The 44,684-nt window shown below is 63.8% G+C and carries 37 protein-coding genes, 2 tRNA genes, 1 other RNA gene and 1 riboswitch; of the genes, 26 read left to right on the top strand and 14 right to left on the bottom strand.

Features of this window, described 5'->3' with window-relative positions; translation table 11 throughout:
- Position 1 precedes the first annotated feature (1 nt).
- The 8 genes from IGS61_RS27160 to ybgC form a co-directional block, all read right to left on the bottom strand.
- Positions 2-74 (bottom strand) — tRNA-Lys (locus IGS61_RS27160).
- Between the two features lie 67 nt (positions 75-141).
- Positions 142-900 carry a tol-pal system protein YbgF gene (gene ybgF, locus IGS61_RS27155; RefSeq protein ID WP_230542413.1) on the bottom strand — a complete coding sequence of 253 codons (759 nt, stop codon included), beginning with the start codon at positions 898-900 and terminating at the stop codon, positions 142-144.
- A 134-nt stretch (positions 901-1,034) separates the two neighbouring features.
- Positions 1,035-1,556 carry a peptidoglycan-associated lipoprotein Pal gene (pal, locus tag IGS61_RS27150; RefSeq protein WP_230542412.1) on the bottom strand — a complete coding sequence of 174 codons (522 nt, stop codon included), beginning with the start codon at positions 1,554-1,556 and terminating at the stop codon, positions 1,035-1,037.
- A 43-nt stretch (positions 1,557-1,599) separates the two neighbouring features.
- The gene (gene tolB, locus IGS61_RS27145) at positions 1,600-2,868 is read right to left on the bottom strand and encodes a Tol-Pal system beta propeller repeat protein TolB (RefSeq protein WP_230542415.1); all 1,269 of its coding nucleotides are present in this window, start codon (positions 2,866-2,868) and stop codon (positions 1,600-1,602) included.
- 5 nt (positions 2,869-2,873) lie between these two features.
- On the bottom strand, positions 2,874-3,884 hold the full coding sequence (gene tolA / locus IGS61_RS27140; RefSeq protein ID WP_230542411.1) for a cell envelope integrity protein TolA: 1,011 nt from the start codon (positions 3,882-3,884) through the stop codon (positions 2,874-2,876).
- A 48-nt stretch (positions 3,885-3,932) separates the two neighbouring features.
- Complete coding sequence (locus IGS61_RS27135; RefSeq protein ID WP_223278896.1) at positions 3,933-4,373, bottom strand: ExbD/TolR family protein; 441 nt, start codon at positions 4,371-4,373, stop codon at positions 3,933-3,935.
- A gap of 15 nt (positions 4,374-4,388) precedes the next feature.
- Positions 4,389-5,078, bottom strand: a complete 690-nt coding sequence (gene tolQ, locus IGS61_RS27130; RefSeq protein WP_034759183.1) for a protein TolQ — start codon at positions 5,076-5,078, stop codon at positions 4,389-4,391.
- Positions 5,079-5,124: 46 nt separating this feature from the next.
- On the bottom strand, positions 5,125-5,526 hold the full coding sequence (gene ybgC, locus IGS61_RS27125) for a tol-pal system-associated acyl-CoA thioesterase (RefSeq protein ID WP_230542410.1): 402 nt from the start codon (positions 5,524-5,526) through the stop codon (positions 5,125-5,127).
- A gap of 315 nt (positions 5,527-5,841) precedes the next feature.
- Positions 5,842-5,965, top strand: a riboswitch (ZMP/ZTP riboswitch).
- 111 nt (positions 5,966-6,076) lie between these two features.
- Here ybgC and glyA point away from each other — a divergent pair.
- From glyA to IGS61_RS27070, 11 genes are all read left to right on the top strand, one after another.
- On the top strand, positions 6,077-7,324 hold the full coding sequence (gene glyA, locus IGS61_RS27120; RefSeq protein WP_230542409.1) for a serine hydroxymethyltransferase: 1,248 nt from the start codon (positions 6,077-6,079) through the stop codon (positions 7,322-7,324).
- 143 nt (positions 7,325-7,467) lie between these two features.
- Positions 7,468-7,932, top strand: coding sequence for a transcriptional regulator NrdR (nrdR, locus tag IGS61_RS27115; RefSeq protein ID WP_086146069.1), 465 nt, complete (start codon positions 7,468-7,470; stop codon positions 7,930-7,932).
- A 222-nt stretch (positions 7,933-8,154) separates the two neighbouring features.
- Positions 8,155-8,745, top strand: coding sequence for a type IV pilus modification protein PilV (gene pilV, locus IGS61_RS27110; protein ID WP_230542408.1), 591 nt, complete (start codon positions 8,155-8,157; stop codon positions 8,743-8,745).
- A complete protein-coding gene (locus IGS61_RS27105) occupies positions 8,742-9,716 on the top strand; it encodes a PilW family protein (RefSeq protein WP_230542407.1) in 975 nt (324 codons plus the stop codon). Before pilV ends, IGS61_RS27105 begins: the two co-directional genes overlap by 4 nt.
- 96 nt (positions 9,717-9,812) lie before the next feature.
- A complete protein-coding gene (locus IGS61_RS27100) occupies positions 9,813-10,397 on the top strand; it encodes a pilus assembly PilX family protein (protein ID WP_230542406.1) in 585 nt (194 codons plus the stop codon).
- Positions 10,394-14,263 (top strand): pilus assembly protein, encoded by a 3,870-nt coding sequence (locus IGS61_RS27095; protein WP_230542405.1) that lies wholly within the window; start codon positions 10,394-10,396, stop codon positions 14,261-14,263. Before IGS61_RS27100 ends, IGS61_RS27095 begins: the two co-directional genes overlap by 4 nt.
- A gap of 87 nt (positions 14,264-14,350) precedes the next feature.
- Positions 14,351-14,854 carry a type IV pilin protein gene (locus IGS61_RS27090; protein WP_230542404.1) on the top strand — a complete coding sequence of 168 codons (504 nt, stop codon included), beginning with the start codon at positions 14,351-14,353 and terminating at the stop codon, positions 14,852-14,854.
- A 3-nt stretch (positions 14,855-14,857) separates the two neighbouring features.
- Positions 14,858-15,427, top strand: a complete 570-nt coding sequence (locus IGS61_RS27085) for a GspH/FimT family protein (protein WP_230542403.1) — start codon at positions 14,858-14,860, stop codon at positions 15,425-15,427.
- A 66-nt stretch (positions 15,428-15,493) separates the two neighbouring features.
- Complete coding sequence (gene ribD / locus IGS61_RS27080; protein ID WP_230542414.1) at positions 15,494-16,567, top strand: bifunctional diaminohydroxyphosphoribosylaminopyrimidine deaminase/5-amino-6-(5-phosphoribosylamino)uracil reductase RibD; 1,074 nt, start codon at positions 15,494-15,496, stop codon at positions 16,565-16,567.
- Positions 16,568-16,596: 29 nt separating this feature from the next.
- Positions 16,597-17,232: a riboflavin synthase gene (locus IGS61_RS27075; protein WP_070219574.1), complete on the top strand. Its 636-nt coding sequence runs from the start codon at positions 16,597-16,599 to the stop codon at positions 17,230-17,232.
- 99 nt (positions 17,233-17,331) lie between these two features.
- A complete protein-coding gene (locus IGS61_RS27070) occupies positions 17,332-18,522 on the top strand; it encodes a hypothetical protein (protein ID WP_230542402.1) in 1,191 nt (396 codons plus the stop codon).
- On the opposite strand, the gene IGS61_RS27065 is transcribed toward IGS61_RS27070, so the two are convergent.
- Entirely contained in the window at positions 18,519-18,944 is a 426-nt protein-coding gene (locus IGS61_RS27065) for an OsmC family protein (protein ID WP_230542401.1), read from the bottom strand. The genes IGS61_RS27070 and IGS61_RS27065 overlap by 4 nt on opposite strands.
- 297 nt (positions 18,945-19,241) lie before the next feature.
- On the opposite strand from IGS61_RS27065, the gene ribBA reads away from it, so the two are divergent.
- From ribBA to nusB, 3 genes are all read left to right on the top strand, one after another.
- Complete coding sequence (gene ribBA, locus IGS61_RS27060) at positions 19,242-20,363, top strand: bifunctional 3,4-dihydroxy-2-butanone-4-phosphate synthase/GTP cyclohydrolase II (protein ID WP_219891552.1); 1,122 nt, start codon at positions 19,242-19,244, stop codon at positions 20,361-20,363.
- A 59-nt stretch (positions 20,364-20,422) separates the two neighbouring features.
- Positions 20,423-20,905, top strand: a complete 483-nt coding sequence (gene ribH / locus IGS61_RS27055; RefSeq protein ID WP_034759563.1) for a 6,7-dimethyl-8-ribityllumazine synthase — start codon at positions 20,423-20,425, stop codon at positions 20,903-20,905.
- 188 nt (positions 20,906-21,093) lie between these two features.
- Positions 21,094-21,564, top strand: coding sequence for a transcription antitermination factor NusB (gene nusB / locus IGS61_RS27050; RefSeq protein WP_071078713.1), 471 nt, complete (start codon positions 21,094-21,096; stop codon positions 21,562-21,564).
- A gap of 121 nt (positions 21,565-21,685) precedes the next feature.
- Here the strand turns inward: nusB and IGS61_RS27045 are convergent, their stop codons facing one another.
- Entirely contained in the window at positions 21,686-22,603 is a 918-nt protein-coding gene (locus IGS61_RS27045; RefSeq protein WP_172404761.1) for a lytic transglycosylase domain-containing protein, read from the bottom strand.
- Between the two features lie 479 nt (positions 22,604-23,082).
- Here IGS61_RS27045 and ubiD point away from each other — a divergent pair, with 479 nt between their 5' ends.
- The 7 genes from ubiD to IGS61_RS27010 all read left to right on the top strand — a co-directional run bounded on the left by ubiD (position 23,083) and on the right by IGS61_RS27010 (position 30,814).
- The gene (gene ubiD / locus IGS61_RS27040) at positions 23,083-24,567 is read left to right on the top strand and encodes a 4-hydroxy-3-polyprenylbenzoate decarboxylase (RefSeq protein ID WP_071650179.1); all 1,485 of its coding nucleotides are present in this window, start codon (positions 23,083-23,085) and stop codon (positions 24,565-24,567) included.
- A gap of 123 nt (positions 24,568-24,690) precedes the next feature.
- An RNA gene (gene ffs / locus IGS61_RS27035) (signal recognition particle sRNA small type) lies at positions 24,691-24,789 on the top strand.
- 239 nt (positions 24,790-25,028) lie between these two features.
- On the top strand, positions 25,029-27,374 hold the full coding sequence (dnaX, locus tag IGS61_RS27030; protein WP_230542399.1) for a DNA polymerase III subunit gamma/tau: 2,346 nt from the start codon (positions 25,029-25,031) through the stop codon (positions 27,372-27,374).
- A gap of 40 nt (positions 27,375-27,414) precedes the next feature.
- On the top strand, positions 27,415-27,741 hold the full coding sequence (locus IGS61_RS27025) for a YbaB/EbfC family nucleoid-associated protein (protein WP_034759121.1): 327 nt from the start codon (positions 27,415-27,417) through the stop codon (positions 27,739-27,741).
- Between the two features lie 47 nt (positions 27,742-27,788).
- Positions 27,789-28,379 (top strand): recombination mediator RecR, encoded by a 591-nt coding sequence (gene recR / locus IGS61_RS27020; protein WP_076570564.1) that lies wholly within the window; start codon positions 27,789-27,791, stop codon positions 28,377-28,379.
- 3 nt (positions 28,380-28,382) lie between these two features.
- Entirely contained in the window at positions 28,383-29,600 is a 1,218-nt protein-coding gene (locus IGS61_RS27015) for a CaiB/BaiF CoA transferase family protein (protein WP_230542398.1), read from the top strand.
- 71 nt (positions 29,601-29,671) lie between these two features.
- The gene (locus IGS61_RS27010; RefSeq protein ID WP_230542397.1) at positions 29,672-30,814 is read left to right on the top strand and encodes an esterase-like activity of phytase family protein; all 1,143 of its coding nucleotides are present in this window, start codon (positions 29,672-29,674) and stop codon (positions 30,812-30,814) included.
- On the opposite strand, the gene IGS61_RS27005 is transcribed toward IGS61_RS27010, so the two are convergent.
- From IGS61_RS27005 to IGS61_RS26990, 4 genes are all read right to left on the bottom strand, one after another.
- The gene (locus tag IGS61_RS27005; RefSeq protein WP_230542396.1) at positions 30,783-32,942 is read right to left on the bottom strand and encodes a putative bifunctional diguanylate cyclase/phosphodiesterase; all 2,160 of its coding nucleotides are present in this window, start codon (positions 32,940-32,942) and stop codon (positions 30,783-30,785) included. The genes IGS61_RS27010 and IGS61_RS27005 overlap by 32 nt on opposite strands.
- 1 nt (position 32,943) lies before the next feature.
- Positions 32,944-35,799 (bottom strand): hybrid sensor histidine kinase/response regulator, encoded by a 2,856-nt coding sequence (locus IGS61_RS27000; RefSeq protein WP_230542395.1) that lies wholly within the window; start codon positions 35,797-35,799, stop codon positions 32,944-32,946.
- A 303-nt stretch (positions 35,800-36,102) separates the two neighbouring features.
- Positions 36,103-36,303 (bottom strand): YbdD/YjiX family protein, encoded by a 201-nt coding sequence (locus IGS61_RS26995; RefSeq protein WP_010396213.1) that lies wholly within the window; start codon positions 36,301-36,303, stop codon positions 36,103-36,105.
- The gene (locus IGS61_RS26990; protein WP_230542394.1) at positions 36,303-38,363 is read right to left on the bottom strand and encodes a carbon starvation CstA family protein; all 2,061 of its coding nucleotides are present in this window, start codon (positions 38,361-38,363) and stop codon (positions 36,303-36,305) included. Before IGS61_RS26990 ends, IGS61_RS26995 begins: the two co-directional genes overlap by 1 nt.
- 243 nt (positions 38,364-38,606) lie before the next feature.
- Between IGS61_RS26990 and IGS61_RS26985 the strand changes: the two genes are divergently transcribed.
- From IGS61_RS26985 to IGS61_RS26965, 5 genes are all read left to right on the top strand, one after another.
- Entirely contained in the window at positions 38,607-39,977 is a 1,371-nt protein-coding gene (locus IGS61_RS26985; protein WP_230542393.1) for a cache domain-containing protein, read from the top strand.
- 11 nt (positions 39,978-39,988) lie between these two features.
- Positions 39,989-40,618: a response regulator transcription factor gene (locus IGS61_RS26980; RefSeq protein WP_230542392.1), complete on the top strand. Its 630-nt coding sequence runs from the start codon at positions 39,989-39,991 to the stop codon at positions 40,616-40,618.
- Between the two features lie 263 nt (positions 40,619-40,881).
- Positions 40,882-42,006 carry an EAL and HDOD domain-containing protein gene (locus IGS61_RS26975; RefSeq protein WP_329958092.1) on the top strand — a complete coding sequence of 375 codons (1,125 nt, stop codon included), beginning with the start codon at positions 40,882-40,884 and terminating at the stop codon, positions 42,004-42,006.
- Position 42,007: 1 nt separating this feature from the next.
- Complete coding sequence (locus tag IGS61_RS26970; RefSeq protein ID WP_230542390.1) at positions 42,008-44,053, top strand: putative bifunctional diguanylate cyclase/phosphodiesterase; 2,046 nt, start codon at positions 42,008-42,010, stop codon at positions 44,051-44,053.
- A gap of 114 nt (positions 44,054-44,167) precedes the next feature.
- Positions 44,168-44,257: transfer RNA gene (locus IGS61_RS26965), tRNA-Ser, on the top strand.
- Positions 44,258-44,684: the final 427 nt, after the last annotated feature.

Raw genomic sequence — 44,684 nt, 5'->3', positions numbered from 1 at the left:
GTAGGCCGTGCGGGATTCGAACCTGCGACCAACGGATTAAAAGTCCGCTGCTCTACCAGCTGAGCTAACGACCCGAAGAAGAAAGATTATAGGGGGTGCCCGGGATTCTGTCAAACCTAACGGGCAACTTTTTCCCCGTTTTTACTTTTTACCGGCCCGTTCCTTGGCGGCCTGGGCCGCGCTGGAGTCCGGGTAGCGCGAGATCAGCGCGTTCAGCGTCTTGGTCGCGTTCGGCTTGTCTTTCAGCTCCGTGTAGCAGCTGGCGATGTTGAGCATGGCGTCGGGCGCCTTCGGGCTGTCCGGGTAGTGTTTCAGCACGGCCTGCTGGGCCGTGATGGCGCTCTTGCAGTCGCGCTGGGCGTAATAGGCATTGCCCAGCCAGTATTGCGCATTGGCCGCGTAGGCCGATTCCGGATAGCGCTTGACGAAGCCGTCCAGGGCCGTCACGGCGCCCTTGTAATCGCCCGACTTGAACAGGCCGAACGCGGATTCGTACGCGCTTTGCTCGGACACGCCCACGGCCGCTTCCTGGCCGTCGATGGTGACCTGGCGCGGTTCGAGCTTGCGCAGGCGCGCGTCGATGTCGGTGTAGAAATCCTTCTGGCGTTTTTGCGTGTTCGCCAGGTCGTTGCCCAGCACTTCGATCTGGCCGCGCAGGCGGGCGATCTCTTGCATGGTCTGGTCGTGCTGGTTGAGCAGGCTCAAGGTGCTGGTCTTGTCCGCCTTGGCATCGATGCGGCTGTTCAGGTCGCGCGCCATGGCGTCGACCTTGGCGCGCAGCTCCAGGATGGCCTTGCGCGCTTCGTCGTCATCGAACAGGGCGGCGTTGGCGTGCAGGGGCAGGTAGGCAAACGCGGCCATCAAGGCGGCGGCGACGCCGGCTTTCGAGAATGTCATCATGGGTCGGGCTTTCTAAGGTTACGCAAACATGCAAACGGGGCGCCGGGCGGTGAATCACCGCGCTGCGCCCCATTATTATGCCTATGACTGGCCAGTTAGGTAAGCGTCAATGCTTGCGCGCTCACCCGTCAACATCAATAAACGATGTCAGCGCGGCGGTTTTCAGCCCATGCTGCTTCGTTGCTGCCTTGTGCTTTAGGCTTTTCTTTGCCCAGCGACACGGCTTCCATCTGGCCTTCCGGCACGCCCAGGGCAGCCATCGACTTGCGCACGGCTTCGGCACGTTTCTGGCCCAGGGCCAGGTTGTACTCAGCGCCACCGCGTTCATCGGTGTTACCTTGGATCAGGATCTTGCGCGATGGGGTTTTCACCAGGTAAGCAGCGTGGTTTTGCACGACTGGGGTGTCCGCTTCGCGCACGACGTACTTGTCGAAGTCGAAGTAGATGCTGCGGTTAGCCAGCACGCCTTTTGGATCGTCCAGTGGATCGACCGATGCGGTCGTTACTGGCTGAACTTGACGGGTGTCAACTGGAGCGACGACTTTTTCAGGAGCGCGCTCGACCACTGGGGTCTCTGCTACTTTGACTGGGGTGCTGCAGGCGGACAGCAGGGCTGCGGTAGCGGCGATGAAAGCCAAACTTTTAAAGTTACTCATTTTTATTCTCCGGGTCATGGTTAAAGGTGAAACTGTACAGCATTTACTTCATAAAAGGACCCCAGGTGGGCTCCTTGATATTGCCAGCTTGCGTAGTCAAACGCTGTTTGACGCGGCCATCCACCGATACCACTGCCAGCGACTTGCGTCGTCCGGATTCGGTCGCGTACATGATATATTTCCCGTTGGGCGAAAAGCTCGGTGATTCGTCGTTGGCGGTGTCCGACAGGCGCAGTTCCTGGCCACTAGCCAGGTCGAGCGCGTAGAGCTGGAAATTGCCGTCGCGACGGGAAATATAAGCGAGTGTCTTCCCGTCGGACGAAATCCGCGGGCTGATGTTGTAGGAGCCGCCAAACGTCACGCGCTTGGCTTCGCCGCCGCTGCTCGACATGCGGTAGATCTGTGGTCCGCCGCTGCGATCGCTGGTGAAGTAAATGCTTTGGCCATCGGCCGAGAATTGGGGTTCCGTATCGATGCCGCTGCTGGTGCTGACGCGGCGCAAGCCGCTGCCGTCGGCATTGACGGTGTAGACCTGGGTATGGCCATCGCGCGACAGGGCCACGGCCAGGCGCGAGCCGTCCGGGCTCCAGCTGGGCGCCGAATTGCTGCCTTTTTCATTCGATACGATGGTGCGCTGGCGCGTCACCAGGTTTTGCACGTAGACGATGGGTTTTTTCTTTTCAAACGACACATACGCCACCTTGGTGCCATCCGGCGACCACGACGGCGAAATGATCGGCTCGTTCGAGCGCAGGGCGACCTGGATGCCTTCGCCATCGGCGTCGGCGATTTCCAGCCGGTATTCGCGGCCCGATTGCGTGACGTAGGCGATGCGCGTGGCGAACGCGCCTTTGACGCCCGTCAACTTCTCATAGATGTCATCGGCGATCTTGTGCGCCAGCAAGCGGTTGAACTGCGGCGCGGCCGCATTGTTCATGCTGGAGATCTGCGCGCCCTTGATGGTGTCGAACAGCTTGTAGCGCACGTCCAGGCGGCCATCGGCCATGCTTTGCACGCTGCCGGCCGCCAGCGCGTCGGCGCCGCGCGATTTCCACTGCTCGTAGCTGACGGGCGCCGTTTCCGCCACGGGCGCATCGGCGTCGATCAGCTTGAACACGCCGCTGCGCGCCAGGTCGGCCTTGATGATGCCGGATAACGATTGCGGCGCCGCCGATTCATTGACAAAGGTGGCGACAGCCACCGGGATCTGGTTGCTGCCGATCCCCGTAATCTCCACGCGCAGCTGCGCCTGGGCGCCGGCCGCGCCCAGCATCAGGCCGGCGCAGAGCACGACGTAGCTCATTTTTTTCATGGTCATCATTTAGGCAAATCCTTCATCTCGAATATGAGTTCAATCTCGCGTTCCACGGTGCCGTCTTTTTTCTTCGGCAGTGGCGACGATTTATTAATGGCGTTTTCCACCGAGCTGTCATACGCCGGCAGGCCGCTACTTTTTATCTTTCGGACCGAAATAATTTCCCCAGTTGGCAGTTGCTCGATCTTGAACACGGCGCGCGGGTTGCCCGGCACGTCCGTGCTACCGCTGTACGCGATATTGCTCTTGATCTTGCTCGTCAGGGCAGCGACATAGCCGCTGTCCTTGCGTGGCGCGGTCGCTTTCGCGGCCGTGCCCGTTGTGCCATTGCCTGCCTGCGCCATCATCCGCTTCATGTCATCGGCATGCAATTTGTCGGCAGCGGCATTTTCCGCCGCCGCTTTCTTGGCCTTGGCGGCTTTTTCCGCCGCAGCTTTCTTCTCAGCCAATTCTTTCTCGGCCTTTTCTTGTGCTTTTTCTTTCTCTTTTTCGAGCTTGGCTTTCTCCAGCTTGTCAGCCTTTTCTTTCTCGAGCTTTTCAGCCTTGTCTTTTTCTTTCTGCTTCTGTTTTTCCAGTTCGCGCTTTTCTTCCTCGCGTTCCTTCTGTTCCTGCTTGCGGCGTTCTTCCGCTGCCGCTTTCTCTTCTTTCAGCTTGGCCTTCTTGCGTTCCAGGGCGATTTCCGCCTCGCGCAGGTCGACTTTCGGCTCGGGCGCGGCCACGGGCGGCGGTGGCGGCGGGGCCGGCTGTTCCACTTCCGGTTCCGGCGGCGGCGCCGGTGTCGGCTCCGGTTCCGTCGCCACGTCGGGCGGCGGCGCGGCCGTTTGTACTTTCAGGTCCCACACTTCCGCTTCGACGGCGACAGGTTCCGTATTTTGCCAGTGTACGCCCACCCACAGGAAAAACAGCAGGCCAAGGTGCATCGCCAGCGCCAGGCCCAGCGAGGGCCAGCGGCTGCGTTCGCGCGGCACGCTGTAGGGCTTGCCGAGTACATGGTCGATTTGTTTGTTCTGCAAAGTCTAGTCTATCTAAAAACGGTCAAGTCTGGAAACAGGGTGCTGCGCTTACTTGGTGGCCAGGCCGACGCGGGTAATGCCCATCTTTTTCGCTTCCGAAATGAGCTGGATCACATCGTCGTACTTGCTTTCCTTGTCGCCCGCAATCATCACGGGATAGTCGGGATTGCTTTCGTGCAAGCCGCGCAGCTTGCGCAGCAGGGCGTCGCGGTTCGGTTCCGTTTCCGGCGACAGTTGTTCCTTGCCGATCACGCCGATCGACAGCGAACCATTCGGTTTCAGCACGATCTGAATATAGTCATCGGGCGGTTTCGCCGACTTTTCCGCGTTGGGCAGGTTCACCACGCTGGGATTGTTCGACGACGGCATCACCATGAAAATGATCAGCAGCACCAGCATCACGTCGATGTACGGCACGACGTTGATCTCGGACTTGAACTTGCGGCCGCGGCCGCCGCGCATGCCGCCGCTATTGAAGGAAGAACCCATGGACGCTGCTCCCTCTTAGCGCGACTGGCGCTGCAAGATGTTGGAGAATTCCTCGACGAAGCTCTCGAAGCGGATCGCCAGGCGGTCGATGTCGTGCGAAAAACGGTTGTAGGCGACGACGGCGGGAATGGCCGCGAACAGGCCGATGGCGGTGGCGATCAGCGCTTCGGCAATGCCGGGCGCGACGGCGGCCAGGGTGGCTTGCTGCACGTTGGCCAGGCCGCGGAAGGCGTTCATGATGCCCCACACGGTGCCGAGCAGGCCGATGTAGGGCGAGACGGAGCCGACGGAGGCGAGGAAGGCCAGGTGCGATTCGAGTACGTCCATTTCACGCTGGAAGGCGGCGCGCATGGCGCGGCGTGCACCGTCGAGCACGGCGCCGACGTCCAGCGCTTCGCGCGAACCGTAGGACGCTTTGCCCTTGATGAATTCGCCCATGCCGGCGTCGAAGATGCGGGCCAGCGCGCCGCTCTGATCGCGGTTGCCGCTGGCGTTCTGGTGCAGCGCATGCAGGTTGCCGCCGGCCCAGAAGCTGCGTTCGAATTCGATGGTTTGCTTGCGCGCCTGGCGCACGGCAAACATCTTGCGGAAAATGTAGGTCCAGCTGGTCAGGGAAATCAGCAGCAGCAGGGCCATGATCAGTTGCACGATCAAATGGGCATTGGAGATGAGCGCGAGGAAAGAAAGATCTTGTGTAACGTTCATTGGCTGGCAGTCTGTTGGGTGAATTGTCCGGGGGGGCGGGTAGGGCTCAGGCGGCGCGCATGCGGGCCGCGACGGCATCGGGCACGGCGCGCGGGCGCAATGCCGAATCGACGCAGCCGACCTTGACGCGCGCCGTGTTGAGCAGGCGGTCGCCGCACCAGGCTTGTTGCAGGAAAACGATGGAGGCACGCCCCATTTTCTCTATGCTTAAGGTTAATCTTACCGTGTCATCGAGCCTGGCTGGCGCATGATAGTCGGCGTTGACGCTTTTGACAACGAACATCGCGTCGTGCTGTTCCAGCAATTCCTGCTGGCCCACGTCGATGGCGCGCAGCCATTCGGTGCGCGCGCGTTCGAAGAATTTCAGGTAGTTAGCGTAATAGACGATGCCGCCGGCGTCGGTGTCTTCATAGTAGACACGTACGTTCCAGGTAAAGACTGAAGGCATGTTTATTGCGCCAGTAGTGAGATTGAGCAACATTTTACGCGATTTTTCTTCTTGTGACTGTGGGCGCTTGCTGGAAAGCCATGCAAAAGCGGCATATAAGTTGCACCGCAGCATTGTAAATCCGGGGTAGGCAATGGCAAGCCTCGTAACATACGCTTACAAGCCGCCGCCAGGTTTAAGCCCGGCTTAAGCGCCGCGCTCACGTCGCTGGGCGGCCTGTGGCCTCGCCCGGGCTACGGTGGCGCGCGGCGATTATAGCCGCACCGTTGCATTCCTTGCTCAATTTGGGCACTTAACTTACAATTTGACTTCCATTACGTCTCACGTGACTGGCGAAAAGTCGGCGATCTCCAAGAATGGCGATCGGCAAACCGGCGAAAGGTGGGCATCCACCGGGAAACGTGAGATTTTTCATCAGCCGTTCGCCTGGGTAGCCACTATGGAAAAGCACGAAGAGGCTGCCTGTCCAATGTTGTTATTCACTTAACGCCGGCTCCCCTCATTCGATCCAACCTGCCAGTACAAGCACCCTCATACTTGGAGTTTTTACATGTTTGCAAAAGATCACAACCTCGCCAACGTCGACCCTGAATTGTTCGCCGTCATTCAAAAAGAAAACGTGCGCCAGCACGATCACATCGAGTTGATCGCGTCGGAAAACTACACGTCGCCAGCCGTAATGGAAGCGCAAGGCTCGCAGCTGACGAATAAATATGCCGAAGGCTATCCAGGCAAGCGCTACTACGGCGGCTGCGAATACGTCGACGTGGCCGAGCAACTGGCCATCGACCGCGTCAAGCAGCTGTTCGGCGCCGAATGCGCGAACGTGCAGCCGAACTCCGGCTCGCAGGCGAACCAGGGCGTGTTCTTCGCCATGTTGAAACCAGGCGACCTGATCATGGGTATGTCGCTGGCCGAAGGCGGCCACCTGACCCACGGCATGCCGCTGAACATGTCCGGCAAATGGTTTGACGTCGTTTCCTACGGTTTGACGGCGGAAGAAGACATCGACTACGAGGCGATGGAACGCCTGGCCCGCGAACGCAAGCCGAAGCTGATCATCGCCGGCGCCTCGGCCTTCTCGAAAAAGATCGACTTCGAGCGTTTCGGCAAGATCGCCAAGGAAGTGGGCGCCTACTTCATGGTCGACATGGCTCACTACGCGGGCCTGATCGCCGCCGGCCTGTACCCGAACCCGGTGCCGTTCGCCGACTTCGTCACCTCGACCACGCACAAATCGCTGCGCGGCCCGCGCGGCGGCATCATCCTGATGAAGGCCGAACACGAAAAAGCCATCAACTCGGCCATCTTCCCCGGTATCCAGGGCGGCCCGCTGATGCACGTGATCGCCGGCAAGGCCGTCGCCTTCAAGGAAGCGCTGAGCCCTGAATTCGTCGAATACCAGAAGCAAGTGATCAAGAACGCCGACGTGCTGGCGAAGACCCTGATCAAGCGCGGCCTGCGCATTGTGTCCGGCGGCACCGAATCGCACGTCATGCTGGTCGACCTGCGCGCCAAGAACCTGACGGGCAAGGAAGCCGAAGCCATCCTCGGTTCCGCGCACATCACCTGCAACAAGAACGGCATCCCGAACGACCCGCAAAAACCTTTCGTCACCTCGGGCATCCGCCTGGGCAGCCCGGCGATGACGACGCGCGGTTTCAAGGAAGCGCAAGCGGAAGAAGTGGGCAACCTGATCGCCGACGTGCTGGACAACCCGCATGACGCCGCCACCATCGAGCGCGTGAAAGCGGCAGTGAAAGTGCTGGCCGACGCGCACCCGGTGTACGCAGCATAATTATTTGTCCAGAATGTGTCATACGGAGTAAGATTCTGTATGACACATTCCTTCGTGCCCCAGGGCGCCCGGAGTGATTCGGGCGCCCTTTGTACAAGGGCGGCGATTTCCCGTAATTATTACTATAAAGTTGTAGCCAGCCCATGAAATGTCCATTTTGCCAGCACGGCGATACCCAGGTTCTCGATACGCGCGTATCGGAGGAAGGGGATGCCATTCGGCGCCGCCGGCGCTGCGGCAAATGCGACAAGCGGTTTACCACATACGAACGCATTGAACTTATCATGCCGGCCGTCGTCAAAAAGAATGGCAGCCGGACGGAGTTCGCTGCGGATAAGTTGCGCGGCAGTTTGATGCTGGCCTTGCGTAAGCGTCCCGTCGCGGCCGCCTCTGTGGATACGGCCATCGCGTCCATCCAGGAAAAACTGCTGACCAGCGGCTTGCGTGAAGTCGATTCCGGCTATATCGGCGAACTCGTCATGCAGGAACTCAAGCGTCTGGACAAGATCGCCTACATCCGCTTTGCTTCCGTCTACAAGAATTTCGAAGACCTGGCCGAGTTCCAGGATGCGATCGCCGAAGTGGGGCAGGCACGCGGCAAGCCCTGATACTCGCTTTGCCGATAGCGGGGCCGCTCATGCGCCCCGTTTTCGCCCCCCGTGTTCACCACGCCAGCGCTTGCCTGGCAAGCGGCCTGATCAATAACTACGCCGTTCCTCTCCCCTTATCGCTGCGCTGTTTGCGCTAGCGCAGATCCCGATTTTTGTGCGCGCCTATCGTGTAGCTGGGCCGCCTGTTCTTGCGACTCTTTCTGCGGAAGGGAGCAAGGCATGCGCAATGGCGGTCGCGATAAGTTTCTGGCGGATGGCAGCAGCCTCGTCGAGGTGCTGGTGTCGCTGCTGCTGTTGGCGCTGGGCTTGCTCGGTGCCAGCATCTTGCAATTGAACTCCCTGCGCGCGCGCCATGAATCGGCGCTGTTGTCGGCGGGCGCGCAACTGGCCGCCGGCATGGCCGAACGCATGCGCGCGAATAGCGTGCTCATGAATGGCCCCGATACGGGCAATCCCTATCTGAAGGTGGAATACGCGGCGGCGGACGGCGCCGACGCGGGCGGCGGTGCGCCCGACTGTTTCGGCGCTGCCGCCTGCGGCGCGGCCGAACTGGCGCAATTCGATATCGCCGAATGGAAGCAGGTGCTGCAATCGGCCTTGCCCGGCGCGCGCCTGCGCATCTGCCGCGACCTTGCCGCATGGGACGCTGCCGCCCAAGGCTTGCACTGGGCGTGCAGCGGCGGCAAGGGCGCGCCCATCGTCATCAAGCTGGGCTGGCGCACCCGCCTGTCCGATGGCCAGCCCGCCGTGGATGCGGCAAACGAGTCGCTGCCCAGGCTGGCACTCCAGTTGGGCGGAGGCGGCGCATGAGCGGCACGCACGCCATTCGCCGGCATTGCGGCATGAGCCTGGTCGAATTGCTGGTGGCCCTGTCGCTGGGTGCGCTGCTGATGCTGTCCGCCAGTAGCGTGCTGCTGGCCACCAGCGGCAGTTATGGCGACCAGTCCGCCAGTGCGCGCCTGGACGACAATGGCCGCTATGCGCTCGACACCATTGCCCGCGCCGTGCGCCAGACGGCGTATGTGAACTGGGACAGCAGCGCCGCGCCCGTCGCCCATGCCGATCACGACAGTGCGAATGTTGCCGGGCTCGACGCGCGCAGCCTGGGCAAGAACAGCGAAGGCATCAGCGGCGCCTTGCCCGGCGCCCTGCATGGCAGCGACGTGCTGGCCCTGCGCTATTACGGCGCCGGCAAGGACGAGGGCGGCGATGGTTCCGTGCTCAATTGCGCCGGCTTCGGCGTAGGTGCCGCCCAAACGGAGGCGCAGCGGGGCTGGAGCATTTTCTATGTGGCGCAGGGCGCCGATGGCGAAGGCGAGCTGCGCTGCAAATACCGTGGCGCGAACGGCTGGGCCGCGGACGCCGTCATCCGCGGCATCGACGCTTTCCAGGTGCTGTATGGCCTCGACACGGATACGCCGCCGGACGGCGTGGCGAACCGCTATGTCAACGCCAGCGCGCTCGACGCCTACGATGCGGCGCTGGTGCTGGCGGGTGCGGATGCGGCCGCGCGCCAGCGCGATTTGCGGCGGCGCACGCACTGGAAGCGCGTGGCCTGCGTGCGCGTGGCGCTGTTGCTGCATGGCGAGGCGGGCCAGGCGGACAAGATGGCGGAACTGGGGCCGGCGCAGTTCGACCTGTTCGGCAAGGCGTATGCCGAGGCGCACGGCGCCGATGACACGGGCGTGCGCATCGCGCGCGCGTCCTTGCCTGCCGCGACGCGTTCGCGGCTGCGGCAACTGGTGCAGACGAGCATCATGCTGCGCAACGGGCCGGCGTAGGCGGACGGCGCGATGGCTGGCGCGAGCGTTACCTGTTGCTTGCCTCCTTGCTTGCCTTGTTGTTCACCTCGTGCGCGCCACGGTGGCGCCACCCTTGTGTATGTGCTGGGCCTGCTGGTGATTATCTTGCTGCTGGGCATATCGGCGGCGCAGATGGCCTTGCAGGGCGAAAAGGCGGCACGCGGCGAGCGCGACCGGCAGATCGCGTTTCAGGCGGCGGAGGAGGCATTGGTGGATGCGCAGAACGATATCGAAGGCTTGCCCGGCGCGCCGGGACGCAGCAGCCTGTTCGCGCCAGGCAGCGCGGCCGGGTTCACGGATGGCTGCGGTGACGGCGGCGCGCTGGGCCTGTGCCTGCCCGCAGCGCCAGATGCGCCGGCGCTCTGGCTGAGTACGGACCTCGATGGCGCCGAAGGGAGCAGCCGCGCCGTGCCATATGGCCAGTTTACGGGCGCCGTCATGCAGACGGGGCAGGGTTTCCTGCCGTCGCGCCTGCCCCGCTACCTGATCGAATTGCTGCCGTTTCACCCGCCCGGCGCGCAGGCGGCGACGGTGGCTGGCGGCCTGGCCACGGAAAGCTATGTGTACCGCATCACGGCCATCGGTTTTGGCGCGCAGGAAAGCACGCAAGTCGTGCTGCAAAGTTATTACCGCAAGCAGGCGGCCGGGGCGGCGCCATGAGGACTTGGTCATTCGCTTTGTGGTCCGCCTGGCTGCTGCTGATCGGCCTGTTTTGCCTGGCTTGCGGCGCCGCCCTTGCGGCCGCACCTTCCGTGACGCTGGCGCGGGCCGACGCGGGCTTGCACGGCGCCAGAGTGCCGCCGAACCTGCTGCTCAACCTGTCCCTCACGCATGCGGCGGCCGCTGCCGCGCACGGCGGCGATTATGCGCCGCAGCGCGAGTACCTCGGTTACTTTCATGCGCGCATGTGCTACAGCTATCCGTACCGCAGCAAGGATGGCGTCATGCTGCCGGACTTGCGCGTAGCGACCGCTTACTTCTCCGTGCTGAAGCCTGCCGATGCGCTGCACGGTTGCGGCGGCGATAGTTTTAGCGGCAACTTTCTGAACTGGGCCAGCGCCAGCATGCTCGACATCGTCCGTTACGCGCTGACGGGCGGCGACCGCGTCATCGACGAGGTGCGCAAGACGGTGTTGCAGCGCGCCTGGCTGCCCGATGCCGGCAGCCCCATCGACTTCTATGCCCACCCTGTCTTTTTCCCGCGCAAAGTCTTGCAGACCGGCGTGGCGGCGGCGACGCCATTTGCGCTGGCGCAACTGGCCATCGTTTCCTGCCGCAACCGCCTGCTGTTCGGCGACGCCAGCACCCCCCCGGGCGGCAGTTGCGACGCGCCCGGCTTTGCTGCCACGCACGGCATGTTCCTCGCGCGCGTGCGCGTGTGCGATGCCGATGAAGGGCCGCTGCGCGACGACTTGTGCCTCGCATATGGCAAGAACTACAAGCCGGTGGGCGCCATGCAGCGCCATGGCGGCAGGGTGCGCGTGGGCGTGTTTGGCCACTTGAACGGCGTGTCCGCCAGCGCCGGCCCCGTGTATGGCGGCGTGCTGCGCGCGCCGTTGGCCCACGTGGGCAGGCTGCGCTGGACGGCGCCTGATTTTTTGCCGCAAGACAATGCCGGCGCCGAGTGGAATCCCGCCACTGGCGTCTATATGTCTGAAGCTGCGGGCCCTGGCGGCGGGGTGACCGCTTACATCAATGGCCTGGGCCGCGGCAATGCCGGGCATCCGGGCGCGTATGCGAGCGCGGCGCCGCTGGCCGAATTGCTGTACGAATCGCTGCGCTACCTGCAGGGGCGGCAAGCGAGCGCCGCAGTGCCTCCTGCCACGGCTCCGCCTGCCATCGATGGCGGCTTGCCGGTCGTGGCTCCATGGAGCGACCCGCAAACGGCCAGTTGCCAACGCCACATCGTCGTCAGCCTCGGCGATGCGGGTATGGCGGGCGACCGCTACGTGCCCGGCAATGTTCCTGTGACTCCCGCGTCAAGCGGCGACCGCGCCCGCGCGCCCGATGGTTTTGCGCCGCCGCCGTTCGATGCAATGGCCTGGACGCATGCGGTGGGCAGCCTGGAAAGCGGCGGCGCGCAGGGCAATCCCGCGCCACGGCCCGACCTGGCGGCGCTGGAATTGCTGGCCGACGGGATGGGCGGCGCCAGCTACCATGCGGCGGGCCTGGCCTACTGGTCGCATATGCAGGCCCTGCGTCCTGGCGGCAAGAACGACGGCCTTGCCAAGGTCGAGCACTATGCGGGCGACTTGCGCCAGGGCGACCCGGCCGGCGAATCTGCAGCCACTCCCGCCGCGACGCCCTTGTTGCTTACGGCTAAATATGGGGGCTTTCTCGATGCCAATGGCGACGCCAACCCCTACAAGAGCGCGGCGGGCAACGCGCTGGAGGAATGGAGCCTGGACGGCCGCTGGCCCGCCCATTACCTGCCCGGCAGTGATCCGGCCGCCTTGATCGCGGGACTGCGCGCAGCCTTTGCGGCCGCCGACAAGGGCAGCTTGCCGGCGGCGCTGGCAGGGCCGGCCCTGATGGCGCTGGCCAATGGCACGGAAGAGGCGTACTGGTTCCAGACGCAACTGCGCCTGGCCGATGGCAGCATGACCTTGTCGCGCACCGCGTTTGCCGTGGGCGCCGATGGCGCACTGCTTCCCGGCAAGCCAAGGTGGCGCGCCGGCGGGCTGGACAAGGAGGCGCCGGATGGAACGCCAGCGGCCTTGCGTCCCGTCTACACGCTCGACGCCAAGGGCGCCCTGATGCCGCTGGCCTGGACGCGGCTCGACGCGGAACAGCGCGGCGCGTTCGATGGCGGCGGCGACGGCCGGGGCGAGGCGAGGCTGGCGTATCTGCTGGGCCAGCGCGCGCACGAGGCGGGCCAGCCGGGCGGCTTCCTGCGGCGCAGGTCTGGCAGCCTGGGCGCGGCCCCATACGGCAATCTCGTGTACGTGGGCGCGCCGGGGCTGGGCATGCCGGGGGCGGGATATGGCTTGCACCGCCAGGCGCTGCTGCAGCGCCGGAAAATGCTGTATGCGGGCGCCAACGACGGCTTGCTGCACGCCTTCGATGCGCGCACGGGCAGCGAATTGTTTGCCTATCTGCCGCAGGCGCTGCTGCACGTTGCGGCAGCCGCTGCGAGTACTCACTACAGCCCCGGCCCGCTGCTCGACGGCGCCGCAGCCACGGCGGAAGTGCTGGCGGCGGGGCACTGGAAGACGGTGCTGGTGTCGGGCATGGGCGGCGGGGCGCAAGGCGTGTTTGCGCTTGACATCACGGACCCGGCGCGCTTCGCGCAAGACGGTGCGCTGTGGGAATTTACGGACCGCGACGACAGGCTGATGGGCAATGTGCGCGCGCCGCCCGCCTTTGCCCGCATCAATATGGGCGCCAAGGAGGGGGCGCCGGCCTACCGCGATTTCGCCATCGTCGCCAGCGGCTACAACAATTATGTAAACGACGGCAAGGACACGACGGCGCCCGCATCGGCCGCCGCCATCTTCCTGCTGGCGCTGGACAAGGCGCCCGGCACGCCCTGGATGTTGGGAAGTAATTACTTCCGCCTCAAGGTGCCCGTGGCCGGCGGCGGTGGCGATGGCGGCCATGACACTGATGCGGGCACGGATTCCATGCCCCAGGCGCTGGGCCCGCCCGCCGTGGTGCCGGGCGGCGACGGCGCGCTCGCGTATATGTATGCGGGCGATTTGCAGGGCAATATCTGGCGCCTCGACCTGGCTGGCGGGCCGCCGTGGAAGGATGGCCAGGGGCGCAAGCTCGTCTTTGTTGCGCGCGATGCGCAGGGCCGGCGCCAGCCCGTGACGCAGCAACTGAACGTGGCGTACGCGCCCGGTGGCGGCTATCTGCTGCTGTTCGGCACGGGCAAGCTGGCCGAGGCGGGCGATACCTGGCCTTCCGCCTTCCTGTCGCAGTCGTTTTATGCCGTGCACGACGATGTGCGCGAAACATCTCCCACGCGCAGCCGGGCCGACCTGGAGCAGCGCAGCCTGGGCGAGGCGGCGGGCGGCGTGCGCGTCGACGGCGCCGAGCTGCGCTATACGGGCAGCGACGCCATGCGCGGCTGGTACCTCGATTTTCTCAGTACGGCGCAGACGGGCGAACGCGGCATCAGCAGCCCCGTATTGGCCGCCGGCAAGGTGCTGTTCAATACCGTCCTGCCGGGGCGCGACGCTTGCGCCAGGCCGGCCACGCGCCTGTACGTGCTCGATGTGCTGAGCGGCTTTGCCGCCGACGGCGCCGGTGTCGTGCAGGCGGGCGAGCAGACGGGGCGCTTGTTCGATGGCCTGGCGCGCGCGCCGCCGCTGGCGCTGGAATTGAGCAGCACGGTGGGCGCCGCGACGGCGGCAGGGCGGGCCGAGGGGCGCAAGGAACTGGCCGTGCTGCAGCCGGGCTTGCCAGGCGCGGCCAGCGGGGCAGTGCTCAAGGTCGTCAGCGCGCCGCTGCCGGCCCGGCGCCTCAGCTGGCGCGAAGTGGCGAACTGGCGCGAATTGCATGAGGCGGCCAAGAAAAAATAGGCGTGGGCATGGCTGCGTGTCGCAAGTGACAAGCGTGCCGGCCTGCGCATCGTATCGGCTGGCGCTTGTTGGAAAGGGGGAAATCGCATGGGGACGTTGGCAAGGCAGGACCGGTTCGCCGCACACGGTGGCGTTCCTGCTGCCAATCTGCCGGGCTTCAGCCTGATCGAACTGTTGTCCGCGCTGGCAATCACGAGCCTGCTGCTGGCGCTGGCCGTGCCCGCTTATCACGGCCATGTCGTGCGGGCCAAGCGGGTGCAGGGGCAGGCGTTCCTGCTGCGGCTGATGCAGCAGCAGGAACGCTATTATTCGCAAAACAATCATTATCTGGCCTTTTCCTCGGCCTCGCCGGCACCGCAGGCGCAAGCATTTCCATGGTGGTCCGGCGACGGAGGCGTGGCCGGCAGCGCGTATGAAATCGAGGCGCTGGCCTGTCCCGGCCTGGCAATCGGGCAATGCGTGCTGTTGCGGGCCATGCCGGGCACGTCCAAGGTCGACGCGCAGTTCCAGGATGCCGATTGCGGCGTGCTGTCCTTGAGCAGCACGGGCCAGCGCGGCAGCAGCGGCCCCGCCAGCCATTGCTGGCCCTAGTTCATGGCCACGCACCAGCGGCCACGGTGGATAGGGCATACTTTGCTCGAATTGCTGGCCGTGCTGGCGATTGCCGCGCTGCTGGCGGCCGCGGCCTTGCCCAGCTTGCAGCATGTGCTGGCGCGCCAGCAGGTGCGCGCGGCGGCCACGGACTTGTTTTCGGCCATCGAATTGACGCGGGCGCAGGCGATGGCGCGGGGCCGGCGCGTGCTGCTGATGCCGGCAGGGTCCGGTGGCACGGACTGGAGCGCGGGTTGGCTGGTGTTTATTGACAGCAATGCCAACCTGGCGTTCGACGGTGGCGACGAATTGCTGTTCCGCCAGGACCCGCTGCCGGCGGGCATCACGGTCCAGTTCGTGTTTTCCTCGGCCACGGTGCCGTTTTATATCGCCTACAATGCTGCAGGACGCAGTTGCAGCGCGACCAATAGCCTGGCGGCGCGCTGGGGCACCTTGTCCCTGACTTTGGGAAAGCAGGTGCGCCATATTAAAATCAATATGCTGGGCAGGGTGCGCGTGTGCGACCCGCAGCAGCAAGCGGCCAATTGCAGCGGCGTGGCCGACAGTTCCTGACACGATTGACCAATGACTCACCTTCAAGCAAAGAAGCCCGTGGAAATACTCAACGATATCGATGGCATGCGCCTGGCGCTGGAATGGGCGGCGCGCGGTTTATACACGACCTCGCCCAATCCCCGCATCGGCTGCGTGATCGTCCGCGATGGCCAGGTGATCGGCGCCGGCGTGACGCAGGCGGCGGGACAGGATCATGCCGAAGTGCAAGCGCTGGCGAATGCGGCGGCGCGCGGCAACGACGTGCGTGGCGCCACCGCGTATGTCACTTTGGAACCGTGCAACCACCATGGCCGCACGCCGCCCTGTTCCGATGCGCTCGTGCGCGCGGGGCTGGGACGCGTCGTGGCCGCCATGACGGATCCGAATCCGCTGGTGGCGGGGCAGGGACTGGCCAAGCTGGAAGCGGCTGGCATTGCCGTCACTACGGGCGTGCTGGCGGACGAGGCATATGAAATGAATATCGGCTTCTTTTCGCGCATGCAGCGCGGCAAGCCGTGGGTGCGCATGAAAACGGCGGCCAGCCTGGACGGCATGACGGCCTTGCACAACGGACAAAGCCAGTGGATCACGGGGCCGCAGGCGCGCGCCGACGGCCATGCGTGGCGCGCGCGCGCCTGCGCCATCCTGACGGGCATTGGCACGGTCAAGGCGGACGACCCGCAACTGAACGTGCGCGCCGTCGAAACGCCGCGCCAGCCGCGCCGCATCGTCGTCGACAGCCGGCTCGACATCAGCCTCGACGCGCGCATCTTGCAGGGCGGCGGCACGTGGATCGTGGCGGCCGTGGCCAACCCGGAGAAACAGGCGCAACTGCAGGCGCTCGGCGCGGAAGTCATCCTGTTGCCGAACGCGGCCGGCAAGGTCGACCTGGCCGCGCTGATGCTGGAACTGGGACGCCGGCAAATCAATGAAGTCCACGTCGAGGCCGGCACCAGGCTGAACGGCTCGCTGATCCGCGAAGGCTGCGTCGACGAGCTGCTGGTCTACCTGGCACCCACCTTGCTGGGCGACGCGCAAGGCATGTTTGCCTTGCCCGCATTGACGGATATCAAACAGCAGCGCACCTTGCAATTTCACCAGGTTCAGCAAGTGGGCGAAGATTTGCGTATCCTTGCAAGATTCGCGCAACGAAATTAACATTTTTACATTTTTATAGGGTTAGCTCCATGTTTACAGGAATTGTTGCCGCCATTGGCAAGATTGAAACCGTGCAAGCACTCGAAGGCGGCCTCGACGCAGGCGTGCGCCTGACCATCCACGCGGGCGGCTTGCCGCTGGCCGACGTGGCCCTGGGCGATTCGATCGCCATCAATGGCGCCTGCATGACGGTGGTGGAAAAGTCGGACACGGGCTTTGCCGTCGATGTCTCGCGCGAAAGCCTCAATTGCACCGTGGGCCTCGATACGACGACGGAAGTGAACCTGGAAAAAGCCCTGACCCTGGCCGAGCGCCTGGGCGGCCACCTGGTGTCCGGCCACGTCGACGGCCTGGGCATCGTGCGCAAGTTCGAAGCCGTGGGCGAATCGTGGGAACTGGTGATCGAAGCGCCGCACGAACTGGCGAAATACCTGGCCTTCAAGGGTTCCGTCGTCGTCAACGGCGTATCGCTGACCGTCAACCGCGTGGAAGACCTGGGCGCGGGCGCCGTCAACGGCTGCCGCTTTTCGATCAATTTGATTCCCCACACCATCGCCATGACGACCCTGAAACATTTGACGGTCGATGGCAAGGTCAACCTGGAAATCGATTTGATCGCCCGCTATGTCGAGCGGATGTTGTCGCTGGACAAGGCTGCCGCTTAACGCTACAGCGTAAGGCAACACACCTGCCGCCTTGGCAAGCGTGTGTTGCTTTTCTTTCAGACGCGCATACTATGAAGCTTTCCGCAGTGGAGGCCAGTCATGGACCCGATTTCGCGCGCAACCGTGCCCAATACCATCCCGGCCACGCCCCGCGTGGGCGCGGCAACGCTAGCGCCGCTGGCGCCGGAGACGCCCGTGCCGCCTTCCAGCGCGGCTGCAGCCCTTGCCATTCAGTCATCGACCCAGGTCGACCTCTCTCCGCTGGGCCAGTTCCTGTCCGGCGTGGCCTTGTCGCGCCGGCAATTGCTGGCCTTGCAGGGGGCCACGGAGGAGGCCAGGGCGGCAAATACCCCCGTGAATGTCAATGAGGACTTGCTGGCGCTGGCGCGGCAGCTGACGGAATCGTTTGCCCAGCTGCAGACGAGCGGCATCGACGCCAGCCAGCTGGCGACGGCCGGCGACATGCCGGGCAGCCTGGCGCAGCGCTACGATTTGCTGTCGGGCGATGGCACGACGGATGCGGCGGCCGCGCTGGCGCAGGACGGCAGCCTGCTCACGCAAGCACAGCTGGCCCGCATCGGCATCGATTTGCGCAATGAAGATGTCGATGCGACCACGTTGCAGGCCGCGTATGCGGCCGACAGCCATGCCACCCTGGACGCCTTGCAACAAGGAACGGACGTGCTGGCGCAGGTAGGCGCCGTGCTGGCCCGGCAGCAGGGCGCGCCGCTGGCGGCCAATGTCGAAGCGGATTTGACGGGCGCAGCGCTGCAGGCCGCGCAGCCGCATGCCGTCGACGAGGCGCCGCCGCAAACGGCCGCGATTGCACAGCGACAACTGGAATTGCAGCAGCAACTGGAAGCGGAAGAGCTGAACCTGGATTTGCAGGCGCAGCGGGCAGACAGCCAGCGCGTGGATGCCCTGCGCATCGACAGCGAGCGCATGAATGCCGAGCAGCTGGCGCAGCAGGAGGACGCCGCGCGGGCGGCCCAGGCGCAGGTGCGCGCGGGGCAGGGACAAGCCGATGCGGGCCTGGCGACGGCGCAAGCCCCGCTGGCCCAGCAAAATGCGCAGGCGCAAGAGCTGGCTGCGCAAGCCGCGGGCATGGCCGTGCCGCCGCCTTCATCGCAAGACCCGTCCGTGGCGGCGGCCATCGCCGCGTATAACCTGAACAATGCAGCCCTGAATCCCGGCTTGATGCACCGGCCATTGCCGGCCAGCGACTCGCGCTTGCCGCTGGTGGCGCCGGTGGCCCCCGTGGAACCCGTCAAGCCCGTGGATAAAATCTAGGGCAGCAGGGTAGCGTCGAGGGTAATGTTGGCTTTAAGTAACTTCGACACGGGGCAGCCGGCCTTGGCCTTGCCCGTCAATTCTTCGAACTTCGCCTGGTCGGCGCCCGGTATCTTCGCTTTCAGGATCAAATGGACGGCCGTGATGGCAAAGCCGTCGTCCACTTTATCGAGCGTGACTTCGGCCGTCGTTTCCATCTTTTCCGCCGTCAGGCCCGCTTCGCCGAGGATCAGCGACAGGGCCATGGTGAAGCAGCCCGCGTGGGCTGCGCCGATCAATTCTTCGGGATTGGTGCCGGGCTTGCCTTCGAAGCGACTGGCAAAGCCGTACGGGTATTCCTGCAAGGCGCCGCTGCGCGTGCTGATGGCGCCCTTGCCGTCCTTGATGCCGCCTGACCAGATGGCCGATCCATGGGTTTTCATGTTGCCGCTCCTGTGTGGGGTGTCGCTGCGAGTGGAGTGTCAGCGCCGTGGCGGTGACTGGCTGATCTTATGCTCTTTGCAAGGCCGGCGGCGCGCGTCTTGCCGCCGCCGTGTGCGCCGGATCGTGGAATCGGCGCTTTGCGGGGCAGGCTGCGGCGCCCATGCCGCAAAGCTGTCTTATTTCAGGTCTGCAAGCGCTAAATCCTTTAAAATAGCAGGTTATAAGAAAATTCCCGGAAATTCGCGGAATATTCGCACGCGATGTTTCAGTTTTTAGCCTTACTAAGAGGATCAAAGATGTCTATTTCCAGCACCGAAGAGATCGTCGCTGAATTACGCGCCGGCCGCATGGTGATACTGGTCGATGAAGAAGACCGGGAAAATGAAGGCGATCTGGTGCTTGCCGCCGATTTCGTGACGCCTGAAGCCATCAATTTCATGATCACGCATGCGCGTGGCCTGGTCTGCCTGACCCTGACGGAAGAGCGTTGCGACGAGCTGAACCTGTCGATGATGACGTCGCGCAACGGCACGGCCTATGGCACCAACTTCACCGTGTCCATCGAAGCGGCCGAAGGCGTGACGACGGGCATTTCCGCCGCCGACCGCGCCAAGACCATCCAGGTAGCGGTTGCCAAGGGCACGCAGCCCAGCGATATCGTCCAGCCTGGCCATATCTTCCCGCTGAAAGCGCAAAAGGGCGGCGTGCTGATGCGCGCAGGCCATACGGAAGCCGGTTGCGACTTGACGGCCATGGCCGGCCTGACGCCCGCGTCCGTCATTTGCGAAATCATGAAGGATGACGGCACCATGGCGCGCCTGCCGGACTTGCTGGTGTTTGCCGAGCAACATGGCCTGAAAATCGGCACGATTGCCGACCTGATCCATTACCGCAGCCAGACGGAATCCCTGGTCGAGCGCGTTGCCGAGCGCACCCTGCACACGGCGCATGGCGAATTCCGTTTGATCGCCTTCCGCGACAAGCCCAGCGCGTCGGCCCACCTGGCCCTCGTGCATGGCGATTTGGCACCCGGCCTGGAAGCGCTGGTGCGCGTGCACCAGCCCGTTTCCCTGCTGGACGTGCTGGAAAGCGAAGCGACCACCCACTCGTGGACGGTGGCCGCCTCGATGGCCGCCATCAAGCAGTCCGAGCGGGGCGTGATGGTCTTGCTGAACTGCGGCGAGACGTCGGGCGAGCTGTTTGCCCAGTTCGCCGCGCTCGATACGCCGCAAGCCAAGCCGAAAGGCCGCGCCGCCAGCATGGACTTGCGCAGCTATGGCATCGGCGCGCAAATCCTGCGCGACCTGGGCGTGAGCAAGATGCAATTGCTGGCCAGCCCCCGCAAGATGCCGTCGATGGCCGGTTTTGACCTGGAAGTCACCGGTTTTCAGTGCCATCCAGGCCAGACGTCGATGTAAGAGTAAACGATGGCGACATGTGCATGTCGCCCTGAACCACCAGATTAAAGAGGCATATGATGACCGTAGGAGCATACGAAACCAATTTTGCCGGCGAAGGTTTGCGCGTCGGTATCGTCCAGGCACGATTCAATGAAATCGTCGGTGGTGGCTTGCTGTCGGCATGCCTGGAAGAGTTGAGCAAGCTGGGCGTGGCCGATGAAGATATCCTGCACGTGACCGTGCCGGGCGCCCTGGAAATCCCGCTGATTCTGCAAAAAATGGCAGAAACCGAGCAATTCGACGCCCTGATCGCACTGGGCGCCGTGATTCGCGGTGAAACCTACCACTTCGAGCTGGTATCGAACGAATCGGGCGCGGGCATCACGCGCGTCGGTCTCGATTACGGCATCCCCATCGCCAACGCAGTGTTGACGACGGAAAACGACGAGCAGGCGGAAGTGCGCATGCTGGTCAAGGGAGCGGAAGCGGCACGCGTGGCAGTGGAAATGGCTAATCTGGCGCAAGCGCTAGAAGAGTTGCAAGACACCGACGAAGACTAAGCGCGTGTGATAAGAATGCCATGGCTGCGTTGCAAGGCCTCGCCGTACTTTCGTACTGTCTTCGGCCTCGCGCCTTGCCCTGACATCCTTCTCACGCACGCTTGAATTGCGGCTGCGCTGCCTAAAAGCGCGCCGCAGTGTCTCGCCGGAATTTGTAGTGAACACGTACTTAAGAACAGGTAACAATCATGACTGAGAAAAATTTGCTCGCCAACCCCAGCAAAAACCGCACGCCGCGTCACCGCGCGCGCGAGTTTGCGCTGCAGGGCTTGTACCAGTGGCTGCTGAACAATGAAGACGCGACTACCGTCGTGAACAATATTCGCGCGGCCCACGGCTTCGACAAGGCCGATGGCGATCATTTCACGGTGCTGCTGTACGGCGCCATCAAGGATTCGCTGGCGCTGCGCGACAGCATGGCACCTTTGATCGATCGCAATATCGCGGAATTGTCGCCCATCGAACACGGCATCCTGCTGATCGGCGCGTTCGAGCTGAAGAACAACATGGAAATCCCGTACCGCGTCGTCATCAACGAAGCGGTCGAGCTGGCCAAGTCGTTTGGCGGTATCGACGGCCACAAGTATGTGAACGGCGTGCTCGACAAGCTGGCAGTGAAATTCCGCGAGGAAGAAGTGGGCGCCAACAAGCGCAAGTAATATATAGCGTAGTTCCTGCGGCTGCTGCCGCAGGGCAACAAAAAAGCCACCGGCACTTGCGTGCGGTGGCTTTTTCTTTGGGTGCTGCTTTTTGGATGCCCCTGTGAGGGCTTTTAAAGGGTCACAGGCCGGCGATCTCGTTGTGCGGCAGCACTTTGATGGTGATGCCGCTTTCCGCTGCAGGCGCCTTGGCTGGCGCTGGCGTGTTCGATGCCATCACCGGCGTCGTGGTCGGCACGCGCTGGCCAGCCGACACTTGCTTCAGGCGGCGGTATTCGGCCAGCACGCGCGAGCCGTAGCCCGAGTCGGTGGCGAAGTTGGCGGCGCCCACATAGGTTTTCAAGCCCGCTTCGACGGAACCGCCACGCGTGACGTAGTCTTTCAGGATCAGGGAGCCGACGCGGATGTTGGCGACGGGATTCAAGGCAGCTTGCACGCCGCCCATTTCCTGGAAGCGCTCATGGTGCACTTTCGACATGACCTGCATCAAGCCTTGCGCGCCCACGGGGCTTTCCGCGAACGGGTTCAAGCCCGATTCGATGGCCATCACGGCCAGGATCAGCAGCGGGTCCAGCTTGATTTCACGGGCCGTCAGGTAAGCCGTCGAGACGAGCATATTGGTGGCGTCGTTGGCCACGCGGTAGCGCTTGGAGAGCCAGTTGGTGACCCATTGCTGCTGCTTTTGCGTGCCCAGCAAGGCTTTTTCTTCCTTGGTCAGCGGTGCGTCGCTGGCGGCGGCCGTTTGCACGGAAGCAGGCGCTTCCATCAGTGCCGACAGGGCCGGCGCTTCGACGGCTTGCGCCTCTGCCATTGGCAGCGGGAACAGGCTGTGCGTCAGTTGCTTGCCCAGGTCCGGGCGGAACATCAGCAGGGCGATCAGTGCCAGGGCGGAAATGCCGAAGACTGTCAGTGTGTGTTGTGCCGTGGTCAAAACGCCACGCGCCGAAATGGCTTGTGCGCGGGCGCGCAAACGCGCCAACGCTGGCTGCCCAGCCACGGTTGAAGCAGGCAAGGCTGCTTCAGTGCTACGATGAGTCATAGAGTTCCCCGAAATGTCGCGTCAACAGGCAGCCCCTCCGCGGTGTCGCGGTGTTGTGGGTACTGCCAATGCCGTGCATCAGAAATATCATCGTTTCCGCCGCGTATGGATGCGTGCGAGAAACGCCGTCATTGCTTGCTTGAGCTGATCGGTCCCGTTTTTGGTATTGGATCAGTCGCAATACAACTTTTACCGGGGGTAAGGCAGACGCCTTTTGAAAACACTCCTTAAAATGTCATGTGGAGCCCCGACTCCGTGAATGAAAGAGAAACGCTAAAATCAAGCTCTGGGCCGGCGTGCTCTTTCAAGTTGGGCGAATTGTAGAAGCCGTTTTATATCAAGTCAATACTAACGAATCGATTCTTTATTACTTTTATGTCTTACTTTTTGTCTTGCATTGTGCCAAAAGCCAATAAAATCAATTACTTGGCATAGATCCTTCAGCAACGGCGTCCGACGTCAAAAAAAATTAAAAACACATGAAATATTCAGATTTGCGAGATTTTATTTCTCAACTGCAACAAATGGGTGAACTTAAGCCCATTTCGACCCCCATTTCACCGATTTTGGAGATGACGGAAGTCTGCGACCGCACCTTGCGCGCGGGCGGACCGGCCTTGCTGTTCAATAATCCGACGGGATACGACATGCCGGTGCTGGGCAATCTGTTCGGCACCACGCGCCGCGTGGCGCTGGGCATGGGCGCGGAAGACGTCAGCGAGTTGCGCAAGATCGGCCATGTGCTGGCGCGCCTGAAGGAGCCGGAACCGCCGAAGGATTTCAAGGATCTGCTGGGCCTGGGTTCCCTGGTGAAATCCGTGTGGGACATGTCGCCGAAGGAATTGCGCGGCGCCAAATGCCAGGAAATCGTCTGGGAGGGTAATGACGTCGACCTGGCGCGCCTGCCCATCCAGCATTGCTGGCCCGGCGACGTCGCCCCCCTGATCACCTGGGGCCTGGTAATCACCAAGGGGCCGAACAAGAAGCGGCAAAACCTGGGCATCTACCGTCAGCAAGTGCTGGGACGCAACAAGGTCATCATGCGCTGGCTGGCCCACCGGGGCGGGGCGCTGGACTTCCGCGAGCATGCCATTCAAAGCAAGGGCAAGCCGTATCCGATCGCCGTCGCGCTGGGCGCCGATCCCGCTACTATATTAGGGGCCGTCACGCCGGTGCCGGACAGCTTGTCCGAATACCAGTTCGCCGGCTTGCTGCGCGGCAGCCGCACGGAACTCGTGAAAGCCATCGGCAGCGAGCTGCGCGTGCCCGCTTCCGCCGAAATCGTGCTCGAAGGCCATATCTACCCCGACGAAAACCATCCGAGCGGCTACGAGCACGCGCTGGAAGGGCCGTATGGCGACCACACGGGCTACTATAATGAGCAGGACAGTTTCCCCGTGTTTACCATCGACCGCATCACCATGCGCCGCGACCCGATCTACCACTCCACGTATACCGGTAAACCGCCGGACGAACCGGCCGTGCTGGGCCTGGCCCTGAATGAAGTGTTCGTGCCGCTGCTGCAAAAGCAGTTCAGCGAAATCACGGACTTTTATCTGCCGCCCGAAGGCTGCAGCTATCGCATGGCCGTGGTGCAGATCAAGAAACAGTACGCGGGCCACGCCAAGCGCGTGATGTTCGGCGTGTGGAGCTTCTTGCGCCAGTTCATGTATACCAAGTTCATCGTCGTGGTCGATGAAGACGTGAATATCCGTGACTGGAAAGAGGTCATCTGGGCCATCACGACGCGGGTCGACCCCATCCGCGACACCACCCTGGTCGACAACACGCCCATCGATTATCTGGACTTCGCCTCGCCCGTCAGCGGCCTGGGCAGCAAGATGGGCATCGACGCGACGAATAAATGGCCGGGCGAAACGACGCGCGAGTGGGGCACGACGATTGCCATGACGCCGGAAGTGAAGGCGAAGGTGGATGGCATCTGGCAGGAGCTGGGTTTGTAAGGCCAACCCAAGAGCAGATGCCGGGGTCGTACCCTGAGGGTACGACCCCAGATTTCGCCGTTGGGGTACTCTGGTTTTTGCGTGACTTCCCCAATCTTGCGCAGGTCGGTTATAATTGTCCCCGGCGGGCCCCTGCGCATCGTGGCATGGCTAACCTGGTCAGGTCGGGAACGAAGCAGCCACGGCTATTAACCATGAGTGCCGCAGATCAGGCTCGCCTCCTTCGGGAATGTTTTAATCTGGATCAACAATCAAGCTGCCATGGGCAGCTTTTTTGCTTTTACGGCCCCGTTTTCCTGCGACGCCGCAGCATTGCCGGGCTTGCCGTGTTTTCCATATTTCCAGCTGGCCATGTTATACAATTGCTGCTTTGCCGCGTTTGCCAGGTTTGCCTGGCCCGGCCATGAGGCTTGCGCCCGCCGCGCAGGATCACCCGCAAAATCGCATGGTAAAATCTCAGCATGTCCTATCAAGTCCTCGCCCGTAAATACCGCCCCAAGAATTTCGAGACGCTCGTCGGCCAGGAGCACGTCGTGCGCGCGCTCACGCATGCCTTGCACAGCGGCCGATTGCATCACGCCTACCTGTTCACGGGCACGCGCGGCGTCGGCAAGACGACCCTGTCGCGCATCCTGGCCAAGTCGCTCAATTGCATCGGCCCCGATGGCACGGGCGGCATCACGGCCCAGCCTTGCGGCGTCTGCGAAGCGTGCACGGCGATCGACGCGGGACGCTTTGTCGACTATATAGAGATGGATGCGGCGTCGAACCGCGGCGTCGATGAAATGGCGCAGCTGCTGGAGCAAGCCGTCTACGCGCCCAGCAATGCGCGCTTCAAGGTCTATATGATCGATGAGGTGCACATGCTGACGAACCACGCGTTCAATTCCATGCTGAAAACGCTGGAAGAGCCGCCCGAGCACGTCAAGTTCATCCTGGCCACGACGGACCCGCAAAAGATTCCCGTGACCGTGCTGTCGCGCTGCCTGCAGTTCAACCTCAAGCAGATGCCGCCCGGCCACATCATCAGCCACCTGGACAATATCCTGGGACAGGAAGGCATCGCCTTCGAACAGCCGGCCTTGCGCCTGCTGGCCCAGGGCGCCCATGGTTCCATGCGCGACGCGCTGTCGCTGACGGACCAGGCCATCGCGTATGCGGCCGGCGAAGTCACGCTCGACGCCGTGCAAGGCATGCTGGGCGCGCTCGACCAGTCGTACCTCGTGCGCCTGCTCGACGCGCTGGCGCAGCAGGATGGCGCGGACTTGCTGGCCGTGGCCGACGAAATGGCCTCGCGCAGCCTGTCGTATAACGGTGCCCTGCAAGACCTGGGCACCTTGCTGCACCGTATTGCGCTGGCGCAAACCGTGCCGGCCGCCTTGCCGCAGGATTTGCCCGAATACGCGGACATCGTGCGTCTGGCCGCCGCGTTCGACGCGGAAGAAGTGCAGCTGTTTTACCAGATCGCCGTGCATGGCCGCAATGAACTGGGCCTGGCGCCCGACGAATATGCGGGCTTTACCATGACCTTGCTGCGCATGCTGGCCTTTCGGCCCGGCATAGGCGGCGCCGAAGGCGTGCCGGCTGCGACACCGGCGGCTGCCCCTGGCAACCGTCCCGCCGCCGTCGCCGCCGCGCGCGCCGCCGCTGGCGCTTCCGCACCGGCCGCCCGCGCCGCCACGAACAGCGTGGCCAGCCATGCCGCCGTGACGGCTGGCGCCGCGGCGCCAGCGGCCGTGGTGGCCGCCGCTGCCGCCAGCATGGCCCGCAGCGAAGCGCCGCCGCCACGCGCGGCTGCACCAGCACCGGCACCCGCACCCGCACCTGTAGCAGCCCCGGCACCAGCGGCGGCGCCGCCTGCGGCTGCCCCGGCAGCCTCGGGCGCGCCGATCAGTTCCGCGCGCGCCGCCATCAATGCGGCGCTGGAAGCGGCCCGCGCCGCCTCGAAAGGCCGTCCGGGCAGCGCGCCGTCGGCGCCAACATCGGCACCCAAGCCGGCCGCACCGGCACCGGCACCGGCTGCCGCTGTTGCCGCGCCCGCCCCGGCCGCGCCCGCTCCGGCAGCGCCCGTCCAGGCTGCACCGCCGCCACCGGCCGCCGCGCAAGCGCCGGCGCCGTGGGACGATGCGCCGCCCGTGGCCGTGATGGAAGCGCCCGTTGCCGTTGCGGCGCCCGTGCAGCCGGCGCGTCCCGCCGCTCCGCCGCCGCAGCAGGCGCCCGCCGACGACGACTTGCCGCCCTGGGTCACCGAATTTTCCGACGACAGTGCCTCGGCCGCCGTGTCGGCGCCCGCCGCGCAAAGCAGCGAGCAGCCGGCCGTCGTCATGCCGCAACGTGCCGCCAAGCAAGCCGCGCCCAGCGGGCCGTACGTGATTACGCCCGTGCCGGGCCTGGACTGGGACGGCAACTGGCCGGCCGTCGCCGCCGTGCTGCCCCTGCGCGGCATAGCCCAGCAGCTGGCCGTGCAAGCCGAGCTGATCGAATGCCTGCACGACGGCCACAGCACCACGTTCCGCCTGCGCGTGCCCATCGACACGTGGCGCAGTCCGGCCAACGTGGAAAAACTGGCGGCCGTGCTGAGCGAGCGTTTCGGCCGCAAGGTGAATGTCGACACGGAACTGGGCGCCGTCTGGTACACGGCCAGCGCGGAAGCGCAGGCCCACCGCGAGGCGTGCCAGCTTGCCGCGGAAGAAACCATCGCCAGCGATCCCTTCGTGCTCGACATGAAGCGTGTATTCGACGCCTTTGTCGTGCCGGGAACGATTACCCCTGCACCGGCCGGCTCCGCCGCGCCGACCCTGCATTGATGATTAACACACTCACAAACTGAATTAACGGAGCATTCTTATGATGAAAAATCAACTGGCTGGCCTGATGAAGCAGGCGCAAGCAATGCAAGACAACATGAAAAAGGCCCAGGAACAACTGGCGCTGGTGGAAGTGGAAGGCCAGTCCGGCGCCGGCCTGGTGAAAATCGTCATGACGTGCAAGAACGACGTCAAGCGCGTGTCCATCGACCCGTCGCTGCTGGCCGACGACAAGGACATGCTGGAAGACCTGGTGGCCGCTGCCTTCAACGACGCCGTGCGCAAGGCGGAAGCGACGTCCGCGGAAAAAATGGCAGGCTTGACCGGCGGCATGAACTTGCCAGCCGGCTTCAAAATGCCATTCTGATGCAACACCGCATGCGCTCGATCTGTGGCACTGGGCAGGGTTGATCCATGTCAAAGTCGCTTGAATTCTTGACCGAGGCGCTGCGGCGCCTGCCCGGCGTCGGCCCCAAGTCGGCGCAGCGGATGGCGTTTCATTTGTTGCAGCACGATAGGGAAGGCGCGGCCATGCTGTCGCGCGCCCTGTTCCAGGCCGTCGATGCCGTGCATCACTGCGGCCTGTGCAATACCTTTACCGAACATGAAGTGTGCGAGACCTGTCTCGACGAAGAGCGCGACAAGCGCTTGCTGTGCGTGGTGGAAACACCCGCCGACCAGCTGATGATCGAGCAGACGCTCACCTACAAGGGCCTGTATTTCGTCCTCATGGGACGGCTCTCTCCGCTGGACGGCATCGGCCCGAAAGATATCCACCTCGAAAAATTGCTGAACCGCGCCAACGATGGCGTGGTCAATGAAGTGGTGCTGGCCACCAATTTCACGAATGAAGGCGAAGCGACGGCCCATTACATCAGCGAAATGCTGAAGGCGCGGGGCTTGCGCGTGAGCCGCCTGGCCCGCGGCGTGCCCGTGGGCGGCGAACTGGAATACGTCGACGCGGGCACGATTGCCCGCGCGATGCTCGACCGCAGGGCAACCTAAATCATGCAAGAAAAAACGTCGGCTGGTCCTTTGACGGGCATCAAAGTCCTGGAACTGGGCACCCTGATCGCGGGGCCGTTCTGCGCCCGCATGCTGGCCGAATTCGGCGCCGACGTGATCAAGATCGAGTCGCCCGATGGCGGCGACCCCATCCGTACCTGGCGCGTGCTGAAAGATGGCACGTCCCTGTGGTGGTCGGTGCAGGCGCGCAACAAGAAAAGTCTGACCCTGAACCTGAAGACGCCCGAGGGCCGGGCCATCGCGCGCCAGTTGGCCCTGGAAGCGGACATCATCATCGAGAACTACCGTCCCGGCGTGCTGGAAAAGTGGGACCTCGGCTATGAGCAGCTGAAAAAGGAAAAGCCGTCGCTGATCATGGTGCGCCTGTCCGGCTTTGGCCAGACGGGACCGATGAAGGACTTGCCCGGTTTCGGCGCCATCGGCGAGTCGATGGGCGGCTTGCGCTATGTGTCCGGCTTTGCCGACCGCCCGCCCGTGCGCGTCGGCGTGTCGATAGGCGACTCGGTGGCGGCCCTGCACGGCGTGATCGGCGCCATGATGGCGCTGCGCCACCGCGACGTGACGGGCGGCCGGGACGGCGGGGAAGGGCAGATGGTCGATGTGGCCCTGTATGAATCCGTGTTCAACCTGATGGAGTCGCTGGTGCCCGAATACGACCAGGCGGGCGTCGTGCGCGAGCGCACGGGCGGCTCGCTGCCCGGCATCGTGCCCTCGAATACCTACACGACGGGCGACGGCGAAAACATCGTGATTGCCGGCAACGGCGACGCCATCTTCAAGCGCTTGATGCTGGCCATGGGCCGCATCGACATGGCGGGCGACCCGCAGCTGGCGCGCAATGACGGCCGGGTGGCGCGCACGCAGGAAATCGACGACGCCATCGGCGCCTGGTGCGCCACGCACACGATAGACAGCGCGCTGGCCGTCTTGACGGCGGCAGACGTCCCCGCCGGGAAGATTTACTCCGTGCGCGACATGATGAGCGATCCGCAGTTTCTCGCCCGCAACATGTTCGAACAGCACCACTTTGCCGACGGCACGCCCGTCAAATTGCCCGCCATCAGCCCGAAACTGTCCGCCACGCCGGGCAAGACGCAGTGGCTGGGGCCGGCCCTGGGCCAGCACAACGACGAGGTGCTGGCGTCGCTCGGCTATGACGCCGCCGCCATCGCGCAACTGAAGGCCGATGGGGTGGTGTAATTTTTTGGGGTCAGGCCCGTCGGGTCTGACCCCAGCTTTTGTTTCTGGGTTCAATTAATTTCGGAATCAGCATGCCTCAACCGTTCCACCGCGCGCGCACCGCGCTTGCCCTGGCGTCCGCCGCCATCCTCCTCTCCGCCTGTGCCAGCTTCCCCCACGACGCGCCGATTGCCGGCCTGCGCCTGATCGGCGAGCAGCGCATTGCGCTCAAATACGCGTTCGAGGGCACCACGGTGGGCGGCTTGTCCGGCATCGACTACGATGCGGCCAGCAATACCTGGGTGATGGAAAGCGACGACCGCTCGGAAATCAATCCGGCCCGCTTTTACCGCGCCACGCTCAGCTACGACAGCACGGCATTCTCTGCCGTGACCTTCAACAGCGTGCATTTCTTCACGCAGCCCGACGGCAGCCGCTATCCGAACCTGGCCCATGCAAAGCTGGACCGGGGCGAGCAGGTGCCCGACATCGAAACCATCCGCGTCGATCCGCGGGACGGCAGCCTGTGGTATGGCAGCGAAGGCAACCGCAAGGTGGGCTTGCACCCGTTCGTGCGCCACGCGGATCGCGATGGCAAGTATCTGGCTACCTTGCCCACGCCCGCCATGTTCAATGTCTCGAAGGAAGAAATCGGTTCGCGCAACAACATGAGCTTCGAGGCGCTGTCGTTCTCGTCGGACGGCAAGAGCCTGTGGCTGGGCATGGAAGCGGCCCTGTACCAGGATGGCCCGCTGGCCACGCCAGATCGCGGTTCCGTGGTGCGCATCACGCGCCTGGACCGCGCCGGCACCGTGCTGGGCCAGTATGCGTATCCGATCGAGCCGGTGGCGTCGCGGCCCGCGCCGGGGCGCGAAGCGGACAATGGCGTGTCGGAAATCCTCGCCGTCAACGGCCATCAGGTGCTGGTGGTGGAGCGGGCCGGCGTGGCCAACGCGAACGGCCTGTACACGAACCACGTGCGCATCTACGCGATGGAAACGGATGGCGCCACCGACATCCAGGCCATCCCCGCCCTGGCGGGCGCAAGCTATGTGCCGGCGCGCAAGCGCCTGCTGCTGGACCTGGAAAAGATCGGCCTGTCCCGGGTCGACAATATCGAAGGCATCAGCTGGGGCCCGCGCCTGGCGAACGGCCGCCGCAGCCTGGTGATGATTTCTGACGATAATTTTAATCCGCAGCAAGTCACGCAAATCCTTGCCTTCGAAGTGCTCTAGTTTCCAGGCTGGCCAGCTGGCCCGTCTGCCTGGCCAGCATGGCCGTGATCGTGTCGTGCGGCGACGGGTGGCCTAAAAAGTATCCCTGGGCCATGTCGCAGCCGTATTCTTCCAGCATCACCAGCTGCTCGTCCGTTTCCACGCCCTCGGCCACCACCACCATCTTCAAGCCGTGCGCCATGGCGATGATGGCGCGCGTGATGGCCGCGTTTTCCGTATCCTGCGGCAAGCCGGCAATAAAACTCTTGTCGATCTTTAAGGCCCGCACGTCGAAGCGTTTCAAATAATTCATCGACGAGTATCCCGTGCCGAAGTCGTCGATGGACAGGTAGACGCCGATGCCGCGCAATTGCTCCAGGGTCACCATGGTGGCGCGCGCATCGTCCATCAACGTCCCTTCCGTCAATTCCAGTTCCAGCAGCCGCGCGTCGAGGCCCGTGTCGGCCAGGGCCGACAGCACGATCTGCATCAGGTTTTCATCCTTGAATTGTTTGGCCGACAGGTTGACGGCCATGCGGATGGCGCGTCCGCCATCGTTTTGCCACGCCTTGGCCTGGTTGCACGCCGTGCGCAGCACCCATTCGCCGATGGGCACGATCAGCCCCGTCTCCTCGGCCAGCGGGATGAATTCCGTGGGCGAAATGATGCCCCGCTCGGGATGGCGCCAGCGGACCAGCGCTTCCACGCCGACGATCTGCGTGCTGGGCACGTCGATCTGCGGCTGGTACAGCAGATACAGCTCGTTGTTCTGTAACGCTTTGCGCAAGCCCACTTCCATCTTGACGTGGCTCATGATTTCCATCGTCAGCGAGGAACTGTACAGCTTGGCGTTGTTCTTGCCGCAGTTCTTCGCGTGGTACATGGCCGTGTCCGCGTATTTGAGCAGCGAGTTGCAGTCCTCGCCATCTTCCGGATACAGCGAGATGCCGATGCTGGCCGTGACGAAAATCTCGTGCCCCTCGATCATGAAGGGCCGGCGCATGGCTTCTTTTACGCGGTGCGCCACGTTCAGCGCATCTTCCACGCGTTCCAGGTCGGGGATCAGAATCGTGAATTCGTCGCCGCCCAGGCGCGCCAGGTTGCTGCCGCCGGAGCTGGGCCCGAACTCGTGCTCGGCGCGCAGCACCAGGTCGCTGGGGCGGATGGTTTCGCGCAGGCGCTCGGACACCACCTTGAGCAAATGGTCGCCCACGTCGTGGCCCAGGGTGTCGTTGATGCGCTTGAAGGCGTCGAGGTCCATGAACAGCACGGCGAATTTCTTGTCGTGTTCTTTCGAACGCAGCAGTTCCCGTTCCAGGGTTTCCAGGAATGCCTGGCGGTTGGGGATGCCCGTCAGGCTGTCGCAATAGGCGAGGCGGCGGATCTGTTCCTCGGTGCGCTTGCGCTCGCTGATGTCGCGCACCAGGCCCAGCACCTCGTCGGCCCCCGTCGCCACCAGGCGCGCCTCGAAATGGCGCGTGCTGTCTTCGTGCGTGAGCGTGTAGTCGACGGAGCCGATATGCTGCGTGGCCAGCACGGCGTGCGCCTTATCGAGCAGGCGCGCGGCGATTTCGGGCGGCAGCACGTCGCGGATATGGCTGCCCACGCAGTCGCTGAGGGAAAAGCCGGCGCTGGCGTCATGCCCCTGTTCATAGTCGAGATAAAAGCCTTCGCGGTTCAGGCGGAAGAAGGTGTCGGGGATGGCGGCCAGCACGGCGCGGTTGTGCGCATCGGCGATGCGCAGGCGGGCGATGGCGTCGCTGGCGCGCAGCACGTACAGCACGCGGTGTCCCAGGATGGGCCAGTTGATGGGCTTGGAAATGAAGTCCGTGGCGCCCACCTCGTAGGCGTGCGTGACGGCTTCCAGTTCGTCGCCGCCCGTGACCATGATGATGGGCACCGTGCCGCCCACTTCCTGGTGGCGGATTTCGCGGCACACGGCAAAGCCGTCCATGGCGGGCATGTCGACGTCGAGCATGACCAGGTCGGGTCCGCTGTGCTTGTAGCTGGCCAGTGCCTGCACGCCGTCTTCGGCCTCGATCACGTCCAGGCCCACTTGCGTGAGCATTTGCCGCATCAGCAAGCGCATCACGGGATCGTCGTCGGCCACCAGCACCAGGCCGCGGGGAGGGGAGAGGGGCGCTGTCATGTCAGTGTTCCTTCACGAGGATGGCGTTCAGCGATTCGCGTACGGCCAGGAAGGCTTGCTGCATCTGCTGCAGCAGGATGGCCGCGCCCTCGGTGCTGCCGGCGCGGCCCAGTTTTTCCATCTCCTTGCACAGCTGCGCCAGGCCATCGGCGCCCACGTTGGCGCTGCCCGACTTGAGGCTGTGCGCCACCTTGCGCAGCGCTTCCGCATCCGCGCCCGCAATCGCCTCGCGCATGGCGCTCAACTGGCGCGGCGTCTCGCCGGTAAAGGCGAGGATGACCCGTTCCAGCAGCGCATCGCCATCCGTGCCGGACAGGGCGCGGATGTTTTCCAGCGCCTGCCGGTTCAGCGGCTGCGCCGCCGGCGCGGCGGCGGATGGCGGCGTTGCCACGGGCGGCGGTTCGGGAGGCGCCTCCTGCGGCGCTTCGCTGTGGTGCACGGTGGCCGCGCGCGGCAGGGTAATCCAGCGCGCGATCGTGTGGCCCAGGTCCTGCTGCGTGAACGGCTTGCTCAGGTAATCGTCCATGCCGGCCGCCAGGCACGCTTCGCGGTCGCCCTGCAGCGCATTGGCCGTGATGGCGACGATGGGCAGCACGCGCGCGTGGCCGCACTGCTGTTCGTGGCGGCGGATTTCCGCCGTGGCGGCAAAGCCATCCATCACGGGCATCTGGCAATCCATCAAAATCAAATCGAAATCCTCGGCCTGCGCCGCCTGCAGGGCTTCTTCGCCGTTGCGCGCGCAGACCACGTCCAGGCCCAGGCTGTCGAGCATGGCCAGCGCCACTTCCACGTTGACGGGATTGTCCTCGGCCAGCAGCACGCGGCGGCGCTGGCGCCGGCCCACCTGGCGCGCCGTGTGCGGCGGATGGATGCGCAGGCTGTCGCTGGCGCGCGGCGGCGTGACGATGCAGTCGAACAGATCGCATTCGCGGGCCGGCTTGATCAGCTGGTAGGCCACGCCCGCCTCGCGCCGCTGCACCGGGTCGGCCGCCGCCTGTTCCGTGCTCAGCAGCAGTAACTTGAGGTCGGCCAGCAGCGGGTCGCTCTTGATGTTGGCGGCCAGGGCCAGGCCGCTGGTGCGCGGCAATTCCATGTCGAGCAGGGCCACGGCATACGGCGTGCCGGCCTGCGCGGCCGCGCGCAGCTTGCCCAGGCAGTCGCTGGCCGTGCCGGCGCTGTCGCTGACGATGTGCCAGCTGGCCAGTTGCCGCTCCAGCACGGCGCGCGTGGCGGGTGTGTGGTCGACGATCAAGGCGCGTAACCCTCGCGTGGTTTTCAGGTTGAAGGACGGGTCATCGCTGTCGACCCGCCGCTTATCGAAATTTACTTCGAACCAGAAGATCGAGCCTTGCGTTAAAGCATTATCAACGCCGATAGTGCCGCCCATCAGCTCTACCAGCTGTTTCGAGATCGTCAATCCCAGGCCCGTGCCGCCGTGCTTGCGCGTGGTCGAGCCGTCCGCCTGCGAAAACGATTCGAAGATGCGCGTCTGCGCTTCGCTCGACACGCCGATGCCCGTGTCGTGCACCTCGAAGCGCAAGCCCACGCTGGGCGCGTCTTCGCTGCACACTTCCACTTTCACGGTGACCTTGCCCGTTTCCGTGAACTTGATGGCGTTGCCCAGCAAGTTGACGATGATCTGGCGCAAACGGTTCGGGTCGCCGCAGATGGCGATGGGGATGTCATAGGCGATATCGAATTCCAGGCTGATATTCTTCGCTTCCGCCTGCGGCGCGAACACGTGTTCTATGTCGTCGAGCAATTCGCGGAAATTGAAGCGGATGTATTCCACGCTCAGCTTGCCCGCCTCGATCTTGGAAAAATCGAGGATGTCGTTGATGATCACCAGCAAATTCTGCCCCGAGCGCTGCACCATGCTCGTGTAGTGGCGCTGCTGCGGGCTCAACGGGCTGGCCAGCAGCAATTCCGTCATGCCCAGCACGCCATTCATCGGCGTGCGGATTTCATGGCTCATGGTGGCAAGGAACGCGCTCTTCGCCTGGCTGGCCGCCTCGGCCGCATCCTTGGCCTTTTCCAGCTGCGCCGTGCGCACGCCCACCTGGCGTTCGAGCTGGTCGCGGTAATTGGCCAGGGTGCTGTCGCGGCTGTCGATCTGCGCCAGCATGTCGTTGAAACTGTCGATCAGCACGCCCAGCTCGTCGCTGCGCTGGTGCGCGATGCGGTGGCTGTAGGTCTGGCTGCTCGACACTTTTTGCGCCGTATCAATCAGCTTGGTGATCGGTTCGGCGATCACGCTTTTAAAGCGCCGCGCCAGGAAGACGGCGATCAGGAAGGACAGCACGGTGGCGCCGCCGATGGCGCCCACATGGCGGCCGATGTCGCGCCACATATGGTTCAGGTCTGCCTCGATCAGCACGGCGCCGATGATCTGTTGTGGCTCGCCAGGCCGGTAGACGGGCCGGTACAAGCGCATGGCGGGCGCCAGGTTGGTGCCCGAGCCTTGCGTGACGGGCTGCACGGCCATGTCGGCCAGCAGGGCCGGGTCCATGTCTTCCGGTGCCGGCAGGCCGTCCGCATGCTGCGGCGCGCGGTACAGGGCGAACAGGCGCCCGCCCTTGTCGAACAGGGCCGCCTGGGCCACCTCGTCGCGCGCCGACAGTGCCGCCAGCACCTGTTCCGCCTGCGCCTGCGCCGGCTTGCCCAGCAGCATCGGTGCCGCGCTGGCCGCGCCGATCACGCCCGCCAGCGACAGCAGTTGCTTGCCTTCATCGTTTTTGTGGTTGAGCACGGAAGTCAGCGCAAACGCCACGAACACCAGCAGCAGCGCGCAGCCCGACGACAGCACCGAGATCATGGTCAGCTTCTGGCTGATGCTGGAGCGTTGGAAATTGAACATGAATTCGCTGCTTCCCCGGTCGCCCGTTGACTGTTATTTAATTCCTATTGGAAAAATATAGACGCGAAGACACATCCCGATATTGATGTGGGTCTAATGGAGGAGAGGGGAGGGGAACTTATAAGAGAGGAAATGAATAGGGCGGCCCAACCAGACCGCCCTCAAATTATTGCTGAGCAACAACACATGACCCAGCCGTAGCGAGCGGAAGGGAGAGGCGGCCCAGAAGCGCAACCGTACTAAAGTACGGTGAGCATCGCAAGCCGCCTATATCGACGCGCAGCAGGCTGGGTCAGGTGTCCGCTAACAACAACCGCCGCGTTTGCCGGCCCCGCCGTAGCGGGCTTCCTGCCGTTCGCGGAAAAACTCTTCATACGTCATCATCGGCTCGCCGGGATGGGTCACTTCCCGGTGCGCCACGTAGGTGTCGTACTCGGGCAAGCCGCACATGAGCCGCATGCTTTGCCCCAGATACCGTCCCGCCTTGATGATTTCGTCGATCATCATTGCACCGTGGGCATGGCCTGGAACGGCGTTTCCTTGGTGCTCGGCTTGCTGTCGGCGCGCGCCTTCAGGATGGTGCGGATGCCGAAGAACAGCACGCTGACGACGACGATGACGAAGAAGGCGGCCAGGCCGGCGTCCAGGTAATCGTTGAAGATGATCTGCTGCATCTGCGCCACCGACTTGGCCGGCGCCAGCAGGGTGCCTTCATCCAATGCCGCCGAGTATTTCTTCGCATGCGCGAGGAAGCCGACGCGCGGATTGGCGTCGAAAATCTTTTGCCAGCCCGCCGTCAGGGTGCACAGCAGCAGCCAGATGGTCGGCGTGATCGTCACCCACGCATACTGGCCACGCTTCATCTTGAACAGCACGCAGGTGCCGAGGATCAGCGCGATGGCCGCCAGCATCTGGTTGGCGATGCCGAACAGCGGCCACAGGGTATTGATGCCACCCAGCGGATCGACCACGCCCTGGTACAGGAAATAGCCCCAGGCCGCCACGCACAGGCCCGTGGCCAGCAGGTTGGCGATGACGTTTTCCGTCTGTTTCAGGCTCGGGACGAAGCTGCCCAGCAAATCCTGCAGCATGAAGCGGCCCGCACGCGTGCCCGCATCGACGGCCGTCAGGATGAACAGCGCTTCGAACAGGATGGCGAAGTGGTACCAGAAAGCCATCATGGCCTTGCCGCCGATGGCGCCCGAGAGAATCTGCGCCATGCCGACGGCCAGGGTCGGTGCGCCGCCCGCGCGCGAGATGATGCTGTGTTCGCCAACGTCCTTGGCCGTCTGCGTCAGCATTTCCGGCGTCACATAGAAGCCCCATTGCGAGATCGCCTGCGCTGCCGATTCCGCCGTGGTGCCGATCAGGGCGGCCGGGCTGTTCATGGCGAAATAGATGCCCGGCTCGATGGTCGAGGCGGCCACCAGGGCCATGATGGCCACGAACGATTCCATCAGCATGGCGCCATAGCCGATGAAGCGGGCGTGGCTTTCGTTTTCAATCATCTTCGGCGTGGTGCCCGAGGAAATCAGCGCGTGGAAGCCGGACACGGCCCCGCAAGCGATGGTGATGAACAGGAAGGGGAACAGATTGCCCGACCAGACGGGGCCGGAGCCGTCGATGAACTTGGTCATGGCCGGCATTTTCAGGTAAGGCGCGACGACGATGATGCCGATGGCCAGGCCCAGGATGGTGCCGATCTTCAGGAAAGTCGACAGGTAGTCGCGCGGCGCCAGCAGCAGCCACACGGGCAGGACCGAGGCGATGAAGCCGTAGCCGATCAGCATCCACGTCAGTTCCGTGCCCGTGAACGTGAACATCGGGCCGAGTACCGCGTGTTCCTGCACGTACTGGCCGCCGATGATGGCCAGCATCAGCAGCACGAAGCCGATGATGGAAATTTCGCCGATGCGGCCCACGCGGATGAAGCGCGAATACACGCCCATGAACAGGGCGATGGGGATCGTCGCCATCACGGTGAAGCTGCCCCATGGGGAACCGGTCAGCGCCTTGACGACGATCAATGCCAGCACGGCCAAAATGATGACCATGATCATGAAGCAGCCCAGGAGCGCAATCATGCCGGGGATTTCGCCCAGTTCAGCCTTGATCAGGTCGCCCAAGGAGCGGCCGTCGCGGCGCATGGAAATGAACAGCACGATGAAATCCTGCACGGCGCCCGCAAACACGACGCCCGCCAAGATCCACAGCATGCCGGGCAGATAGCCCATCTGCGCGGCCAGCACGGGGCCGACCAGGGGGCCGGCGCCGGCAATTGCCGCGAAATGGTGGCCGAACAGCACATATTTATTCGTCGGCACGTGGTCGAGGCCGTCGTTGTGCTTGAAGGCGGGCGTCATGCGGCGCGCATCGAGGCCCAGCACCTTGTCGGCGATGAACAGGCTGTAGAAACGGTAGGCGATCAGGTAGACGCAGACGGCGGCGATGACGATCCAGATCGCGCTGATCGGTTCGCCACGTTGCAGGGCAACAACGCCCAGGGACCCGGCGCCGGCCAGCGCAAGCGCTGCCCAGCCGAGCTGTTTGAAAATGCGGTTCATGCTTCCTCCAGAGATTGACGGGCGCTGTGCCGTGCGATGATGTGTGCTGCCGGGCCTGGTCGTCGCCAGTTTGGGTGTCAGTTTGGTGTATCTGCAGCTTATGGCGAGTATTCAGGAATCGTATAATTGCCGCAAGCGCACGACTACGCAGTAACGCTCAGTATTACTACGCAGACCGATCGCGGCGCCGCGACGTAAAATCACGCCTTCCCACCAGCAAAGACGCCGCCGGAGCGCCAGGCCATGAAACTCAGACAGAAAGTCATCTTCCTGGCCCTCACGCCGCTGATCCTCGCCCTGTGCGCCATCGCGTTTGCCGTGCGGCACCAGGCAATTACCCTGGCAGAGCAGCAGCGCGCCACCATCCAGCAAGCGTATCTGGCCAGCAAGGAAGCCGAACTCAAGCATTACGTGACCCTGGCCAGCCATTCCATCGCCTCCCTGTACCAGTCGGGCCGCAAGGATGCCGCCACGCAAGAGGAGGCCAAGCGCATCCTGTCCGCCCTCAGCTATGGCGACGACGGCTATTTCTTCATCTATGATTTGCAGGGCAAGTCGCTGATGCATCCTCGCCAGCCCGAGCTGGTGGGGCAGAACCTGTGGCAGTTGCGCGACGCCGAGGGCAACCTGACCATCCAGCGCCTGATGCAGCGGGCGAAGGGCGGCGGCGGCTTCGAGCGCTACAACTGGATCAAGCCGTCGACGAACAAGTCCGCGCCCAAGCTCGGCTATGTGATTTTGATGCCGGAGTGGGGCTGGATGATGGGCACCGGCATCTACATGGATGATGTGGACCAGGCGCTGGCCAAGGTCGACGCCCAGCAGTCGCGCAATATCCGCTCGACCATGGAACTGATCGCCGCCATCGCCATCCTCGGCTCCCTGCTGGTGGCCGCCTGCGGCCTCGTGCTGAACCTGCGCGAACTGCGCGTGGCCGACGCCAAGCTGAAAGTGCTGGCGCAGCGCGTGGTCGAATCGCAGGAAGAAGAGCGGGCGCGGCTGTCGCGCGACTTGCATGACGGCATCAGCCAGTGGCTGGTGTCGATCAAGCTGCAGATCGAGGCGGGTATCGCGCGCCTGGCCGGCAATGCCGAGCAGAAAGACAAGGCGCCCGCCACCTTCGAGCGGGCCGCCGAGCAGCTGAACAAGGTGCTGGGCGAGGTGCGGCGCATTTCGCACAACCTGCGCCCGGCCATCCTCGACGACCTGGGCCTGGCCGCCGCGCTCGACCATCTGGTGCATGAATTTAACGACAGCAGCAGCGCGCAAGCCAGCTTCACGGCCAGCCCGGCGGCGGCGGGCGAGGGCTTGCCCGACATGGTGAATACCGTCCTGTTCCGCATCGCCCAGGAAGCGCTGACCAATTGCGAGCGCCATGCCCATGCCAGGGGCGTGGAAGTGAGCCTGCGCGAAGCGGGCAAGGCCGTGGAATTGCGCATCGAGGATAATGGCGGCGGCTTCGATTTCGACGGCATCGCCCTGCACCCGCAGCGCGGCATCGGCCTGCGCAACATGACGGAACGCATGGAAGCCATCGGCGGCAGCCTGCACATCACCTCGTCCCCGGCCGGCACCGTGGTGCTGGCGCGGCTCGATCTTCCCTCCACACACTAATAATGAGAACCATGAGCGACACGATCCGAATTTTGCTGGTGGACGACCACCCCCTCGTGCGCGACGGCTTGCGCGCGCGCCTGGAAGCGGTGGCGCATTTCGACGTGGTGGCCGAGGCGGGCGGCGCCGACGAGGCGCTGGCCCAGGCGCGCGCGCACCAGGTGGACCTCGTGTTGATGGATATCAATATGCGCGGCATCAACGGCATCGAAGCGACGGCGCTGTTCAAGCAGGCGTTTCCGCAGATTGCCGTGTTGATCCTGTCCATGCACGACAAGCTCGAATACGTGTCGCAGGCCATCGCCGCCGGCGCGCGCGGCTATGTGCTCAAAGATGCCCCAGGGAAAGATATTGTGTTTGCCATCGAGACGGTGATGTCCGGCGGCATTTATTACAGCGCGGCCCTGGCGCGGCAGCTGTCTCGCCCGCAAGTGCACGATTCCTTCCTCACCACGCGCGAGCAGCAGGTGCTGCAGCACATCGCGGCGGGCCAGTCGAACAAGCAGATCGCCCGCGACCTGGACCTGAGCGTGCGCACGGTGGAAACGCACCGCCTGAACATCAAGCGCAAGCTCGGTATCGAAGGGCAGGCTGAACTGATCAAATACGCGGTCGAGCACGCGCATGGCGGCAGCGCCTGAGCCCGCGCGCGGCGCCGTCTTTTGTCCAAGCCGCATGCCAGGCGGGTTTCCCGGTGGAATGTTTTTTTTGAACATTTATTGCCAAAATTAAACTGTTTCGTGGGTGAGATTCGGATAGAATGATTCTTGCTGTCGAAATGGCATCCCTGTCGGGCCAGGGTTGCCAATGCTGGCCAGTTTATTTACTATGGCGCCCTACCCACACTGAGATACCGATGTCAGCGTCTGAATCAAACCTGTTTCCGTTGGTGGGATTACAAGCAGTGGCCAATGCTCATAACGAGTGGGTCGCTGTCACCCTGCATGTACCGCAGGCCTCGACGGCGCCGCTGCTGGCGGCGCTGGCCGCCGCCGATGCATATGCCTTCCTGGCGCCGCTCGACTGCATCATTCCCCTGGCCGACCCGCATGGCGTGGACGAGGCCGTGCTGGCGCAACTGGCGCCGCAACGCACCATTTTCCGTTTGCCTGCGCAGCTTGCCGGCGACAAGCAGATTCAAAAGAAATGCCAGCAATGGCGCGACGCCGGCTACCGCATCCTGCTCGATGGCGATGATGCCGGTCCCGTGACGGCGGCGCAGGTCGAGGCGCGCGCCCTGAGCTTTGACGCGGCCGGCACCCGCCCGGCCCTGCATCAGCTGCTGCCCTTGCCGGGGCCGCACCTGGCCTACAACATCGCCGATGCGGGGCAGCTTGCCGCATTGCAAGAACTTGGCGTGAGCTGGTTTGCCGGCGATTACGCCTTGCACCAGGCGCGCCAGCAAAGCGAGCCGGAAGACGCCACTTCGCGGCGCCGGCTGCTGTCGCTGCTGGGCCTGCTGGCCCGCGATGCCGACGCGCACGAGCTGGAAGTGCCGCTCAAGCAAGATCCCTCGCTCAGCTATCATTTATTAAAACTGGTCAACTCGGCCGCCTTCGGTTTCACGGCGCCGATTACGGGCTTCAGCCAGGCCATCACCCTGCTGGGCCGGCGCCAGCTGCAGCGCTGGCTGCAACTGCTGCTGTATGCGCGGCAACAGGACGACGGCAAGATCCACGCGCTGCTGCCGCTGGCGGCCGTGCGCGCGGCGCAGATGGAAGCGCTGTGCCAGTTGCGCGGCGGCGACCGCGATGCGCAGGATCTGGCCTTCATGGCGGGCGTGTTCTCGCTGCTCGACGTCTTGCTGGGCATGCCGATGGAAGAGATCATCGCCACCCTGAACCTGGCACCCGAAGTGAGCGTCGCCTTGCTCGAACGCAATGGCGAGCTGGGCGCCTTGCTGGCGCTGGTCGAAAGCGGCGTGCCCCCGCCCGATGGCTTGCGGCGTGCCGGCATCGATGGAGAAACTTATTGGCGCAGCCTGCTACAGGCCTACCAGTGGGCCATCCAGGTCAGCCGGAACCTCTAGCATGACCTTGCTGCCGGTGTCGGATTCCCTCGGTGACAGCGCCGCCCTGTGCGATGCCGTCGTGCGTTTGCGCGGCCCCGCGCTGGTGGCTGAACTGGGCCGTATCGCCAGCGCCGTGATGGCCAGCCCGCATGGCCAGTTCCTGCCCGCGGCCGGTGCCGATGGCGCTGCCCGGCCCGCGCTGTTCCCCCGCGATACGCCCGCCTTGCTGCAGGAAATCAGTTTCGACGGCCACTGCTTCGGCCATTACAGCGTGGCCGGACGCAGCGCGTACAATGACGCCGACCGCCGCCACCTGGCCAGCCTGGCATCGCTGACGGCCGGCGTGCTGCAAGTGCATTCGCTGGCGCAACGTTCCACGCACGCTTATGCGCAAGTGGAAGCCTTGCTGGCGCAGCAGACGCAAATCCTCGACCAGCTGCACGAATCCGTGCTGACGATGGACCTGACGGGCTACATCACCAGCTGGAACAAGGGCGCCGAGCGCCTGTTCGGCTACACCTCGGTGGAAGCCGTGGGGCGCAACATCCTGTTCCTGTACGACGACGAAGACACGGGTTTCCACGACGCCTTCCTGGAGCAGGGAGGACGCCTGATGGAGGTGCGCCGCCGAAAGAAGTCAGGCGAGATCTTCTGGGCGAGCCTGTCCTTGTCGCCGCTGCAAGACCTGGACGACAAGCCCATCGGACTCATCGCCTACCTCACTGACATCACGGAGCGCAAGCTGGCCGAAGAGCGCCTGCACCATCTGGCGTATTACGACCCCCTGACCAGCCTGCCGAACCGCACCCTGCTGGCCAAGCTGGTCGACCAGGCTCTCAGCGTGGCGCAGCGCAGCAAGATGCTCGGCTGCGTGCTGTTCATCGACCTGAACCGTTTTAAATTGATCAACGACACCCTGGGCCGGCGCATCGGCGACGAGCTGCTGCGGCAAGTCTCGCTGCGTTTCCGCCATGCCTTGCGCGACCAGGATCTGGTGGCGCGCCTGGGCGGCGACGAGTTCGCCGTCGGTCTGTTCGACATCGGCCAGCATTTCGAGGCCAGCATGGTGGCGCAAAAGCTGCTCGCTTCCCTGGTGGAACCGTTTTTGATCGAGGGCCACGACCTGCGCGTGGGCGCCAGCATCGGCATCAGCGTGTATCCGCAGGACGGGCAAGACGCGGAAACCCTGCTGCGCCTGGCCGACATCGCCATGTACCGCGCCAAGCAGGACAGCGGCGGCGAAGCGGAAAGCGTGGCTTTCTACAGCCAGGACATGAACCTGGGCATGCAGGCGCGCATGCGTCTGGAAACAGGCTTGCGCCAGGCCTTATCGGAACAGCAACTACTGCTGCACTACCAGCCAAAGTACGCGCTGGGCAGCGGCCGCATCATCGGCGCCGAAGCACTGGTGCGCTGGCACCACCCGCAGCACGGCATGATCCCGCCCGCCGAATTCATCCCCCTGGCCGAATCGACGGGCCTGGTGGTGCAAGTGGGCGAATGGGTGCTGGAAGCGGCCTGCGCCCAGGCGCAAACGTGGAAACTGGCGGGCTTGCCGCCGATCCGCCTGGCCGTCAACGTTTCCGCGCGCGAATTCACGGCCGCCTTGCCCGCCAGGGTGGCGGCAACCCTGGCCCGCTACGGCCTGGAAGCGGCCTGGCTGGAACTGGAAATCACGGAAAGCACCCTGATGCACAACATCGAGCGCGTGATCGGCATCATGGACCGCATCACGGCCTTGGGCGTGGCCCTGTCGCTGGACGACTTCGGCACCGGTTATTCGAGCTTGTCCTACCTCAAGCGCTTCCCCATCGACACCCTGAAAATCGACCGCTCGTTCACCACCGGCATCCCGACCGACGCCAGCGACTGCGCCATCGCCAGCACCATCATCAGCATCGCCCAGCAGCTGCACCATAAAGTCATCGCCGAAGGCGTGGAAACGGCCGAGCAGCTGGCCTTCCTGAAGAGTTCCGGCTGCGACGAAGTACAGGGCTACCTCTTCTCGCGCCCGCTGCCGGCGGGGGAGTTCGAGACGGCGCTGCGGGAAAACTGGGGCGTGTAAGGCATGTGTGCTGGCATGAGTGTTTATGCCACAAGCAAAGAGCCGGGGTAAATAAGGCCACGGGAGTGCTAGCCATTGGTAAGCCACTGACCTTTATGTATAATGCTGCCATCTGGAAGCGTGGCCGAGTGGTTGAAGGCACTAGTCTTGAAAACTAGCGACGGGTTACACTGTTCGTGAGTTCGAATCTCACCGCTTCCGCCAGGAAATAAAGAAACCGCCTTCGGGCGGTTTTTTATTGCCTGGCGGAAGCGAGCAGGGCGCCTGCGCGCCCTGCGTGTGAGATTCGAAGGGCTGGGCCTACCGGCCCAGCCCGCCCCGAATCCTCCAATTGCTGCCGCTGCGCGGCAGCTCCGCGCGCCGAGGGCGCGCGTTCGTGGTTCTAATCAGGTCTTTAACTGAGCCAGCTTCCACAGCACCCAACGCATCAGTTCGTGTCCGAATGGCGGACCTGCCCCTCGCGCCCCGTGGCTGGTAGGGGCGCCGAGACGGATCACGCCGCGCATGTGAACTCCACGCGGATCGCGGATGCCGCGTGATGTCCCGATTCGCGGTTCGCTTTCAGCTTCAATCCGATCACTTGGAATAGCCCTGTGTTGACGACTCCTTGTCGTCGTTTCGAATGCCCCAC

This window comes from Janthinobacterium sp. FW305-129, from assembly GCF_020858115.1.
Taxonomy (GTDB): Bacteria; Pseudomonadota; Gammaproteobacteria; order Burkholderiales; family Burkholderiaceae_D; genus Janthinobacterium.
This window is presented reverse-complemented; position numbering and strand designations above follow the sequence as displayed.

Excerpts from the sequence above, each read along its gene's own strand:
- pal (WP_230542412.1), bottom strand. The coding sequence starts at position 1,556 with ATGAGTAACTTTAAAAGTTTGGCTTTCATCGCCGCTACCGCAGCCCTG.
- IGS61_RS26980 (WP_230542392.1), top strand. The coding sequence starts at position 39,989 with ATGAGCGACACGATCCGAATTTTGCTGGTGGACGACCACCCCCTCGTG.
- IGS61_RS27025 (WP_034759121.1), top strand. The coding sequence starts at position 27,415 with ATGATGAAAAATCAACTGGCTGGCCTGATGAAGCAGGCGCAAGCAATG.
- glyA (WP_230542409.1), top strand. The coding sequence starts at position 6,077 with ATGTTTGCAAAAGATCACAACCTCGCCAACGTCGACCCTGAATTGTTC.
- ribH (WP_034759563.1), top strand. The coding sequence starts at position 20,423 with ATGACCGTAGGAGCATACGAAACCAATTTTGCCGGCGAAGGTTTGCGC.
- ubiD (WP_071650179.1), top strand. The coding sequence starts at position 23,083 with ATGAAATATTCAGATTTGCGAGATTTTATTTCTCAACTGCAACAAATG.
- ribD (WP_230542414.1), top strand. The coding sequence starts at position 15,494 with ATGCGCCTGGCGCTGGAATGGGCGGCGCGCGGTTTATACACGACCTCG.
- dnaX (WP_230542399.1), top strand. The coding sequence starts at position 25,029 with ATGTCCTATCAAGTCCTCGCCCGTAAATACCGCCCCAAGAATTTCGAG.
- IGS61_RS27065 (WP_230542401.1), bottom strand. The coding sequence starts at position 18,944 with ATGAAAACCCATGGATCGGCCATCTGGTCAGGCGGCATCAAGGACGGC.
- ybgF (WP_230542413.1), bottom strand. The coding sequence starts at position 900 with ATGATGACATTCTCGAAAGCCGGCGTCGCCGCCGCCTTGATGGCCGCG.
- nrdR (WP_086146069.1), top strand. The coding sequence starts at position 7,468 with ATGAAATGTCCATTTTGCCAGCACGGCGATACCCAGGTTCTCGATACG.
- tolB (WP_230542415.1), bottom strand. The coding sequence starts at position 2,868 with ATGAAAAAAATGAGCTACGTCGTGCTCTGCGCCGGCCTGATGCTGGGC.
- tolQ (WP_034759183.1), bottom strand. The coding sequence starts at position 5,078 with ATGAACGTTACACAAGATCTTTCTTTCCTCGCGCTCATCTCCAATGCC.
- IGS61_RS27005 (WP_230542396.1), bottom strand. The coding sequence starts at position 32,942 with ATGACAGCGCCCCTCTCCCCTCCCCGCGGCCTGGTGCTGGTGGCCGAC.
- IGS61_RS26995 (WP_010396213.1), bottom strand. The coding sequence starts at position 36,303 with ATGATCGACGAAATCATCAAGGCGGGACGGTATCTGGGGCAAAGCATG.
- IGS61_RS27095 (WP_230542405.1), top strand. The coding sequence starts at position 10,394 with ATGAGGACTTGGTCATTCGCTTTGTGGTCCGCCTGGCTGCTGCTGATC.
- IGS61_RS26990 (WP_230542394.1), bottom strand. The coding sequence starts at position 38,363 with ATGAACCGCATTTTCAAACAGCTCGGCTGGGCAGCGCTTGCGCTGGCC.
- IGS61_RS27090 (WP_230542404.1), top strand. The coding sequence starts at position 14,351 with ATGGGGACGTTGGCAAGGCAGGACCGGTTCGCCGCACACGGTGGCGTT.
- IGS61_RS27075 (WP_070219574.1), top strand. The coding sequence starts at position 16,597 with ATGTTTACAGGAATTGTTGCCGCCATTGGCAAGATTGAAACCGTGCAA.
- IGS61_RS26985 (WP_230542393.1), top strand. The coding sequence starts at position 38,607 with ATGAAACTCAGACAGAAAGTCATCTTCCTGGCCCTCACGCCGCTGATC.
- IGS61_RS27000 (WP_230542395.1), bottom strand. The coding sequence starts at position 35,799 with ATGTTCAATTTCCAACGCTCCAGCATCAGCCAGAAGCTGACCATGATC.
- IGS61_RS27135 (WP_223278896.1), bottom strand. The coding sequence starts at position 4,373 with ATGGGTTCTTCCTTCAATAGCGGCGGCATGCGCGGCGGCCGCGGCCGC.
- IGS61_RS27015 (WP_230542398.1), top strand. The coding sequence starts at position 28,383 with ATGCAAGAAAAAACGTCGGCTGGTCCTTTGACGGGCATCAAAGTCCTG.
- IGS61_RS27105 (WP_230542407.1), top strand. The coding sequence starts at position 8,742 with ATGAGCGGCACGCACGCCATTCGCCGGCATTGCGGCATGAGCCTGGTC.
- IGS61_RS26970 (WP_230542390.1), top strand. The coding sequence starts at position 42,008 with ATGACCTTGCTGCCGGTGTCGGATTCCCTCGGTGACAGCGCCGCCCTG.
- IGS61_RS27010 (WP_230542397.1), top strand. The coding sequence starts at position 29,672 with ATGCCTCAACCGTTCCACCGCGCGCGCACCGCGCTTGCCCTGGCGTCC.
- IGS61_RS27085 (WP_230542403.1), top strand. The coding sequence starts at position 14,858 with ATGGCCACGCACCAGCGGCCACGGTGGATAGGGCATACTTTGCTCGAA.
- ribBA (WP_219891552.1), top strand. The coding sequence starts at position 19,242 with ATGTCTATTTCCAGCACCGAAGAGATCGTCGCTGAATTACGCGCCGGC.
- nusB (WP_071078713.1), top strand. The coding sequence starts at position 21,094 with ATGACTGAGAAAAATTTGCTCGCCAACCCCAGCAAAAACCGCACGCCG.
- recR (WP_076570564.1), top strand. The coding sequence starts at position 27,789 with ATGTCAAAGTCGCTTGAATTCTTGACCGAGGCGCTGCGGCGCCTGCCC.
- IGS61_RS27070 (WP_230542402.1), top strand. The coding sequence starts at position 17,332 with ATGGACCCGATTTCGCGCGCAACCGTGCCCAATACCATCCCGGCCACG.
- ybgC (WP_230542410.1), bottom strand. The coding sequence starts at position 5,526 with ATGCCTTCAGTCTTTACCTGGAACGTACGTGTCTACTATGAAGACACC.
- pilV (WP_230542408.1), top strand. The coding sequence starts at position 8,155 with ATGCGCAATGGCGGTCGCGATAAGTTTCTGGCGGATGGCAGCAGCCTC.
- IGS61_RS27045 (WP_172404761.1), bottom strand. The coding sequence starts at position 22,603 with ATGACTCATCGTAGCACTGAAGCAGCCTTGCCTGCTTCAACCGTGGCT.